The organism is Micromonospora sp. NPDC000089, from assembly GCF_042899365.1.
GTDB lineage: Bacteria > Actinomycetota > Actinomycetes > Mycobacteriales > Micromonosporaceae > Micromonospora.
Genome location: NZ_JBIAZT010000001.1, coordinates 113,913 through 170,613 on the forward strand (window position 1 = coordinate 113,913; position 56,701 = coordinate 170,613).

The 56,701-nt window shown below is 74.1% G+C and carries 53 protein-coding genes, 1 pseudogene and 1 riboswitch (2 of these 55 only partly in view); of the genes and pseudogenes, 15 read left to right on the forward strand and 39 right to left on the reverse strand.

The window, feature by feature from the left end; genetic code table 11:
- The 6 genes from ACFY3U_RS00525 to ACFY3U_RS00550 form a co-directional block, all read right to left on the reverse strand.
- A protein-coding gene (locus ACFY3U_RS00525) for a PspA/IM30 family protein (RefSeq protein ID WP_387192534.1) crosses the window boundary here: on the reverse strand, positions 1–106 show its 5' portion. The gene continues 773 nt to the left of window position 1, outside the view; only the first 106 of its 879 coding nucleotides appear in the window; its start codon is at positions 104–106; its stop codon lies off the left edge, out of view.
- Between the two features lie 185 nt (positions 107–291).
- A complete protein-coding gene (locus ACFY3U_RS00530; RefSeq protein ID WP_387192537.1) occupies positions 292–738 on the reverse strand; it encodes a helix-turn-helix domain-containing protein in 447 nt (148 codons plus the stop codon).
- A 165-nt stretch (positions 739–903) separates the two neighbouring features.
- The gene (locus ACFY3U_RS00535) at positions 904–1,464 is read right to left on the reverse strand and encodes a CinA family protein (protein ID WP_387192540.1); all 561 of its coding nucleotides are present in this window, start codon (positions 1,462–1,464) and stop codon (positions 904–906) included.
- 140 nt (positions 1,465–1,604) lie between these two features.
- Positions 1,605–2,192: a CDP-diacylglycerol--glycerol-3-phosphate 3-phosphatidyltransferase gene (gene pgsA / locus ACFY3U_RS00540; RefSeq protein ID WP_387192543.1), complete on the reverse strand. Its 588-nt coding sequence runs from the start codon at positions 2,190–2,192 to the stop codon at positions 1,605–1,607.
- 76 nt (positions 2,193–2,268) lie between these two features.
- Complete coding sequence (rimO, locus tag ACFY3U_RS00545; RefSeq protein WP_387194071.1) at positions 2,269–3,768, reverse strand: 30S ribosomal protein S12 methylthiotransferase RimO; 1,500 nt, start codon at positions 3,766–3,768, stop codon at positions 2,269–2,271.
- Between the two features lie 75 nt (positions 3,769–3,843).
- On the reverse strand, positions 3,844–4,764 hold the full coding sequence (locus ACFY3U_RS00550; RefSeq protein WP_387194074.1) for an ornithine cyclodeaminase family protein: 921 nt from the start codon (positions 4,762–4,764) through the stop codon (positions 3,844–3,846).
- 90 nt (positions 4,765–4,854) lie between these two features.
- A riboswitch (guanidine-III (ykkC-III) riboswitch) is annotated at positions 4,855–4,919 on the forward strand.
- 60 nt (positions 4,920–4,979) lie between these two features.
- On the opposite strand from ACFY3U_RS00550, the gene ACFY3U_RS00555 reads away from it, so the two are divergent.
- Positions 4,980–5,294 (forward strand): DMT family transporter, encoded by a 315-nt coding sequence (locus ACFY3U_RS00555; protein WP_387192545.1) that lies wholly within the window; start codon positions 4,980–4,982, stop codon positions 5,292–5,294.
- A 378-nt stretch (positions 5,295–5,672) separates the two neighbouring features.
- Here ACFY3U_RS00555 and ACFY3U_RS00560 read toward each other — a convergent pair whose 3' ends face one another.
- Complete coding sequence (locus tag ACFY3U_RS00560; protein WP_387192548.1) at positions 5,673–8,132, reverse strand: DNA translocase FtsK 4TM domain-containing protein; 2,460 nt, start codon at positions 8,130–8,132, stop codon at positions 5,673–5,675.
- A gap of 116 nt (positions 8,133–8,248) precedes the next feature.
- On the opposite strand from ACFY3U_RS00560, the gene ACFY3U_RS00565 reads away from it, so the two are divergent.
- The 3 genes from ACFY3U_RS00565 (at position 8,249) to ACFY3U_RS00575 (ending at position 11,249) form a co-directional block, all read left to right on the forward strand.
- Positions 8,249–8,725, forward strand: a complete 477-nt coding sequence (locus ACFY3U_RS00565) for a YbjN domain-containing protein (protein WP_387192551.1) — start codon at positions 8,249–8,251, stop codon at positions 8,723–8,725.
- Entirely contained in the window at positions 8,722–10,353 is a 1,632-nt protein-coding gene (locus ACFY3U_RS00570) for a YbjN domain-containing protein (RefSeq protein ID WP_387192554.1), read from the forward strand. The genes ACFY3U_RS00565 and ACFY3U_RS00570 overlap by 4 nt, the downstream gene beginning before the upstream one ends.
- Positions 10,354–10,418: 65 nt before the next feature.
- A complete protein-coding gene (locus ACFY3U_RS00575) occupies positions 10,419–11,249 on the forward strand; it encodes an isocitrate lyase/phosphoenolpyruvate mutase family protein (protein WP_387192557.1) in 831 nt (276 codons plus the stop codon).
- A gap of 63 nt (positions 11,250–11,312) precedes the next feature.
- Here the strand turns inward: ACFY3U_RS00575 and ACFY3U_RS00580 are convergent, their stop codons facing one another.
- From ACFY3U_RS00580 to ACFY3U_RS00605, 6 genes are all read right to left on the reverse strand, one after another.
- On the reverse strand, positions 11,313–12,488 hold the full coding sequence (locus tag ACFY3U_RS00580) for a S1 family peptidase (protein WP_387192560.1): 1,176 nt from the start codon (positions 12,486–12,488) through the stop codon (positions 11,313–11,315).
- Positions 12,489–12,663: 175 nt separating this feature from the next.
- Positions 12,664–14,352: a ribonuclease J gene (locus ACFY3U_RS00585; RefSeq protein WP_387192563.1), complete on the reverse strand. Its 1,689-nt coding sequence runs from the start codon at positions 14,350–14,352 to the stop codon at positions 12,664–12,666.
- A gap of 52 nt (positions 14,353–14,404) precedes the next feature.
- Positions 14,405–15,331: a 4-hydroxy-tetrahydrodipicolinate synthase gene (gene dapA, locus ACFY3U_RS00590; RefSeq protein WP_387192566.1), complete on the reverse strand. Its 927-nt coding sequence runs from the start codon at positions 15,329–15,331 to the stop codon at positions 14,405–14,407.
- Positions 15,332–15,383: 52 nt separating this feature from the next.
- On the reverse strand, positions 15,384–16,121 hold the full coding sequence (thyX, locus tag ACFY3U_RS00595) for an FAD-dependent thymidylate synthase (protein WP_387194077.1): 738 nt from the start codon (positions 16,119–16,121) through the stop codon (positions 15,384–15,386).
- Positions 16,122–16,240: 119 nt separating this feature from the next.
- Complete coding sequence (locus tag ACFY3U_RS00600) at positions 16,241–16,855, reverse strand: DUF2752 domain-containing protein (protein WP_387192568.1); 615 nt, start codon at positions 16,853–16,855, stop codon at positions 16,241–16,243.
- Entirely contained in the window at positions 16,852–18,081 is a 1,230-nt protein-coding gene (locus ACFY3U_RS00605; protein ID WP_387192571.1) for a winged helix-turn-helix domain-containing protein, read from the reverse strand. Before ACFY3U_RS00605 ends, ACFY3U_RS00600 begins: the two co-directional genes overlap by 4 nt.
- Before the next feature lie 168 nt (positions 18,082–18,249).
- On the opposite strand from ACFY3U_RS00605, the pseudogene ACFY3U_RS00610 reads away from it, so the two are divergent.
- Positions 18,250–18,594 (forward strand): annotated as a pseudogene (locus ACFY3U_RS00610) (GNAT family N-acetyltransferase); the annotation flags it as partial.
- Positions 18,595–18,609: 15 nt separating this feature from the next.
- Here the strand turns inward: ACFY3U_RS00610 and ACFY3U_RS00615 are convergent.
- Positions 18,610–19,986 (reverse strand): glycosyltransferase family 87 protein, encoded by a 1,377-nt coding sequence (locus ACFY3U_RS00615; protein ID WP_387194080.1) that lies wholly within the window; start codon positions 19,984–19,986, stop codon positions 18,610–18,612.
- A 35-nt stretch (positions 19,987–20,021) separates the two neighbouring features.
- Here ACFY3U_RS00615 and ACFY3U_RS00620 point away from each other — a divergent pair, with 35 nt between their 5' ends.
- The 3 genes from ACFY3U_RS00620 to ACFY3U_RS00630 all read left to right on the forward strand — a co-directional run bounded on the left by ACFY3U_RS00620 (position 20,022) and on the right by ACFY3U_RS00630 (position 22,124).
- Positions 20,022–20,603 (forward strand): GNAT family N-acetyltransferase, encoded by a 582-nt coding sequence (locus tag ACFY3U_RS00620; protein ID WP_387192574.1) that lies wholly within the window; start codon positions 20,022–20,024, stop codon positions 20,601–20,603.
- Between the two features lie 50 nt (positions 20,604–20,653).
- Complete coding sequence (locus ACFY3U_RS00625) at positions 20,654–21,613, forward strand: sigma-70 family RNA polymerase sigma factor (protein WP_387192577.1); 960 nt, start codon at positions 20,654–20,656, stop codon at positions 21,611–21,613.
- Positions 21,614–21,752: 139 nt separating this feature from the next.
- The gene (locus tag ACFY3U_RS00630; RefSeq protein ID WP_387192580.1) at positions 21,753–22,124 is read left to right on the forward strand and encodes a VOC family protein; all 372 of its coding nucleotides are present in this window, start codon (positions 21,753–21,755) and stop codon (positions 22,122–22,124) included.
- Between the two features lie 50 nt (positions 22,125–22,174).
- Here ACFY3U_RS00630 and ACFY3U_RS00635 read toward each other — a convergent pair whose 3' ends face one another.
- From ACFY3U_RS00635 to ACFY3U_RS00650, 4 genes are all read right to left on the reverse strand, one after another.
- Positions 22,175–23,065: a carbohydrate ABC transporter permease gene (locus ACFY3U_RS00635; protein WP_387192583.1), complete on the reverse strand. Its 891-nt coding sequence runs from the start codon at positions 23,063–23,065 to the stop codon at positions 22,175–22,177.
- Complete coding sequence (locus ACFY3U_RS00640) at positions 23,062–24,189, reverse strand: carbohydrate ABC transporter permease (protein ID WP_387192586.1); 1,128 nt, start codon at positions 24,187–24,189, stop codon at positions 23,062–23,064. Before ACFY3U_RS00640 ends, ACFY3U_RS00635 begins: the two co-directional genes overlap by 4 nt.
- A gap of 71 nt (positions 24,190–24,260) precedes the next feature.
- On the reverse strand, positions 24,261–25,508 hold the full coding sequence (locus ACFY3U_RS00645) for an extracellular solute-binding protein (protein ID WP_387192589.1): 1,248 nt from the start codon (positions 25,506–25,508) through the stop codon (positions 24,261–24,263).
- Between the two features lie 26 nt (positions 25,509–25,534).
- Entirely contained in the window at positions 25,535–26,527 is a 993-nt protein-coding gene (locus ACFY3U_RS00650; RefSeq protein ID WP_387192592.1) for a LacI family DNA-binding transcriptional regulator, read from the reverse strand.
- Positions 26,528–26,669: 142 nt separating this feature from the next.
- On the opposite strand from ACFY3U_RS00650, the gene ACFY3U_RS00655 reads away from it, so the two are divergent.
- Positions 26,670–28,799, forward strand: a complete 2,130-nt coding sequence (locus ACFY3U_RS00655; protein ID WP_387192595.1) for a glycogen debranching N-terminal domain-containing protein — start codon at positions 26,670–26,672, stop codon at positions 28,797–28,799.
- A 24-nt stretch (positions 28,800–28,823) separates the two neighbouring features.
- On the opposite strand, the gene ACFY3U_RS00660 is transcribed toward ACFY3U_RS00655, so the two are convergent.
- The 17 genes from ACFY3U_RS00660 to rimP all read right to left on the reverse strand — a co-directional run bounded on the left by ACFY3U_RS00660 (position 28,824) and on the right by rimP (position 47,121).
- Positions 28,824–29,300, reverse strand: coding sequence for a GNAT family N-acetyltransferase (locus ACFY3U_RS00660; protein ID WP_387192598.1), 477 nt, complete (start codon positions 29,298–29,300; stop codon positions 28,824–28,826).
- Positions 29,301–29,408: 108 nt separating this feature from the next.
- Positions 29,409–30,191, reverse strand: coding sequence for a 4-hydroxy-tetrahydrodipicolinate reductase (gene dapB / locus ACFY3U_RS00665; protein WP_387192601.1), 783 nt, complete (start codon positions 30,189–30,191; stop codon positions 29,409–29,411).
- A gap of 162 nt (positions 30,192–30,353) precedes the next feature.
- Positions 30,354–31,769, reverse strand: coding sequence for a M16 family metallopeptidase (locus ACFY3U_RS00670; protein WP_387192604.1), 1,416 nt, complete (start codon positions 31,767–31,769; stop codon positions 30,354–30,356).
- Between the two features lie 83 nt (positions 31,770–31,852).
- Positions 31,853–34,234, reverse strand: a complete 2,382-nt coding sequence (locus ACFY3U_RS00675; RefSeq protein WP_387192607.1) for a polyribonucleotide nucleotidyltransferase — start codon at positions 34,232–34,234, stop codon at positions 31,853–31,855.
- A gap of 223 nt (positions 34,235–34,457) precedes the next feature.
- Entirely contained in the window at positions 34,458–34,727 is a 270-nt protein-coding gene (rpsO, locus tag ACFY3U_RS00680; RefSeq protein WP_089010594.1) for a 30S ribosomal protein S15, read from the reverse strand.
- A 194-nt stretch (positions 34,728–34,921) separates the two neighbouring features.
- The gene (locus ACFY3U_RS00685; RefSeq protein ID WP_387192611.1) at positions 34,922–35,851 is read right to left on the reverse strand and encodes a bifunctional riboflavin kinase/FAD synthetase; all 930 of its coding nucleotides are present in this window, start codon (positions 35,849–35,851) and stop codon (positions 34,922–34,924) included.
- Between the two features lie 73 nt (positions 35,852–35,924).
- Positions 35,925–36,809 (reverse strand): tRNA pseudouridine(55) synthase TruB, encoded by an 885-nt coding sequence (gene truB, locus ACFY3U_RS00690; RefSeq protein WP_387192614.1) that lies wholly within the window; start codon positions 36,807–36,809, stop codon positions 35,925–35,927.
- A gap of 78 nt (positions 36,810–36,887) precedes the next feature.
- Positions 36,888–38,219: an MATE family efflux transporter gene (locus tag ACFY3U_RS00695; RefSeq protein ID WP_387192617.1), complete on the reverse strand. Its 1,332-nt coding sequence runs from the start codon at positions 38,217–38,219 to the stop codon at positions 36,888–36,890.
- A 968-nt stretch (positions 38,220–39,187) separates the two neighbouring features.
- The gene (locus ACFY3U_RS00700; protein ID WP_387192620.1) at positions 39,188–39,397 is read right to left on the reverse strand and encodes a DUF6186 family protein; all 210 of its coding nucleotides are present in this window, start codon (positions 39,395–39,397) and stop codon (positions 39,188–39,190) included.
- Positions 39,397–39,804: a hypothetical protein gene (locus ACFY3U_RS00705; RefSeq protein WP_387192623.1), complete on the reverse strand. Its 408-nt coding sequence runs from the start codon at positions 39,802–39,804 to the stop codon at positions 39,397–39,399. The genes ACFY3U_RS00700 and ACFY3U_RS00705 overlap by 1 nt, the downstream gene beginning before the upstream one ends.
- A gap of 67 nt (positions 39,805–39,871) precedes the next feature.
- Entirely contained in the window at positions 39,872–40,903 is a 1,032-nt protein-coding gene (locus tag ACFY3U_RS00710) for a bifunctional oligoribonuclease/PAP phosphatase NrnA (RefSeq protein WP_387194083.1), read from the reverse strand.
- Positions 40,904–40,929: 26 nt separating this feature from the next.
- On the reverse strand, positions 40,930–41,412 hold the full coding sequence (gene rbfA / locus ACFY3U_RS00715) for a 30S ribosome-binding factor RbfA (protein WP_387192626.1): 483 nt from the start codon (positions 41,410–41,412) through the stop codon (positions 40,930–40,932).
- A 139-nt stretch (positions 41,413–41,551) separates the two neighbouring features.
- On the reverse strand, positions 41,552–41,845 hold the full coding sequence (locus ACFY3U_RS00720; protein WP_357037782.1) for a DUF503 domain-containing protein: 294 nt from the start codon (positions 41,843–41,845) through the stop codon (positions 41,552–41,554).
- A gap of 89 nt (positions 41,846–41,934) precedes the next feature.
- Positions 41,935–44,946 carry a translation initiation factor IF-2 gene (gene infB / locus ACFY3U_RS00725; RefSeq protein ID WP_387192630.1) on the reverse strand — a complete coding sequence of 1,004 codons (3,012 nt, stop codon included), beginning with the start codon at positions 44,944–44,946 and terminating at the stop codon, positions 41,935–41,937.
- 93 nt (positions 44,947–45,039) lie between these two features.
- Positions 45,040–45,372 (reverse strand): YlxR family protein, encoded by a 333-nt coding sequence (locus ACFY3U_RS00730; protein WP_387192633.1) that lies wholly within the window; start codon positions 45,370–45,372, stop codon positions 45,040–45,042.
- 16 nt (positions 45,373–45,388) lie between these two features.
- Positions 45,389–46,432 (reverse strand): transcription termination factor NusA, encoded by a 1,044-nt coding sequence (nusA, locus tag ACFY3U_RS00735; protein ID WP_387192636.1) that lies wholly within the window; start codon positions 46,430–46,432, stop codon positions 45,389–45,391.
- Positions 46,429–47,121 carry a ribosome maturation factor RimP gene (rimP, locus tag ACFY3U_RS00740; protein ID WP_387192639.1) on the reverse strand — a complete coding sequence of 231 codons (693 nt, stop codon included), beginning with the start codon at positions 47,119–47,121 and terminating at the stop codon, positions 46,429–46,431. The genes nusA and rimP overlap by 4 nt, the downstream gene beginning before the upstream one ends.
- A gap of 230 nt (positions 47,122–47,351) precedes the next feature.
- On the opposite strand from rimP, the gene ACFY3U_RS00745 reads away from it, so the two are divergent.
- From ACFY3U_RS00745 to ACFY3U_RS00765, 5 genes are all read left to right on the forward strand, one after another.
- The gene (locus ACFY3U_RS00745; protein ID WP_387192642.1) at positions 47,352–47,801 is read left to right on the forward strand and encodes a hypothetical protein; all 450 of its coding nucleotides are present in this window, start codon (positions 47,352–47,354) and stop codon (positions 47,799–47,801) included.
- The gene (locus ACFY3U_RS00750; RefSeq protein ID WP_387194086.1) at positions 47,801–48,244 is read left to right on the forward strand and encodes a ferritin-like domain-containing protein; all 444 of its coding nucleotides are present in this window, start codon (positions 47,801–47,803) and stop codon (positions 48,242–48,244) included. The genes ACFY3U_RS00745 and ACFY3U_RS00750 overlap by 1 nt, the downstream gene beginning before the upstream one ends.
- A 96-nt stretch (positions 48,245–48,340) precedes the next feature.
- The gene (locus ACFY3U_RS00755) at positions 48,341–48,940 is read left to right on the forward strand and encodes a PadR family transcriptional regulator (RefSeq protein WP_387192645.1); all 600 of its coding nucleotides are present in this window, start codon (positions 48,341–48,343) and stop codon (positions 48,938–48,940) included.
- Positions 48,941–48,992: 52 nt separating this feature from the next.
- On the forward strand, positions 48,993–49,466 hold the full coding sequence (locus tag ACFY3U_RS00760; RefSeq protein ID WP_387192648.1) for a nitroreductase/quinone reductase family protein: 474 nt from the start codon (positions 48,993–48,995) through the stop codon (positions 49,464–49,466).
- A 116-nt stretch (positions 49,467–49,582) separates the two neighbouring features.
- Entirely contained in the window at positions 49,583–50,320 is a 738-nt protein-coding gene (locus tag ACFY3U_RS00765) for a nucleotidyltransferase domain-containing protein (RefSeq protein WP_387192651.1), read from the forward strand.
- A gap of 4 nt (positions 50,321–50,324) precedes the next feature.
- On the opposite strand, the gene ACFY3U_RS00770 is transcribed toward ACFY3U_RS00765, so the two are convergent.
- Positions 50,325–51,041: a VIT1/CCC1 transporter family protein gene (locus tag ACFY3U_RS00770; RefSeq protein WP_387192654.1), complete on the reverse strand. Its 717-nt coding sequence runs from the start codon at positions 51,039–51,041 to the stop codon at positions 50,325–50,327.
- 114 nt (positions 51,042–51,155) lie between these two features.
- Complete coding sequence (gene map / locus ACFY3U_RS00775) at positions 51,156–52,013, reverse strand: type I methionyl aminopeptidase (RefSeq protein WP_387192656.1); 858 nt, start codon at positions 52,011–52,013, stop codon at positions 51,156–51,158.
- A 95-nt stretch (positions 52,014–52,108) separates the two neighbouring features.
- On the opposite strand from map, the gene ACFY3U_RS00780 reads away from it, so the two are divergent.
- Entirely contained in the window at positions 52,109–52,423 is a 315-nt protein-coding gene (locus tag ACFY3U_RS00780; RefSeq protein ID WP_387192660.1) for an STAS domain-containing protein, read from the forward strand.
- Positions 52,424–52,481: 58 nt separating this feature from the next.
- Here the strand turns inward: ACFY3U_RS00780 and ACFY3U_RS00785 are convergent, their stop codons facing one another.
- A complete protein-coding gene (locus ACFY3U_RS00785; RefSeq protein ID WP_387192663.1) occupies positions 52,482–56,138 on the reverse strand; it encodes a SpoIIE family protein phosphatase in 3,657 nt (1,218 codons plus the stop codon).
- 268 nt (positions 56,139–56,406) lie between these two features.
- Positions 56,407–56,701, reverse strand: partial view of a 3-oxoacyl-ACP reductase gene (locus ACFY3U_RS00790; protein ID WP_387192666.1) — the final stretch only. Its footprint extends 473 nt past the window's final position; 295 of the gene's 768 nt are visible here — the last part of the coding sequence; its start codon lies off the right edge, out of view; its stop codon occupies positions 56,407–56,409.

Consider the following 56,701-nt stretch of genomic DNA (forward strand, 5'->3'; position numbering starts at 1 on the left):
CCTCGATGGCCTGCTGGATCTGCACCTTCGGATCGGCGTGCTCGTCGATCTTGGAGCCGAACAGCGCCATCAGATAGTGCCAGCCCTTGACGAACGGGTTCGCCATCTCCGCGGTATCCCCTCAGTAGCGTCGCTGCGCCTCGCCTCGACCGGTCGGCGGTGCGGGAGGCGGCCCCCATCGTCGCAGCCGGCCGCCAGTGCGGCGACCCCTACCGAGGGAGTGCTCCGCACAGCCTGGGATCAAGCCTACGCGGCGCCGGCCGGCCCGGCCACGAGCCGACCGCGCCGGGATCAGGCCGCGCAGACCACGTCGCGCTCGCCGCTGCGCACCCGGGTGCTGCGCAGGGTGGCCTTGAGCGGGGAGTCCTGGCGGACCGACACGGAGACCTTGCCGTCGGAGGTCACCTGGCGTACGCCCCGGGCGGACTTGCCCACCGCGCCGGCACCCACCCCAGCGGCCTCGACCGGCTCGTCCTGCACCGGCACCAGCACGCCCGGCAGCTGCTCGGCGAGGGCGACCGTGTCGCTGACCTCGCGCAGCAGCTCGGAGAGGCGGGCGCCGAGGGCGTCACAGATGGCGGCCAGCAGCTCGCTGGAGGGCTCCTTCTGGCCGCGCTCGATCTCGGACAGGTAGCCGAGGCTGACGTTGGCGGCGGTGGAGACCTCGCGCAGGGTGCGGTGCTGACCCTGGCGGCGCGCCCGTAGTGCGTCACCGATCACCCGGCGTAGCAGGACCATCGCACCTCCCCCTGGAAGTGAACACTTCACCGGCGGGCGGTCGCCCGCGCCGGCGGCGGGAATCCGCCTCCGGCGCCGACGTCGTGCGCCGGAGCCTTCCCGCAACCGTACCCGTTGCCAGGGCCCGCGACATCCCACCCCGCCCGTCGGATCCGATCACCCCGGTCACCGGCGGCCCGCCGGGGCCGGCGCCGGGTCGCTCTGCGCCGCCCGGTCGTCGCCCGCAGCGGCGTGGATCCGCTCGGCCAGCAGGCGCAGCGCCTCGATCACCGCGGCCGCCCGGATGTGGTCCCGGCCGCCGTCCAGGTCGAGCTGCCGGACGGCGGTGCCGTGCGGGCCGGCCGCCGCCACGTAGACCAGGCCCACCGGCTTGCCGTCCTGCGGCTCCGGGCCGGCCACCCCGGTGGTGGCCAGCCCCCAGTCGGCCCCGCAGCGCCGCCGGCCGCCCTCGGCGAGCGCCCGGGCGACGTCCGGGTCGACCGGTCCGCGCTCGGCGAGCAACGCCGCCGGCACGCCGGCCAGCTCGGACTTCAGCTCGGTGGCGTAGGTGACCAGGCCGCCCCGGTAGATCCCGCTCACCCCGGCGATCTCCACGATCGCGGCGGCGAGCAGCCCACCGGTCAGCGACTCGACGGTGGCCAGCGTGTCGTGCCGCTCGTGCAGCAGGTGCACCACCGCCGCGGCCGGGCTGCCGGCCGGTCGTGCGTGGTTCGCGTCCGTACCCATGCCCGATCTCCCTTCCCCGCCGGTCGCCCCCCCACTCATCCTGCGGCACCGCCAGCCGGTCACGGCGGCATTGCGCGGAGCCGGGGCGTGCCGGGCTCCCGGCGCGGCGCCGGACCCGGCGCGGGCCCGTCGGCGGCGGGTCAGCGGGCGGGGCGGCGCAGCCGGACGGCCTGGGCGACGTAGTCGAAGCCGGTGACCACGGTGACCAGCACGGCGGCGCCCATGATCCACGGACCGACCGGGGCCAGCGCGGCCGGCATCGGCCAGAGGTACCAGGTGATGGCCAGGATCTGCAGCGCCGTCTTGATCTTCCCGCCCCGGCTGGCCGCGATCACGCCGTGCCGGATCACCCAGAACCGCAGCGCGGTGATGCCCAGCTCCCGGACGAGGATCACCACGGTCACCCACCAGGGCAGCAGGTCGTACCAGGACAACAGCACCAGGGCCGCGCCGGTGAGCGCCTTGTCGGCGATCGGGTCGGCCACCTTGCCGACCGCGGTGACCAGCCCGAAGCGGCGGGCGATCCAGCCGTCGACCAGGTCCGTCACCGAGGCGAAGACGAAGATCAGGCAGGCCACCACCCGCCAGCCGGCGTGGGTCATGGCGGACACCACGACCATCGCGGTGAACACCGGCACCAGCACCAGCCGCAGCAGGGTCAGGGCGTTCGCGGCGTTGCGCACCGGCACCCGGGGCACCGCCGGCGCCGACTCCGTCGCGTCGGTCACGGCCGTGCCCCGGCCCGGCCGGCGTGGCGTACCTGGCACCGCACCACGTGGCTCCCCCGCTCGCTCCGGCCCGCCGTCACCGGTCCGCGCCGGGCGCCGCCGAGATCATCTCATCCGGCACGGCGAGCAGGTCGACGCCCTCGGTCGCGGTGACCGTGGCGCGGACCAGGTCGCCGGGGCGCAGCGCGGCCAGGTCGACCCCGCCGCCGACCGGCGCGACCAGGGTGGTCGAGCCGTCGACCTCGGGCGCCTGGTGCGCGGCCCGCCCCTCCACCACGCCGTCGTCGACCGTGTCGACCAGCACCTCGACGGTGCTGCCGAGCCGCTCCTCGGCCCGCTGCGAGCAGAGCTCGTCGGCGAGCGCGCTGAGCCGGTCGTACCGGCGCTTCACGGTGCCGGCGGAGACCTTGCCGGGCAGGCCGGCGGCCTCGGTGCCGTCCTCGTCGCTGTAGTCGAACATGCCGATCGCGTCCAGCCGCGCCTCGGTCAGGAAGCGGACCAGCTCGGCCACGTCCTGCTTGGTCTCGCCGGGGAAGCCGACGATGAAGTTGCTCCGCGCGCCGGCCTCCGGGGCCAACTCCCGGGCGCCGGCCAGCAGCTCCAGGAACCGGTCGGTGGAGCCGAAACGCCGCATCCGGCGCAGCACCGGCTCACTGGAGTGCTGGAAGGACAGGTCGAAGTAGGCCGCCACGCCGGGCGTGGTGGCGATCGCCTCGACCAGCCCGGGGCGGGTCTCGGCCGGCTGCAGGTAGCTGGCCCGCACCCGGACGATGCCGTCGATCGCGGCGAGCTGCGGCAGCAGCTTCTCCAGCGCCCGCGGGTCGCCCAGGTCCTTGCCGTACGACGTCGAGTTCTCGCTGACCAGCACCAGCTCGCGGACGCCGGTCCTGGCCAGCCACTCCGCCTCGGCGAGCAGCTCGTCCGGGGTACGGGAGACGAACGCGCCGCGGAAGGCGGGAATGGCGCAGAACGCGCAGCGCCGGTCGCAGCCGCTGGCCAGCTTCAGCGAGGCGACCGGCCCGGTGTCGAGCCGGTGCCGGAGCACCTGCCGCAGGTGCGCCGGGGTGTGCTCGTCGGTCTCCGGCGCGACCCGGGTCGGGGTGCCGTGGCCGGGCAGCGAGACGGCCGCCGCCTGCCGCTTGACCGGGGTCAGCGGGAGCAGCTCACGCCTGTCGCGCGGGGTGTGCGCGTCGATCGCCTCGCCGGCCACCACCGCGTCCAGCCGGGCGGCGATGTCGGGGTAGTCGTCGAAGCTGAGCACGGCCTGCGCCTCGGGGAGGCTGTCGGCCAGCTCACGCCCGTACCGCTCGGCCATGCAGCCGGCCGCGACCACCTTGGCGCCGGTGTCGGCGGCGGCCAGCAGGGTCTGGATCGAGTCCTGCTTGGCCTTCTCGACGAAGCCGCAGGTGTTCACGACCACCACGTCGGCGCCCTCGCCGTCGGTGCTGACCTGCCAGCCGTCGGCGTGCAGCCGGGCGGCCAGCTCCTCCGAGTCGACCTCGTTACGGGCGCAGCCGAGGGTCAGCAGGGCGACCCGGCGGCCGGGGTTGTCGGAAGGAGAGGTGGCAGACACGATCCGAGGGTACCGGGCGCGTCGGCGCGGGCCCGCAACGCACACCCGAGGCATCGGGCGGCTCACATCCCGCCGGCGTCAGACCGCCGCGCCGACCCGGACCAACCGGTCGAGCAGGGCCACCTCGGTACCGGCCAGGCCGGTGGAGCAGAAGACCGAGATCTGGTCCGCGCCGGTCCGGCCGGGGACCGCCCCGGCCAGCACCGCGCCCAGGTCGCGCAACCGCCCGGCGTACGGCGGGAGCACGGCCAGCATCGGCGGTGCGTACCCGGCCGCCTGGGCCGGTGAGTCGGTGACCAGCAGCGCGGCGGCGTCCAGCAGGTCGGTGCCGAACTCGTGCCGGTCGACCTGCTTGAAGCCGACCGCGTTGACGTGGGTGCCCGGGGCCAGATCGGCCGCGTCGAGCACCGGCGTGTGGCTGGTGGTGGCGAGCACCACCACGTCCCGCCCGGTCACCGCCGCCCTGGCGGTGTCCACCGCGCGGGCCGGCACGCCCAGCTCGGCGCGGACCCGGGCGGCGAACGCCTCCCGGCGGGCGGCCGACCGGCTGTGCACGGTCACCTCGCGCAGCGGGCGGACCGCGGCGGCCGCCCAGACCTGGGTCCAGGCCTGCCCACCGGAGCCGATCACCCCGAGCGTGGCGGCGTCCGGCCGGGCCAGCGCGTCGACCGCCACCCCGCCCAGCCCGCCGGTACGCCGGGAGCCCAGCTCCTCCCCCACCGCGACGGCCCGCACCGCGCCGGTACGCCCGTCGTGCAGCACCACCACCTGCTCGCCGCTGGGGTGACCGAACGTGTCGTAGCTGCGGTAGCCGTACCACTCGCCGGTCAGGTGGCCGGCGGTGAGCACCATCCGGCCGGCGCCCAGCGCGGCGGCGGCTCGGGGCGGGGCGACGAGCCGGCCGGCGTACGCGGCCAGCAGCGCCTCCCGCATCGCCTCGATGGTGGTGGCGGCGTCCAGGGTGGCGGCGACCTCCCGGTCGGTGACGAGCACGGTCATGAGGACCATGCTTCAACCTCAAGCAAGGTTCACCTCAACCAAAGGTGGGGCGGATCACCGTCTCTGGTTCCGGGCCGGTGCTAGCGTCGGCCGTGGCGGCCCCGGCCGCCCCGGACGAGCGGTGGGCGTACCCGGTCAGGACAAGACGCCCCGTGACCGACTCCGTCCCGGTCCCGACGCTTCGACGGGGACCGCTACCGCCGAGGTGATGCCCGATGGCCTGGATCGTGCTGGTGATCTCCGGACTGCTGGAGACCGCGTGGGCGGTGTCCCTGGACCGCAGCGCAGGCTTCAGCCGCCCCGTTCCCACGGCCACCTTCCTGGTCACGCTGGTGCTCAGCATGCTGGGCCTGGCCTACGCGCTGCGGGAGATCCCGGTCGGCACCGGCTACGCGGTCTGGGTGGGCATCGGCGCGGTCGGTACGGCGGTGGTCGGCATGCTGGCGCTGGGTGAGTCGGCCAGCCTGCCCCGGCTGCTCTGCCTGCTGCTGGTGGTCGCTGGCGTGATCGGGCTCAAGATCTACCACTGAACTTCCTGCCGCCGCGCGCGGGGCTTCACAACGCGGAGATTGTGATCCCCCGAATCAGCCATCGATCACGATGTGTCACCAGCGCGACGGATCACCGAGAGTAGCCGCGGAGAGCGGAGCCGTCCGCCGCCGCTTCCCGCTTTGCTCTGCCGCCATATACGCATCAGGGCTCTGAACTGCAGCGCTCGCGGATGGGCTAGTCCACGGTGGCGAAGGCTGCCACGACGCTGAGTAGCTGTCGCGTCGGTGGCAGCAGAGCAAAGTCTCCGGACGGGGCGATGTCTTGCCGTCGAGAAGAACACCGAGGGTGACGATTCGGCCGTTCCGCCGGCACCGCCACGGCCGATCGTCGCCAGGGACCCTACGCCCGCCGCCCGGTCAGTCGTCGCCGCCGCGCAGGCCGACCAGGACCTCCTCCAGCTCGTCCGGCTTGACCAGCACGTCCCGGGCCTTGGAACCCTCGGACGGGCCGACCACGCCCCGGGTCTCCATCAGGTCCATCAGCCGACCCGCCTTGGCGAAGCCGACCCGCAGCTTGCGCTGGAGCATCGAGGTCGAGCCGAACTGGGAGGTGACCACCAGCTCCACCGCCTGCACCAGCAGGTCCAGGTCGTCGCCGATGTCCTCGTCGATCTTCTTCTTGCTGTCCTGCGCGGGGGCCAGCACGTCTGGGCGGAACTCCGGCTCCCGCTGGCCCTTGCAGAACTTCACCACGTCGGCGATCTCGCGCTCGGTCACCCAGGCGCCCTGGATCCGCACCGGCTTCGACGCGCCCATCGGCAGGAACAGCCCGTCGCCGCGGCCGAGCAGCTTCTCCGCGCCCGGCTGGTCGAGGATGACCCGGGAGTCGGCCAGCGACGAGGTGGCGAACGCCAGCCGGGACGGCACGTTCGCCTTGATCAGGCCGGTGACCACGTCGACCGAGGGACGCTGGGTGGCCAGCACCAGGTGGATGCCGGCGGCCCGAGCCAGCTGGGTGATCCGGACGACGGAGTCCTCCACGTCGCGCGGCGCGACCATCATCAGGTCGGCCAGCTCATCCACGATCACCAGCAGGTACGGGTACGGCCGCATCTCCCGCTCGCTGCCGGGCGGCGCCTTGATCTCGCCGTTGCGCACCTTGCGGTTGAAGTCGTCGATGTGCCGGACCCCGTTGGCGGCGAGATCGTCGTAGCGCATGTCCATCTCGCGGACGACCCACTCCAGCGAGTCGGCCGCCTTCTTCGGGTTGGTCACGATCGGCGTGACCAGGTGCGGGATGCCCTCGTACCCGGTCATCTCGACCCGCTTCGGGTCGATCAGGAGCAGCCGCACCTCGTCCGGCGTCGCCCGGGTCAAAACGGAAATAAGGAGAGAATTCAGGCAACTTGACTTGCCGGCGCCGGTCGCCCCCGCGATCAGGATGTGCGGCATCTTCGCGAGGTTGGCCACCACGAAGCCGCCCTCGATGTCCTTGCCGAGCGCCACCACCATCGGGTGGTGGTCGCTGGTGGCGGCGCGGGATCGCAGCACGTCGCCGAGCGCCACGTTCTCCGGGTCGGTGTTCGGGATCTCCACGCCGACCGCGCTCTTGCCCGGGATCGGGCTGAGGATCCGCACGTCCGGCGACTTCACCGCGTACGCGATGTTGCGGGACAGCTGGGTGATCCGCTCGACCTTGACCCCGTGCCCCAGCTCGACCTCGTAGCGGGTGACGGTCGGGCCCCGGGTGAAGCCGGTGACCGCGGCGTCCACGTCGAACTGGTCGAACACGCCGGTCAGCGCGGCGATCACCTCGTCGTTGGCCTTGCTCCGGGTCTTCGGCGCGGCGCCGCCGCTCAACATGTTCGCGGGCGGCAGGGTGTAGTCGCCGTCCACGGCGGAGAGCGCGAGCTGCTCGGCGCGGGTCGGCGGCGGCGAGTGCTCCGGCGGCTCCACCGGCTTGCGGCTGGCCGGCACCCTTCCCGGCGGCTTGCGCGGCAGCGCGATGGTGTCCTGCAGGTCGACGCCCTCGTAGTCGTCGAAGTCGTCCGGGTCCGGCAGCGGCGGCGCGGCCTTGCGGGCCGGGCGCCGGCGGGCCGGCTTCTCGGCCACCGGCTCCTCGTCGGCGTCCTCGGCCTCGGGCGGCGCGACCAGCGTGCCGGTGAGCATCCCCAACCGCTCGGGGATCTTGTTGATCGGGGTCGCGGTGACCACCAGCAGGCCGAAGACCAGCAACAGCACCAGCAGCGGCACCGCCACCCAGGCGGTCACCGCCCGCTCCAGCAGGTCACCGACGCCCGCGCCCACCAGGCCACCAGCGTAGTCGCGCTGGACCTTGTCGACCGGGTCCTGCCCGATGTGCAGCATGGCGGCGGTGGCGATCAGCATCGAGCCCCAGCCCACCAGGCCACGGCCGCGGTGCTCCGGGTCGGCCGGGGTACGCAGCAGCCGCCAGGCGCCGATCATCAGCAGCACCGGCACCACGATCGCGATCGCGCCGAGGAACAGCCGCACGGTGTCGGCGATCCGGGCGCCGAGCGGCCCCGCGCCGGAGAACCAGATCGCCATCCCGCTGAGGATGGCCAGCCCGAGCAGCAGCAGGCCCCCGCCGTCGCGGCGGTGCTCGGGGTCGAGGTCCCCGGCCGAGACGACCTGCCGGCCCGCGCCACGCACCGCCCAGCCGACGCCGTGCGCCAGCCCCATCCACAGGGCACCGATGGCCCGGCCGACGTAGATCGCCGGGCCGGGCCGCGCCGCGGTCCGCCGCCGGGCCGGGGCCCGGGTGGACTTCTTCGCCGGCTGGCGGGCACGACTGTTCGTGGTACCGCGCGGCGACGCGCCGCGCCGCCGGCTCGCCTGAGAGGTACGGCCCGCCATACAGTCACCGTAACGGCGTCACCCGGGAGATCGCCGCTTTTCCGGGTCGTGTCCGCGCGTCGCAACGCGGACCACGCCTTCAGACGTGTTATTCGCCTCCTGCGAAGGGATGCCCGATGGCGTCGCCCGTTCCCGAGGACGCCCCCGACCCGCTGGCCGGGCATCCGCGGACCCTGCGGCCGCTGACCGGCGAGCTGGTCGCCGCGGTGCTGGCCAACCGGGGGTACGCGTACTCGACCGACGGCGACGGCGACCTGGTCGGCCGCTGGGGTGACAGCCTGATCTGGTTCCTGCGGCCCGGCGTCGCGGGCGAGCTGCTGCAGGTTCGCACCCTCGCGGCGCCCACCTTCGGCATCGACCACGTGCCGGCGCTCTACGCGTTCTGCAACTCCTGGAACCACGACCGGCTCTGGCCCAAGGCGTTCGTGCACGTCGACGACGACGGGCTGGCCCGGGTGTGTGGTGAGGTGATCACCGACCTGGAACGCGGGGTCACCCCGCACCAGCTCGACCAGCTGCTCGACTGCGCCATCTCCACCGGTTGTCAGCTCGCCGGCGCGGTCGGCCGGCTGCCCGGCGGGACGGTCGCGTGACCGGCCGGGGCGGGGATCCCGCCCGCGACACCGGCGGCCCGACCCGCGACAGCGGGCTCGCCGGCGGCCGCGACCCCGGCCTCGTCGCCGCGCTGGCCGAGGCCCGGGACCTGCCCGACGGCGAGCCGCAGCTGACCGAGCTGGAACGGATCGCCACCCGGGCCGACACGGTCGGCGACCCGCGCTCCGCAGCGGCGGCTCGGTTGGCGCTGGTCGAGGCGTACCTGCTGCACGGGGAGCGGTGGCGGGTCGTCGAGCCGGTACGCCGGCTGCTCGCCGCGGTCGACCGGCACCCCGGCCTGCTCGACGAGCGCGACGCCGCCCTGCTGCGCCGGCACCACCGGTACGCGGTGGAGGCCGCGATCGGCACACCCCGGATCGGCCTCGATCTCACCCGGGCCCTGCTGGACGACCTGGCGCTGCGCGCGGGCGAGGACAGTGGACTGGTGGCCCAGCTGCGCTGCCGGCTCGCCGACCACCTCGGCGACGAGCCGATCGCCCGGCACTGGCACGAGTACTGGGCCCGCGCCGAGCCCGATCCGGCGGCCGGTTGCCCCAGCTGCCTGCCGGGTAAGCGGGCCGAACTGCTGGCCGGCTGGGGCGACGACGCGGCGGCCCTGGAGACGCTGCGCCCGGTGCTGGACGGCCTGCTGGACTGCACCGACCAGCCGGAGCGGGCGCTCGCCGTGGCCCAGCTGCCATGGCTGCGTGGCGGGCAGCCGGCCCGCGCCGGGCGGGCGCACGTGCGGGCGTACCGGCGGCACCGGCGGGAGCGCTTCGCCTTCGGGTACCTGGCCGCGCACCTGCGGTTCTGCGCGTTGGCCGGGCACCCCGGTCGGGGGCTGGACCTGCTCGCCGAGCAGCTGCCCCGGCTGGACCAGCCGCACGACGACCTGTCCGCGATGGAGTTCGCCGCCGCCGGGGCGCTGGTCTGCGCGGTCGCCGCCGACGCGGGGCTGGGTGACCGGCGGGTGCGCCGCCCCGGGTACGCCGACCGGGCCGCCGCAGACCCGGACGTGGTGACGCTCGGCGCCGACCTGCTCGCCCTGGCCACCCGGCTGGCCGGCAGCTTCGACGCCCGCAACGGCACCGGTCACCAGTCCGGCCGGATCGCCTCCTGGCTGGCCGAGCGGCCGGTGGATGCCCCGGTGGTGCCGCTGCCCGACGGCGACCACGACGAGGGCGACCCGGCGGCGGAACCGTTCCTGCCCTCGGCGGAGGAGCTGGCGCCGCTGAGCGTGTCGATGATCGGCGCGGTGCTCGACCGCCGGGGAGACGTGTACGCGGTGGACGCCGCCGGCGTGCTGGTCGGTCGCTGGGACGAGGCGGTGATCCAGTTCCGCCGGGTCGGCCCGGCCGGGGAGATCCTGCACGCCCGGGTGGCGGCCACCCGTCGGCTGCCGGCCGGGCGGATCGCCGAGGCGTACGAGTTCTGCAACGCGTGGAACCATGACCGGCTGATGCCCAAGGCGTACGTGCACGAGCTGGACTCCGGCGAGCTGGTGCTGGCCGGGGACGTGACCACCGACCTGGAGCACGGGGTGGCCCCGGCCCAGCTGGGCGTGCTGGTGGACGCGGCGGTCGCCACCGGGGTGGCGTACGCCGAGGCGGTCGCCGCCCTGCCCTGAGGGCCGCGACGGTGAGGTCCGGAAGCCGCCGGACGGCGGTGGACCGGGACTGGTGCACTGGTCGCATGACCACGCCAGCTCAGCTCCGCGCCGCCCGCCTGCACGCGCTGCACCGACCCGGTGCCCCGCTCGTCCTGCCGAACGCCTGGGACGCCGCGAGCGCCCGGATCATCGAGGACGCCGGCGCGCCGGCGGTCGCCACCACCAGCGCCGGGGTGGCCTGGAGCCTGGGCGTCCGGGACGGCGGAGGGCTGGACCGGGACCGGGCCGTCGCCGCAATCGCCCGGGTCAGCGCCGCCGTCGCGGTGCCGGTCACCGCCGACGTCGAGGACGGTTACGCGCCCGACCCGGCCGGAGTCGCCCGTACGGTCGACGAGGTGCTGGCCGCCGGGGCGGTGGGGATCAACGTCGAGGACGTCGCACCGGGCGACCCGACGGCGCTGCGGTCCGTGGTGGACCAGCAGGAGCGGATCACCGCGGCGCGGGAGGCCGCTCGGCGGGCCGGGGTGGAGCTCTTCGTCAACGCCCGGGTCGACACGTACCTGCGGGCGGTCGGGGAACCGGCGGGTCGGCTGGACGAGACACTTCGCCGGGCCGAGGCGTACCTGGCGGCCGGGGCGGACGGCATCTTCGTGCCGGGGGTGGTCGATCCCGCCACGATCGCCCGGTTGGTGGCCGGGGTGGCCGGCCCGGTGAACGTGCTGGCCGGCCCGGGGGCGCCCGGCGTGGCCGCCCTGGCCCAGCTGGGCGTGGCCCGGGTGAGCCTCGGCTCGGCGCTGGCCGAGGCCGCGTACGGACTGGTCCGCCGGGCGGCCACCGAGGCGCTGGGCGGCGGGTCGTACGCGACGCTCGAGCCGGCGGTGCCGTACGGCGAGCTCAACGCCCTCCTCGGCTGACCGCGGACCCGCAAGCCGCCCCGGCCGCCGGGCGTCGGCGGTCGGGGGCGGCTCCGGACGGGGTCAGTTCGCGGTGACCAGGGTCAGGTTGTTGCGCTGGAGGATCTCGTTGACCGGCTGGAAGAAGGTGACCCCGCCGACGGTGCAGTCGCCGGACCCGCCGGAGGTGACGCCCTGCGCCTGGTCGCCGGAGAGCCAGGCGCCGCCGGAGTCGCCCGGCTCGGCGCAGACGTTCGTCCGGGTCAGCCCGGTGACCGTCCCCTCCGGATAGTTCACCGTGGCGTTCTTCGCCTCGACCACCCCGCAGCGGGCGCCCGTGGTGGAGCCGGACCGGCAGATCGACGCGCCCACCGGGGCCTCGGCGGAGCCGTTGACCGGCACCGCGCCGCCGTTGAAGTCGTTCACCGCGCCCTCCGGCGACCAGGCGCCGTTGACCTGGACGACCGCCCAGTCGTCGCCGGGGAAGGAGGACGCGGCGAAGGTGCCCTGGGGGACCTCGTTGGCGCCGGTGGTGCGGTCGCCCGGCCGACCGCAGTGCCCGGCGGTGACGAAGCCGCCGACCACCGAGAAGCCGACCGAGCAGCGGGCGACGTCGTTGATCAGGTACCCATCGCCGCCGCGCACGTCGAACAGCGGGCGCGGCCGCTCGGCCGACTCCCGCACCCGGACCGCTTCGGCGGGCACCCCGGTGGCGGCGGCGAACCGGCGGCCGGCGTTCTCGGCGCCCGGTCGGGCCAGCACCACCACCGAGTTGGTGGGGGCGTCGACGTACCAGCCGGTGATGTCCGGGGCGGCCTGCCGACCGGCCGAGTCGAGCCGGGTCTTCACCGCGTCCAGCTCGGCGACGCCCCGGTCGACCTGCTTGGGCACCGCGCCGGCGGCCCGTACCCGGTCGGCCTGGGCGGGGTCGGTGACCGCGACGGTCAGCGTGCCGCCGTCGGCGCTGAGCCAGCTGCCGCCGTAGTCGCCCCCGAGCGCGGTCCGCAGCCGGTCCACCGTGTCGGCGGCCCGGCGCTCGCCGGCCAACCGCCGCGCCGCCTGCTCGCGGGTGAGCGACAGGTCCCGGCTCATCGCGTCCAGCACCTCGGGGGTCGCGCCGCCGGTCGCGGTCGCCCCGGCCGCTTCACCGCCTCCCGGGGCGGCGGCGTTCTCACCGGCGAACGACGGCAGGGTCACCGCCGCGGTCAGGCCGGCCGCGGCGAGCACCACGCCGATGGCTGTCATCCGTCTGCGGTCCATCCCGGCACGCTCCTTCCGGCCGGCGCGGGGCACGCCTGCCGGATCGGAGTACGGAGACGATGGCCGATCGGTTGAACCAGCCGGGACGGTATCGGCGCAGCGTGTCGGGGCGTACCCGGAAAGCGACGACGCCGGCCCACCGCGAACGGTGGACCGGCGTGCGGAGCCGGTGGGATCAGACCTCGACGACCGTCGGGACGATCATCGGACGGCGGCGGTACTTGTCGTTGACCCAGCGCCCGACGGTCCGCCGGACGATCTGCTGGAGCTGGTGCGGGTCGGTGATGCCGTCCGCAGCGGCCCGGTTGAGCGCCTCGGTGACCAGGGGGACGACCGGGTTGAACGCCTCCGGGTCCTCGGAGAAGCCCTTCGCCGACAGGGTCGGGCCGGCCACCACCTTGCCGGTGACCGAGTCGACCACCACGGTGGTGGCGATGAAGCCGCCGTCGCCGAGGATCCGCCGCTCGGTGAGCAGCGACTCGCTGACGTCACCGACGGCCAAACCGTCGACGTAGACGTACCGGCTCTTCACGTGCCCGACCAGGGTGGCCCGGCCCTCGACCAGGTCGACCACGTCGCCGTCCTCGCAGAGCACCACCCGGTCCGGCGCGACGCCGGACTCGATGCCGAGCCGGGCGTGCGCGCGCAGGTGCCGCCACTCGCCGTGCACCGGCATCAGGTTGCTCGGCCGGACCACGTTGAGCAGGTAGAGCAGCTCGCCGGCCGGGGCGTGGCCGGAGACGTGCACCTTGGCCACGTCCTTGTGCACCACCACGGCGCCGGCCCGGGCCAGCCGGTTGATCACCCGGTAGACCGAGGTCTCGTTGCCGGGCACCAGCGACGAGGCCAGCACCACGGTGTCGCCGGGGGCGATGGTGATGTGCCGGTGGTCGCCGCTGGCCATCCGGCCGAGCGCGCTCATCGGCTCGCCCTGCGAACCGGTGGACATCAGCACGATCTGCTCGGGCGGGAGGGTGGTCGCCTCCTCGATGCCGATCACCAGGCCGGCCGGGATGTTCAGCAGGCCCAGGTCGCGGGCGATGCCCATGTTGCGGACCATGGAGCGGCCGATCAGCGCCACCTTGCGGCCGTGCTCGACCGCCGAGTCGAAGACCTGCTGCACCCGGTGCACGTGCGAGGCGAACGAGGCGACGATGATCCGCCCCTTCGCCTTGGCGAAGATCGAGTCGAGCACCGGCCCGATCTCCCGCTCCGGGGTGACGAAGCCGGGGATCTCCGCGTTGGTGGAGTCCGACAGCAGCAGGTCGACGCCCTCCGCGCCGAGCCGGGCGAAGCCGGCCAGGTCGGTGATCCGGCCGTCCAGCGGCAGCTGGTCCATCTTGAAGTCACCGGTGTGCAGCACCAGCCCGGCCGGGGTGCGGATGGCCACCGCCAGCGCGTCCGGGATGGAGTGGTTCACCGCGAAGAACTCGCACTCGAACGGGCCGAGCCGCTCCCGGCCGCCCTCCCGCACGGTCAACGTGTACGGCTGGATCCGCCGCTCGGCCAGCTTCGCCTCGACCAGCGCCAGGGTGAACTGGGAGCCGACCAGCGGGATGTCCGGCTTGTGGGCGAGCAGGTACGGCACCGCGCCGATGTGGTCCTCGTGCCCGTGGGTCAGCACGATGGCCTGCACGTCACCCAGCCGGTCCAGGATCGGGCCGAAGTCGGGCAGGATCAGGTCGACGCCCGGCTGCTCGACGTCGGGGAAGAGCACCCCGCAGTCGACGATCAGCAGCTTGCCGTCGTACTCGAAGACGGTCATGTTCCGGCCGATCGCGCCGAGCCCGCCGAGCGGGATGATCCGCAGGCCGCCCTCGGGCAGCGGCGGGGGCAGTTCACCCTCGATGTGGGCCTCGGTCACTCGTCCACCTCATTCTGCGACGCCGTAACCCGGCGTCCGTCGTGTCGTTCGATCATTCGGTCAGTTCCAGGCCCGCTGCCGCACAGTCCGCGCGCAGCTGGGCCAACTCGTCACCGGTGGCGTCGACCAGCGGGGGCCGCACCGGGCCGGCGGGCAGCCCGCGGGCCGCCAGGCCCGCCTTCACCAGGATCACTCCCTGGGTACGGAAGATGCCGGTGAACAGCGGCAGCAGCCGCCGGTGCAGGGCCAGCGCGGTGGCCGGGTCACCCGCCTCGTACGCCTCGATCATGCGCTTGGTCAGCGCGCCGGTGAAGTGCGTCGAGGTGCCCACCACGCCCACCCCGCCGACGGCGAGGGCGGCCAGGGTGAGCGAGTCCTCGCCGCTGTAGACGGCCAGGTCGCTGCGGCTGGTCACCCAGCTGGTCGCGGTCAGGTCGCCCTTGGCGTCCTTTACCGCCACGATCCGGCCGTGCTCGGCCAGCCGCACCAGGGTGTCGGTGGCGATCGCGGTGCCGGCCCGGTGCGGGATGTCGTAGAGCATCACCGGCAGGCCGGTGGCGTCCGCGACGGCGGTGAAGTGCCGCAGCAGCCCCGCCTGCGGGGGCTTGTTGTAGTACGGCGTCACCACCAGCAGGCCGTGCGCGCCGGCCTTCTCGGCGGAGGCGGCCAGCTCGATGGTGTGCCGGGTGTCGTTGGTGCCGACCCCGGCGACCACCCGGGCCCGGTCGCCGACCGCCTCGACCACCGTCCGGATCAGGCGTTCCTTCTCCGCGTCGGTGGTGGTCGGCGACTCACCGGTGGTGCCGTTGACCACCAGGCCGTCGTTGCCCTGCTCCTCGACGAGGTGCCGGGCCAGCCGGGCGGCGCCGTCGAGGTCGAGGGAGCCGTCGGCGGTGAACGGGGTCACCATCGCCGTGAGCAGCCGCCCGAAGGGGCGGGAGGGGCCCCGGTCGGGAGCGGCAGGATGGTCGTGCGTCATGTTCACAACCTAGCGGACGAGCACCGGAGCGCCGGTGGGTAAGGGCCTCGGCTCACTCGGCACAGGGGGTGGCGGCGACCTCGCTGCCGTCCGGCAGGGCGGAGATGGTGAAGTCGGCGAACACGTTCGGCGCCACCCGCTGCAGCTGGCGCAGGCACTCCACGGCCAGCTCGCGGATCTCCACGTCGGCGTGCTCGGTGGCCCGCATCTTGACGAAGTGCCGCCAGGCCCGGTAGTTGCCGGTGACCACGATCCGGGTCTCGGTGGCGTTCGGCAGCACCGCCCGGGCGGCCTGCCGGGCCTGCTTACGGCGCAGCGTCGGGTTCGGCTCGTCGGAGAAGCGCCGCTCCAGCCCCTCCAGCAACTCCGTGTACGCCCGGACGCTCGCCTCGGCCGCCTCGACGAACGTCTTGTGCAGCTCCGGGTCGTCGGCGATCACCGACGGCTCCACCATGGCGGCGTCCCGCTCCGGGACGTACCGCTGGGAGAGCTGGGAGTACGAGAAGTGCCGGTGCCGGATCAGCTCGTGGGTGAACGAGCGGGACACCCCGGTGAAGTAGAAGCTCACGCTCCCGTGCTCCAGCACGCTCAGGTGCCCGACCTCGAGGATGTGCGCCAGGTAGCCGGCGTTGGTGGCGGTCCCCGGGTTGGGCTTCTTCCAGCTCTGGTAGCAGGCCCGCCCGGCGAACTCGGCCAGCGCCTGGCCGCCGTCGGCGTCGGTCGACCACGGCACCCCGTCGGGGGCCTGGAACTGGGTCCACGCGATCAGCGTGACCTGGGGCTGCACCATGTCCGGCATTCCTGGGACTGTAGTGGTGGACGGGGTCCGCGCCCAAGCCAGCCTCACCGGATGCGACGTCGGTTACCGGACGGTCCCCGCGGTACCACTACGGGAAGTGGCGCCCGCGGTCAGACGTAGAGGGTGGTGAACGGCGCCCAGGGCAGATTGCGCAGCACCGAGAAGGCCAGCCAGGCGGTCAGGAAGCCGGCGATCAGCTTCGGCCCGACCCGCAGCTCCGGCAGCCGCCAGCCGAACGCCTGCTGCCCGGCCCAGGCGACGAAGAGGTACGCCAGGAAGGGCAGCGCGAAGACGAAGAGGAAGTGGTGCCGGGCGGCGGCGGGCAGGTCGCCGTGCAGCACGTACCAGAGCGCGCGGGTGCCGCCGCAGCCCGGGCAGTCCAGCCCGGTGGTGAGCTTGAGCAGGCAGCTCGGGGCGGCGTCCGGGTCGCTGGTGGTCGGGTTGCTGACCAGCGCGTACGCCATGCCCAGCCCGACGCAACCGACGGCCGCCAGCGGCACCGCCCAGCGCGGGGCCCGCGCGTGCACCCGCAGCACGAACCGGGTCAACCGGTCCGGCTCGACCGGTTGGTACGCCACCGGCGGGTACGCGCCGTCGTAGGCCCACCCGACCGGCGCGGCGGAGCCCGGCGCCGCGGACTCCGGCGACCCGTCCTGCCCGGGCTCGACCGCCGCCGGTGGCTGCCCCGGCCCGGCCGGCCCGTCCACGCTCGTCACACCGGTCACGGTACACCGGCGACACCCGCCAGCGCGGCGGCCAGCGGCATCGCCAGGTCCCCGGCGGCGGGCGGGGCCACGGCCGACAGCCCGAGCCAACCGGCGAGCCGGTACAGCTCGGCGGCGAGCGCCACGGCGGTCTCCCCCTCCTCGACGTCCGGCTCCCGCCAGGCCGCCGGCACCAGCAGCACGCCGGCCTTCCGGTCGGCCTTCAGGTCGACCCGGGCGGTGAACCGCTCCCCCTGCAGGAACGGCAGCACGTAGTAGCCGTGCACCCGCTGCGGGGCCGGCACGTAGATCTCGATCCGGTAGCCGAAGCCGAACAGCCGCTCGGTACGGGCCCGTTCCCAGACCAGCGGGTCGAACGGGCTGACCAGGGTGTTGCCCCGCACCCGGCGGGGCAGCCGGGCGTCGGCGTGCAGCCAGGCCGGCTGCCGCCAGCCCCGCACCGCCACCGGGCGCAGCTCACCGGCCTCGACCAGCTCGGCGATCGCCTGCCGGGCGCCGGCCAGCGGCAGCCGGAAGTAGTCGCGCAGCTCCGGCTCGGCGGCCACCCCGAGCGACCGGGCGGCCACCGCGACCAGCGTCCGGTACGCCTCGGCGTCGGTCGGCGTGGGCGCGTCCAGCGCGGCGGCCGGTAGCACCCGCTCAGGCAGGTCGTAGCGGCGGGCGAAGGAGGTGGTGCGCTCGGCGGCGGTGACCTCGCCGGCCCAGAACAGGAACTCCAGCGCCCGCTTCACGGCCGACCAGTTCCACCCCCAGTTGCCGGTCTCCCGGGGCGCGTCGTGCTCGATCTCGGCGGCGGTCAGCGGCCCCCGGGCGGCCACCTCGGCGCGGACCCAGGCGACCAGCTCGGGTTGCTCCTCGGCGATCCGCCGCATGCCGCCCCAGGCGTCATCGCGGGCCTTGGCCATCCGCCAGCGCAGCGCCGCGTGCAGCCCCACCGGCACCAGCGACGCCTCGTGCCCCCAGTACTCGAACAGCTCCCGCGGACGGCGGTAGGCGGCGTCGTCCAGCAACGCCGTCGGGTAGGGCCCGAGCCGGCTGTAGAGCGGCAGGTAGTGCGCCCGCTGCAGCACGTTGACCGAGTCCATCTGGATCAGGCCGACCCGGTCGAGCACCCGGCGCAGGTGCCGTCGGGTGGGCACCCCGGTGGGCGCCGGGTCGGCGAAGCCCTGGGCGGCCAACGCCACCCGGCGGGCCTGGGCGAGGGAGAGCGATTCCGGTGCGGCCATCGTCCGGCACCCTAATCCACGCCCCCGACACGGCGGGGAACGCTGGACCGACCGCCCGGTCGGGCATAGAACGGACACATGCTCACCATCCGCCGGGAGGAACCGGACGACGCCGAGGCGATCGCCCGGGTGCACATCCACGGCTGGCAGGCCGGTTACGCCGGGATCATGCCCGACGAGGTGCTGGGCCGGCTCAACCCGGTGGCCTGGGCGCAGCGCCGGCGGGACCTCGGCACCGCCGACCCGGAGCACCCGTTCACCACCCTGCTCGCCGAGGTCGGCGGCGTTCCGGTCGGGTTCACCACGTTCGGGCCGTACCGCAACGACCAGGACCGGGACGACCTGGACCACAGCCTCGGCGAGGTGCTGGGGATCCACGTCGAGCCGGCGCACTGGGGCGACGGCACCGCCCGCGCGCTGTTGGCCGCGGCGCGGGGGGAGATGGCCGGGCGTGGCTGGCGAACGTACCGGCTCTGGGTGCTGGCGGACAACGCGCGGGGCCGCCGATTCTGCGGGCGGGCCGGGCTGTCACCCGACGGCGAGCGGTGCACCTACCCGGTGCCGCTGGCCGGCGGCCGGCCCCCGGTCCACCTGGTCGAGCTGCGCTACGCCGGCCGGCTCGACGGCGGGCCGATCGACGGAGCCGGCCGGCTCGACGGCGGGCCGATCGACGGAGCCGGCCGGCTCGACGGCTGAGCCGGCGGGGCCGGTGGGGGTGCCCGGCCCGGCGGCGGTCGGGGCGGCGTGCCGGCGGATCGGCAGCAGCACCAGCAGCGCGATGCTGATCCAGACGTAGGTGTTGCTGCCCAGAAAGCCGTCCACCCCGCTGGAGTCCCGCTCCCAGGCCCAGACGATCCGGCTGATCAGCAGCCCGTAGGCGACCACCACCGACCCGATCAGCACCCGGCGCCGGCGGCTGCGGGCCGGGGCGGCGACCGCGTTGTCGACCAGCAGCAGCAGCGCCGGGATCAGCCAGACCAGGTGGTGCACCCAGGTGACCGGGCTGACCAGGCACGACACCGCGCCGGTCAGGGCCAGCCCGGTGGCCTCGTCGCCGGCCGCCACCGCGGCCCGGGACCGCCAGGCCCAGACCGCGAGCGCCGCCAGCACCAGGACCAGCCAGGCCAGCGTGCTCGGGTGCTCGGGGTTCAACCGGGCGACCATGCCACGCAGCGACTGGTTGGAGACGAACGACAGCTCACCGACCCGGCCGGTGTTCCACAGCGCGGAGGTCCAGAACTCCCGGGAGGCGTCCGGGAAGAGCGCGGCGGCGAACAGCGTCGCGCCCGCGGCGGTCGCCATCGAGGTGACCGCCGCCCACCAGCGCCGGGTGATCAGCAGGTAGATGATGAACACGCCCGGGGTCAGCTTGATCGCGGTGGCCAGCCCGATGCCGACGCCCGCCCAGCGGTTGCCGGCCGGCAGCAGCCGCAGCAGGTCCACCGCCACCAGGAACAGCAGCAGCATGTTGACCTGGCCGAAGTTGATCGTCTCGCGCATGGGCTCGTACGCGGCGGCCAGGCACAGCGCGATCGCCAGGGCGAACCACGGGGTCCAGCCGGCCCGCCGGGCGACCGGGCCGAGCAGCCACCAGATCAGCACCGTGCTCACCACGACGCTGGCGACCACGCTGACGGTGATCGCGACCGGCCAGGGCAGGTACGCCATCGGCAGCATCACCAGGGCGGCGAACGGCGGGTAGGTGAAGCCGTACTGGGTGCCGTACTTCAGGTAGTCGTAGATGTCCCCGCCGTCGTGCACCCAGAAGGTCAGCGCGCCGTAGTAGACCTTCAGGTCGAAGAAGCCATGCCGGACGGCGAAGAACAGCAGGAACACCGCCACCGCGACGGCGAGCGCCACCACCCCGACGACCTGCGTCGCCGTCCGCCTGGCACCCTGCGCCACCATCGTGTCTCCCGCCCTGCGTAGGCTTCCGTGCCATGGCCATGGGGTACGTCCGCCCGGCACGTCCCGAGGACGCCGGCGAGATCGCACGCATCCAGCTCGCGACCTGGCGGGTCGCCTATCGCCGGATCCTGCCCCGGCACGTGCTCGACAACCTGGACGAGGCGTTTCTGGCCCGGCGGTGGAGCGCGGCGGTGCAGGAGCCGCCCTCCGGCGCCCACCGCGTGCTGGTCGCCGTCGAACAGGCCGAGCAATCGTATCTGGTGGGCTTCGCCGCCTCCGGACCGGCGGACGCCGAGGCGCTGGCGCCCGAGGAACCGGCCGAGGCGCTGGGCGACGGGGTGGCGGCGGTGACCGACCTGCTGGTCGAGCCGCGCTGGGCCCGGCGCGGGCACGGCAGCCGGCTGCTGGCCGCCACCGTGGACCTGTGGCGCACCGACGGCTTCACCCGCGCCGTCGCCTGGGCGTTCGACGGGGACGAGGCGACCCGCCGCTTCCTCACCAGCACCGGCTGGGAGCCGGACGGCGCGGCCCGCGCGCTGGACGTCGACGACATGCTGGTCCCCCAGGTGCGGCTGCACGTCGCGGTCCCCACCGAGCCGGTACCGCAGGACTGACCACCGCGCGGACGCTCGTCGGTGTCGGAGGGTCCGCCTACGGTGGAGCCATGACCACCGTCACGGCACCGCCGGCCGTCGAGCTGGAGGAGTTCCGGGTCGAGTTGACCGGGTACGCCTACCGGATGCTCGGCAGCGTCTTCGACGCCGAGGACGCGGTACAGGAGACGCTGCTGCGGGCCTGGCGTGGTCTCGACCGCTTCGACGGGCGCTCCAGCGTGCGCACCTGGCTCTACCGGATCGCCCACAACGTCTGCCTGGACCAGCTCGCCGGGCGGGCCCGGCGCGCCCTGCCGATGGACGTCGGCGCGCCGTCGGCCCCGACGGCCGCCGCGCTGGACGGGCCGGCCGGCGAGTGGCTGGGTCCGGCGCCGGACGCCGTGCTGCTGACCGCCCACGCCGACCCGGCCGAGCTGGCGGTCGCCCGCGAGTCGGTCCGGCTGGCCTTCGTCGCCGCGCTGCAGCACCTGCCGCCCCGGCAGCGGGCCGTGCTGATCCTGCGCGACGTGCTGCGTTGGCGCGCCGACGAGGTGGCCGAGCTGCTCGACGCCAGCGTCCCGGCGGTCAACAGCGCGTTGCAACGGGCCCGGGCGACGATGGCCGACCGGGACGCCACCGGCCCGGCCCCGGCACTCGACCGGGAGCACCGCGACCTGCTCGACCGCTACGTGCTGCTGTTCGAGGCGTACGACGTGGACGCGCTGGTGGGGCTGCTGCGCGCGGACGCGGTGCACACCATGCCGCCGTACCGGATGTGGTTGCGCGGCGCGACCGACATCGGCCGGTGGATGCGCGGCCCCGGCGCCGGGTGCCGGGGCTCCCGGCTGGTCGAGGTGGCGGCGAACGGCGGCCCGGCGCTGGCGCAGTACCGGCCGGATCCGGCCGGCGTGCTCCGGCCGTTCTCGATCCAGCTGATCACCGTCGAGGGTGGTCGGATCACCCGCCTCGTGCACTTCCTGGAGCCCCGGCTCTTCGCCCGGTTCGGCCTGCCGGCCAGGCTCGATCCGTGAGCGCGCGACCGGCGCCGATGAGTTCCGGGCGGCGCGCCGGTCCACCCCTGGTACGCCGCGGACGCGGGTGGACGGCCACCCGGCGGGCCGCAGGCTCCGCACCGAGCGCGGCGACGCAGCGGAAGGAAAGGCGACGGACATGTTCACCGACACGGAGGCGTTCAGCGGATTCTCGGCGGACGACCCCGACCGCGCCGAGCGGTTCTACGCCGACACGCTCGGCCTGCGGGTGACCCGCGAGGGGGACCTGCTGAAGCTGCACCTCGCCGGCGGCCACACGGTGCTGGTCTATCCCAAGCCCGACCACGTGCCGGCGGCCTACACGATGCTCAACTTCCAGGTCGACGACGTCGACCGGGCCGTCGAGCAGCTGACCGCGCGCGGGGTGGAGTTCGCCCGCTACCCGGGCCTGCCGCAGGACGAGAAGGGCATCATGCGCGACAACGGGCCGACCATCGCCTGGTTCACCGACCCGGCCGGCAACATCATCTCGGTCATCCAGCGCGACTGAGCCGGTGGTGGTTCCCGGCCGGGTCGCCGGGAACCACCACCGAAGGCGGCTCAGCCCTTGTCGGCGCCCTCGTTGGCGCCCCTGACGAAGTACCGCTGGAAGATCATGAAGAGCACGGCCACCGGGATGGTGGCCAGCAGCGCCGCGCCCAGCTTGAGCGGATACTGGGTGCCCGTGCCGAGCGAGCCGCTGACCAGGTCGGCCAGCCCACGCGGCAGGGTGAACAGGCTCGGGTTCTGGACCGAGACGAGGCTGTGCGGGAACTCGTTCCAGGAACCCTGGAACGACAGGATGGTCAGGGTGATCAGCGCCGGCCGGGCCATCGGCAGCACCACCGACCAGTAGGTGCGGAAGACGCCGGCGCCGTCGATCCGGGCCGCCTCCTCCACGCTCACCGGGATCGACTCGAAGAACTGCTTCATGATGAAGACCCCGGCCGCGTCGGCGAGCAGCGGCACGATCAGCCCGGCGTAGCTGTTGTAGATGCCCAACTGGTTGAGCACCAGGAACTTCGGGATCAGCAGCACCACGCCGGGCACCGCCATCACCGCGATGACCGCGGCGAAGAGCCCCGCCCGCCCCTTGAACCGCAGCCGGGCCAGGGCGTAGCCGGCGAGCGAGTCGAAGAACACCCGGCCGAGCGTGACCAGCACGGTGACCAGCAGCGAGTTGCCGAGCCAGAGCGGGAAGTTGGTGCCCGCGAAGATCCGTTCGAAGCTGGCGGTGGTGAGCGGGTCGGGGAACGGCGACAGCGGGTTCGCCGTCGCGTCCGGCTCCGTCTTGAGCGCGTTGCTGAGCTGGATGACGAACGGATAGAGGAACACCAGCCCGAAGAAGATCAGGATGGCGTACCCGAGGAAGCGGTTGACCAGGGTGCGGGCCACGCGGTGGTCACGGCGGGCGGGCGCCGCCGGCACCGGACGATCGGTGAGCGCGGTCATGACGACGACCCTTCCGATCCGCGCCGACGCCACCAGCGACGGCCGGGCGCCGCGCCGTCCCGGTCGGCCATCACCCGCCGTTGCACCAGTGTGAGCACGATGATGATGAGGAACAGCACGAACGAGATGGCCGCCCCGCTGCCGTAGTCGAACTCGCGGAACGCGGTCCGGTACGACAGGTAGGCCGGCGTGAGCGTGGTCTTGGCCGGCGCGCCCTGGCTCATCACGTACACCTGGTCGAAGACCTGCCACGAGCCGATCAGGCCGAGGGTGAGCACCAGGAAGGTGGTCGGCTTGAGCAGCGGGAGGGTGACGTACCGGAACCGCTGCCAGCGGGACGCGCCGTCCAGGGAGCTCGCCTCGTCCAGCACCTCCGGGACGTTCTGCAGCGCGGCGAGGTACATCAGCATGAACGTGCCGGACGTCGTCCAGATGACCAGCGAGATGATCGTGATCATCGCGACGCTGGGACCGGAGAGCCAGTCCCACCAGCTCAGCCCGAACGGGCCGCCGTCGGCGAGCGCGGCCGGCGGCTCGTCCACGCCGAGGGCGCCGAACAGTAGGTGCAGCACGCCGCGGGAGTCGGCGAACCACTGCGGCCCGGTGATGCCGAAGAAGCCGAGCAGCTGGTTGACCGCGCCGGAGCTGGTGAACAGGAAGAGGAAGACCACGCTGATCGCCACGGAGCTGGTGACCGAGGGGAAGTAGAAGGCGCTGCGGAAGAAGCCCTTCCCTTTCAGCATCCGGTTGTTGACGATCAGCGCGAGGCCGAGCGCCAGCGCGGTCTGCACCGGCACCACGATCACCACGTAGTAGATGTTGTTCCGGATGCTGGTCATGAAGTCCCGGCGGGCCAGCCCCTCCTCGGTGAACAGCCGGGTGTAGTTGTGGGCGCCGACGAACGGCACCTTGGCGGTGAACGGGCTGCCCTGGCCGTTCCAGTCGGTGAGGCTGACCCAGAGCGCCATCAGGATCGGCAGCAGCAGGAACAGCCCGAGGATCACGATCACCGGGGCCACGAAGAGCCAGCCGGCGAGATTCTCGTTGCTGCGGATGCCGCCTCCGGAGCGGCGCCGGGGACCACCTGTCTCGGTGGCCGGCGCCGCCAGTGCGTCGGTTGTCATCTCCCTCTCCTTCGACTCGCGCGGAGCCGGTGCGGGGCGCCGCCGGTGCCGGCGACGCCCCGCGTACCGGGTCAGCCGCCGAGCGCGGCCTTGGCGTTCTTGTCGAAGTTGTTGAGGACGGACTTCGGGTCGGTGCTGTTGAGCTTCTGCAGGCCGGTGTCCAGGTCGGCCAGCACGCTGTCCATCTTCGGGGCGTTCACCGGGCCCTGGGCGTACTCGGCGCCGTCGATGAACGGCTTGTCCGCCGGGAACTGGGCGGTGTACTGCTCACGCACCGACTGGCGGGACGGCATCACGCCGAACGCCTTGGCGAAGGCCATCTGCTGGTCGCCGGCGGTCATCGCCTCGACGAACTTGATCGCCTGGTCCTTGAACTTGCTCTTGGCGGCGATGCCCCAGCACTGGGTGAAGGAGAGGGTGCCCTTGCCCTTCGGGCCGGCCGGCAGCTCGACGACCTTGTACTTCAGCTTGGGGTAGTCGTTCTGCAGGGCGCCCTTGATCCAGTTGCCCTCGATGGTCATCACGGCCTTGCCCTTGCCGAACGCCTCACCGGACCAGCCGGAGTCGAGCTGCTTCGGGTAGCGGGCCAGCCCCTCGGTGAGCATGGTCTTGACGTACGCCAGGGCGGCCTCGTTCTCCGGGGTGTCGGCGGTCGGCTGCTTGCCGTCCTTGCTGATCAGCCAGCCGCCGTTCTGCACCAGGAACGCGCCGATCCGGTCCCGGTTGTCGCCGAGCGCCAGCGGTACCTGGCCCTTGGCCTTGATCTTCCGGGCGGTGGCGGTGAGCTGGTCCCAGTTGGTCGGCACGTCCGCGTCGGTCAGCCCGGCCTTGGCCCACAGGTCGGTGTTGATCTGCAGGGCGAGGGTGGAGAAGTCCTTCGGCGCGCAGTAGAGCTTGCCCTCGTAGGTGAAGGCGGTGCGCAGGCTCTCGTAGAAGTCGTCCGGCTTGCTGACCTTGTCGCCGTACGGCTCCAGCGCCCCGACGCTGGCGTAGTCGGCGAACCGGGCGGCGTCGACGTAGAACACGTCCGGCGGGGTGCCGCCGGCAAGCGCCTGGCCGAGCTGCTGGGTGAGGTCCTGGGCCGGGGTGACGGTGGCCTGGTTGCCCGAGGACGACGCCCACTTGGCGGCGGCGTCCTGGACGGCCTTGGTCTCGGCGTCGCCGGACGAGCCGATCAGGATCTGCAGGTTGGCCGGCCCGCTGGACTGCTGGGCGGTGCCGGAGCTGTCGTCGTCGAAGCCGCTGCCACAGGCGGCGGAGCCGAACAGCGCGACGGCGGCGAGGCCGGCCACCGCCGCGCGGGTGAGGGATCGGTTCATCGGTTCTCTCCTGGTGGGGGAAGGGGTCATGCGGTGTGCCGCCGCACCAGCGAGGGCTGGAGCAGCACGGGGGTGGGGGGACGGCGCGGACCGTCCAGTACCGCGGTGAGCAGGTCGACGCAGCGGGCGGCGGCGTCACCGAGCGGCTGGCTGACGCTGGTGAGGCCGATCGCGGCGGCGACCGGGGTGTCGTCGAAGCCGATCACCGGCCGGGCCGGGTCGGTGTCCCGGGCGGCCTGCAGGGCGCCCAGGGCGAGGGAGTCACTGGCGCAGACCAGGGCGGTCGGCGGGTCGTCGGCCGCGAACAACTCGCGGGCGACCCGCTCCCCCGCGGCGATCCCGTCGGGGGTCTCCGCGTGCAGGCCGGTGGGGTCGAGACCGGCCGCGGTGAGGGCGCGCCGCCAGCCGGACCGGCGGTCGTCGCCGACGCCGGAACCGCTCGGCCAGCCGATCCAGCCGATCCGCCGGTGGCCTGCGGCCAGCAGGTGCCGGGTGGCCTCGGCGGTGCCGGCCGCGCCGTCCACGTCGACCCAGCAGTGCGCGTCCGGGTCGTCCCAGGGCCGGCCGAAGGTCACGAACGGCACCCCGCGGCCGGCGAGCCAGGCGGTACGGGGGTCGCCGTGGTCGGTGCCGGTCAACACGAAACCGTCGAGGTCGTACGAGCCGAGCAGGTCGTCGTAGCTGGCGATCTCCCGCTCGCGGTCGACGGCGGTGTAGAGCAGGGTGCGGTAGCCGGCCCCCTCGGCGGTCTCGGTGAGGCCGTGCAGGAAGCGGTCGAGGACGGAGCCGTTGATGCCGTCGCGGGTGGGTTCGATGCGTACCGCGATGAGCCGGGACCGGCCGGTGCGCATCTGCCGGGCGGCCTGGTTGGCGCGGTAGCCGAGGGCGTCGATCGCCGCCCGGACCCGCTGGCGGGTCTCCTCGCGCACGATGTGCGGCGCGTTGATCACGTTGGACACGGTCTGCCGGCTGACCTGGGCGCGCCGAGCCACCGTGGAGATGGTCACCTTTTCTGGCATTTCACCTCCCTCGCGGTCTTGAACGATCCAATTCGGATGGTGCAGGATTAGATCGTTCAAGTTTCTGGAATGTTTCGCACTTTGCACCGCGCCGGACGGCTTGTCAAGATGTCCGGCTCCCTCAGAATCTGGAGCCCCACCCGTGATCGAACGTCACCTGCAACCCCTGCTGCACGACCTGGTCGGAGTGGTCCTCGCTCCCACCAGCGCGCTGGGTGACCGGGCCGGGCAGATCCGCCCGGCCGGCGTCCAGGGTGTCTTCCACGCCGACGCCCGGGTGCTCTCCCGCGCCGAGCTACGGGTCGACGACCGGGAGCCGGAGTCGATCGGGCACGGCGAGGACGGCCCGCACGGCGCCCGCTTCGTCGGCCTGGCCCGCTGGCTCGGCGACCCCGGCCCGGACCCGACCGTCCGGGTCGAGCGGGCGCGCCGGGCCGGCGCGTACGGCGTGGACGAGGAGGTCCGCGTGGTCTCCACCGCCGCGGTGCCGGTACGCGCCACCGTGTCGGTCGACCTGGCCTGCGACCTGGCCCCGATCGACGTGGTCAAGACCGGCCGGCCGAGCACGCCGATCGAGCCGAAGTCCGGCCAGCCGGGCCAGCTCAGCTGGGCGGCCGACGGGGTGACGGTGACCGTCACCGGCGACGGCGCCCAGGTGCGCGCCGAGGGTGAACACGCCCGCGCGCCCCGGTTGTCCTGGCCGGTCGACCTGCCGCCCCGCGGCGAGGTGACCCTGCGCTGGCGGCTGCGGGTGGACGACCCGCGCGCGGTGGTGGCCGCGCCGGCCGGCGAGCCGGAGTGGGGCCGCCCCGAGGTACGCGCCGCCGACCGCCGGCTGACCCGGCTGGTCGACCGTTCGCTGGCCGACCTGCGGGCGCTGCGGCTGGTCGACACCACCGCGCCCGGGGACGTGTTCCTCGGCGCCGGCGTGCCCTGGTTCCTCACCCTGTTCGGCCGGGACAGCCTCTGGGCCGCCCGGATGATGCTGCCGCTCGGCACCGAGCTGGCCGCCGGCACGCTGCGGGTGCTCGCCCGCCGGCAGGGCACCCGGGTCGACCCGGCCAGCGGCGAGGCGCCCGGCAAGATCCTGCACGAGCTGCGTCGGCAGGAGCTCGCGCTGCCCGACGAGGGGGTGCTGCTGCCGCCGGCGTACTACGGCACGGTCGACGCCACCATGCTGTGGGTCTCCCTGCTGCACGACGCCTGGCGCTGGGGTCTCGACCCCGAGCAGGTCGCGCCGCTGCTGCCACACCTGGAGGCGGCGCTCGGCTGGCTCGGCGAGCACGCCGACCCCGACGGCGACGGGCTGATCGAGTACATCGACGACACCGGTCACGGGCTGGCCAACCAGGGCTGGAAGGACTCCGGCGACTCGATCCGCTTCCGCGACGGCCGGCTCGCCGAGCCGCCGATCGTGCTGGCCGAGGTGCAGGGATACGCGTACCAGGCGGCCGTGCACGGCGCCGACCTGCTGGACGCGTTCGGCCGGCCCGGGGCCGACCGCTGGCGCGCGTACGCCGGCAAGCTGGCCGAGACGTTCCGCGCCCGGTTCTGGGTCGACGGCGGCCCGGACGGCCCCCGCCCGGCGCTCGCCCTGGACCGGGACAAGCGCCCCGTCGACTCGCTGACCAGCAACATCGGCCACCTGCTCGGCACCGGGCTGCTCAACCGCTCGGAGGAGGCCCGGGTCGCCGAGCTGCTCGCCGGCCCGGCGATGGCCGGCGGCTTCGGGCTACGCACCATGTCGACCGACGACGCCGGGTTCAGCCCGCTGTCGTACCACTGCGGGTCGATCTGGGCGCACGACACCGCGATCGTGCTCGCCGGGCTGGCCCGGGGCGGCTTCCGGGCCGCCGCGCTCGACCTCGCCGAGGGGCTGCTCGGCGCGGCCGAGGCGTTCGACTACCGCCTGCCCGAGCTGTACGGCGGCGACGACCGGGCGCTGCTCGGCCGGCCGGTGCCGTACCCGGCGGCCTGCCGCCCGCAGGCCTGGTCCGCGGCCGCGGCGGTGCTGCTGCTCCAGGCCGCCACCGGCCTGCACCCGGACGTCCCCAACGGCCGGGTGGAGCTGACCCCCCTCGCCGGCCCCGAACTGGGCGCCGTGACGGTGACCGGTCTCCGCGTCGCCGGCTCCCCCGTCACCGTCGAGGTGGACCACCAGGGCCTACCCACCATCACCGGCCTGCCCCCGGCCCTCACCCCGCCCATCCCCGCCCCCCGATCCGCTGATCATGAGGTTGACCGCACCGATCGCGATCAACTTCGCCGGTGACCTCATGATCAACGCTCGACGGCGTCACGGGCGGGGGTGGTGTTCGGCGATCAGTTCGTCGTCGTCCGTGGCGCCGGTGGGGGTGAAGCCGAGCGCGGTGTAGAGGTGGGCGGCGGCGGTGTTGTCCGGGTGGTACGACAGCCGGACGATGCTGCCGCCGTCCTGCGCCGACAGCCAGTCGGTGAGGGTGCCCACCGCCGCCCGGCCGACGCCCCGACCCTGCTCGGCGGCGTCGACCACCATGCCGCCGATCCACCGGGAGCCGTCGTCCTCCACGCCCCACACCACGTGCCCGACGACCGCGTCGTCCGCGTACACGGCCTGCGAGGTCCACACCTCGGAGTGCATGCTCAGCAGCAGGTAGCGGGCGCCCATCGGGGCCACCCAGGCCCGCTGGTCATCGCGCGGGGCCACGTCGGCGACGGCCCGCCAGTTGTCCTCGTCGACCGCGCGCAACGTGACGCGCCGGCCCGCCCGGTCGTGCCTCTCGGAGTCGATCACCGGGTGATGCTAGACGGACCGCCGCCCGAGCGATGACGGGTTTCCGACCGAACCGGCGGAGGCCGGCCAGCAGCCGGCGGATAGCGGCCAGCAGCCAGCCGGGGGCGCTCAGTCGAGCAGGGCGTCCAGGCCGACGGTCAGGCCCGGCCGGGTCGGCACCGCGCGGACGGCCAGCAGCACACCCGGCATGAACGAGGCCCGGTCGTACGAGTCGTGCCGGATGGTCAGCGTCTCCCCGGTGGTGCCGAACAGCACCTCCTGGTGGGCGACCAGACCGGTGGCGCGCACGGCGTGCACGCGTACCCCGTCGATGTCGGCGCCGCGGGCGCCCGGCACCTCGTCCTTCGTCGCGTCCGGGGCCGGGCCGAGACCGGCCTCGGCGCGGGCCGCGGCGATCAGCCGGGCGGTGTGGGTGGCGGTGCCGCTGGGGGCGTCCAGCTTGCGCGGATGGTGCTGCTCGATGATCTCGACCGACTCGAAGTGCCGGGCGGCCCGGGCGGCGAACTGCATCATCAGCACCGCGCCGACGCCGAAGTTCGGGGCGATCACCACGCCGAGGTCGGGGCGGTCGGCCAGCCAGGTGCGCACCTGGTCGAGCCGCTGCTCGGTGAAGCCGGTCGTGCCGACCACCGCGCTGACGCCGTGCTCGACGCACCAGCGCAGGTTGTCCATGACCACGTCCGGGGTGGTGAAGTCGACGACCACCCGGGCGCCCGCGTCGGCGAGGGCGGACAGGTCGTCCCCCTGGTCGATCGTGGCCACCAACTCCAGGTCGGGCGCGGCGTCGACCGCCCTGCACACCTCGAGGCCCATCCGGCCCCGGGCACCCAGCACACCGACCCGGATCGGCTCGTCCCGCCCCTGCTCCCGCTCGTCACTCACGCGCCACAACCTATCCCAGCGGGCGCGCGACCATCCGGCGGGACCGCCGCGTTCCCGCGACCGTGCCGATCGCCCTGATGCACGGAAACAGTCGCCTCGGCGTCCGGTGAGGCCACTGTTTCCGTGAATCTGCGCGCAAGCGTGACGGGTGGGGCGGGGTGGGGGCGGGTTTCAGGCGGAGATCGAGAAGTGGCCCTCGTCGAAGGGGCCGACCACGGCCAGCGACATCGGCCGGCCGAGCAGCTCGGCGGCGAGGGTGTTGACCTCCTCGACGGTGACCGCGTCGACCCGGGCCAGCAGCTCGTCGACCGGCATCAGGTCGCCGTAGAGCAGCTCGCCCTTGGCCAGCCGGCTCATCCGCGAGCCGGTGTCCTCCAGGCCGAGCACGAACGAGCCCTTGCTCATCCCCTTGCCCCGGGCCACCTCCGCCTCGGTGAGCCCGTCCGCGGCCACCCGGGCCAGCTCGGCGCGGGTCAGCTCGAGTACCTCGTCCACCTTGCCCGGCGCGCAGCCGGCGTAGACGGCGAACAGGCCGCTGTCGGCGTACTGGCTGGCGTAGGAGTAGACCGAGTACGCCAGGCCGCGCCGCTCGCGGATCTCCTGGAACAACCGGCTGGACATGCCGCCGCCGAGCACGTTGTTCAGCACGCCGAGGGCGAACCGCCGGTCGTCGGTGCGGTCGATGCCGGGGCAGCCGAGGATGACGTGCGCCTGCTCGGTCTCCTTCGGCTCGACCACGGTGGTGGCGGGCTTGACGCGTACCGCCGGGGTGGCCGACCGGTGCGCGGCCGGCGTGGCCGGGTCGGTGTCCAGCGGCGTGCCGCGCAGCGCCTGGCGGACCAGCTTGACCACGGTCGCGTGGTCGAGGTTGCCGGCCGCGGCGATGACGATCTGGGGCGGCGTGTAGCGGCGGCGGTAGAAGCTCTCGATCTGCCGCCGGGTCATCGGGGTGACCGTCTCCTCGGTGCCGGAGATCAACCGGCCCAGTGGGTGGTCGCCGTAGACGGCGGCGGCGAACAGGTCGTGCACCTCGTCGCCGGGCTCGTCGTCGTGCATGGCGATCTCTTCGAGGATGACCCCGCGCTCGGTCTCCACGTCGGCCGGCTCCAGCACGGAGTCGGCCACCGCGTCACACATCACGTCGATCGCCAACGGCAGGTCCTCGTCCAGGACCCGCGCGTAGTAGCAGGTGTATTCCTTCGTGGTGAAGGCGTTGGTCTCGCCGCCCACCGCCTCGATCTCGCTGGAGATCTCCAGCGCGGTGCGCTTGTGGGTGCCCTTGAACAGCAGGTGCTCCAGGAAGTGCGCGGCGCCGGCCTGCGGGCCGGTCTCGTCCCGGGAGCCGACCGCCACCCAGATGCCGAACGACACGCTGCGCATCGCCGGAATCGCCTCGGTGAGCACCCGCAGGCCGCTGGGCAGCACGGTCCGGCGGACCGTACCGCCGAGCGGGTCGTCGCTGAGCGTCCGGGTGACCGCCCGCGACGGCGCGCCGGCACGGGCGGGCTGCCCGTCGGCGGCGTGCCGGACGGACGGAGCCGCCCCCCGTCGACCCGGAGGAAACGACGAACGCTGGGCCCGACTCACGGAAACCTGCTCTCACTGCGACGAGGGGTGGAGGAAACACACCGGCCGGGCGACGACGACGTCGTCACCCGGCCGGTCAGTGCTCAGCTGTGCCGGGTACGCCGGCGGGGACGCTCGCCGCCCTCGCCACCGTCGCCGCCGCCCTCGCCGCCACGGTCGCCGCGCTCCGGGCCGCGACCACCGCGGTCGCCCCGGTCCCGGTCACCGCGATCACGCGGGCCACGGTCGCCACCCCGGCCAGCCGGACGGTCGCCACCGGCGGCCTCGCCCGCGGCCGGCGCCTCGGCGCCCTCCGGACGGACCTTGTCCAGGTAGATCTTGCCGCGGGCGTCGATGTCCGCGATCTCCACCTCGACCTTGTCGCCGACGTTGAGGAAGTCCTCGACCTTGTCGACCCGCTTGCCGTCGCCCACCTTGGAGATGTGCAGCAGGCCGTCGCGGCCCGGCAGCAGCGAGATGAACGCGCCGAACGCGGCGGTCTTGACCACCGTGCCGAGGAACCGCTCGCCCGCCTTCGGCAGGGTCGGGTTGGCGATGCCGTTGATCCGGTCCACCGCGGCCTGGGCCGCCGGCCCGTTGGTCGCGCCGACGTAGATCGTGCCGTCGTCCTCGATGGAGATCTCGGCGCCGGTCTCGTCCTGGATGGCGTTGATGGTCTGGCCCTTCGGGCCGATCACCATGCCGATCTTGTCCACCGGGATCTTGACGGTGGTGACCCGCGGCGCGTGCTCGGACATCTCGGCCGGAGCCTCGATCGCCGCCTGCATCACGCCCAGGATGGTCTGCCGGGCCTCGTTGGCCTGCTGCAGCGCGGCGGCCAGCACGTCCGACGGGATGCCGTTGAGCTTGGTGTCCAGCTGCAGCGCGGTGACGAACTCCGGCGTGCCGGCGACCTTGAAGTCCATGTCGCCGAACGCGTCCTCGGCGCCGAGGATGTCGGTCAGCGTCACGTACTCGGTCTTGCCGTCGACCTCGTCGGAGATCAGGCCCATCGCGATGCCGGCGACCGGCGCCTTCAGCGGCACACCGGCCGAGAGCAGGCCCAGCGTCGAGGCGCAGACCGAGCCCATCGAGGTGGAGCCGTTGGAGCCGAGCGCCTCGGAGACCTGCCGGATGGCGTACGGGAACTCCTCGCGCGACGGCAGCACCGGGATCAGGGCCCGCTCGGCGAGCGCGCCGTGGCCGATCTCGCGCCGCTTCGGCGAGCCGACCCGGCCGGTCTCACCGGTCGAGTACGGTGGGAAGTTGTAGTTGTGCATGTAGCGCTTGCGGTTCTCCGGGGAGAGCGTGTCCACCATCTGCTCCATCCGGAGCATGTTCAGCGTGGTGACGCCCAGGATCTGGGTCTCGCCCCGCTCGAACAGCGCCGAGCCGTGCACCCGCGGCAGCACGCCGACCTCGGCGCTCAGCGGCCGGATGTCGCGCGGGCCACGCCCGTCGATCCGGACCTGCTCGCGCAGCACCCGGTTGCGCACCTCGGACTTGGTCAGCGAGCGGAAGGCGGCGGAGAGCTCCTTCTCGCGGCCCTCGAAGCGACCGCCCAGATCCTCGGCGACCTTGGCCTTGATGCGGTCCAGGGCCTCCTCGCGGTCGGCCTTGCCGGCGATCTGCAGGGCCTCGGCCACCTCGGCGCGGGCCAGGTCGGCCACCGCCTGGAACACGTCGTCCTGGTAGTCCAGGAAGACCGGGAACTCGGCGACCGGCTTGGCGGCCACCTCGGCCAGCTCGCTCTGCGCGCGGCACAGCTCACGGATCGCCGGCTTGGCGGCCTCCAGGCCGCTGGCCACGATCTCCTCGGTCGGCGCGGTAGCGCCACCGGCGATCAGCGCCACCGCGTTCGGCGTCGCCTCGGCCTCGACCATCATGATCGCCACGTCGCCGTCGTCCAGGGCGCGACCGGCCACGACCATGTCGAAGGTGGCCCGGGCCAGCTCCTCCAGGGTCGGGAAGGCCACCCACTGGCCGTCGACGTGGGCCACCCGGGTCGCCCCGATCGGGCCGGAGAACGGCAGGCCGGACAGCTTGGTGGACATCGACGCGGCGTTGATCGCGACCACGTCGTACGGGTGCTGCGGGTCGAGCGCGAGGACGGTCTCGACGACCTGGACCTCGTTGCGCAGGCCCTTGACGAACGACGGGCGCAGCGGCCGGTCGATCAGCCGGCAGGTGAGGATCGCGTCCTCGCTGGGCCGGCCCTCGCGGCGGAAGAACGAGCCGGGGATCCGGCCCGCGGCGTACATCCGCTCCTCGACGTCGACGGTCAGCGGGAAGAAGTCGAACTGCTCCTTCGGCTGCTTGCCGGCGGTGGTGGCGGAGAGGACCACCGTCTCGCCCAGCTGGGCGACCACGGAGCCGGCGGCCTGACGGGCCAGCCGACCGGTGGAGAAGGTGATCTCACGGGTGCCGAAGGCCCCGTTGTCGATCACGGCGGTACGGGATTCGGTGCCGAGGTTGGTCTCGGTCATGTGCTGTCGTGCTCCTTCGCGTCGTGGGCCCACGACACGGGAACTGCTCAGACGGCCGGTCTTCGATCGAAGCGCCCGGGTGGCCGGCACGAGGCCGGGATGCCCGGGGGCCACTACCGGAGACCGGTACGCTGACCGGCTCCCTCTCAGGTGGTCGCGCGGCCCGGTTCTTCGGTGGAACCGCGAGCGGGGGAGCGGCCGGTGCGGCCACTCCCCCGTCACGTCATCGGCGCAGGCCGAGCCGCTCGATGAGCGACCGGTAGCGGTTGATGTCCTTCTTCTGGACGTAGTTGAGCAGCCGGCGGCGACGGCCGACCAGCAGCAGCAGCCCGCGGCGGCTGTGGTGGTCGTGCTTGTGCACCTTCAGGTGCTCGGTGAGCTCCGCGATCCGCTTGGTCAGGACCGCGACCTGCACCTCCGGCGAACCGGTGTCGCCCTCGGCGGTCGCGTACTCCGCGCGGATCTTGGCCTTGTCTTCCTGGTCGAGCGCCATGTTCTCCCTGTTTCGTGGGTTGATCAGTGATGTCCGCCGGACCGGTCGGACGACCGGGAAACGGACCGGCACCTCGCACCCGCGGCGTCGTGCAGGCACGCGAGGCCCCACGTCGGTCAGCCGACGTCCCGCAAGACTACCAGCCCGCGCCGGTCCCGCCCGGCAAGGGCCACGACACGGGCCTCGGAGAGCGCTTACCCGACCGCCCGGCGGGTGCGCTCGACGTCCTCGGCGATCTGCGCCACCAGCGGCTCGATCGAATCGTAGCGACGCTGCTCACGCAGGTGCGCCACGAGGTCCAGGGCCAGCCGCTCGCCGTACAGGTCGCCGGTGAAGTCCAGCGCGTACGCCTCCACCCGCCGTTCCCGGCCGGAGAAGGTGGGGTTGGTGCCGATCGACACCGCCGCGGCCAGCGGTTCGGGGTGACCGCGGCGGATCAGCCGGGCGGCGTACACCCCGTCGGCGGGCACCGCCGCGTACCGGTGGGTCAGCAGGTTGGCGGTGGGGTAACCCAGCTCACGTCCGCGCTGGTCACCGCGGACCACCACGCCCTCCACCCGGTGCGGGCGGCCCAGCGCGGCGGCCGCCGCGCCCACGTCACCGGCGTCGACGCAGGAGCGGATGTACGTGGAGGAGAACACCGTGCCCGAGCCGGCGATCAGCGGGGCGTCCTCCACCCCGAAGCCAAAGGTGCGGCCCAGCCGGGTCAGCAGGGCCACGTCGCCGGCGGCCCGGTGCCCGAAGCGGAAGTTGTCCCCCACCACCACCAGCGCCGCGTGCAGGTGCTCGACCAGGATGTCGTGCACGAACTCCTCGGCCGGCAGCCGGGAGAACTCCGGGGTGAACGGCACCACGCAGAGCACGTCCACGCCGAGCGCCTCGATCAGCTCCGCCTTGCGGGCCGGCTCGGTGAGCACCGCCGGGTGCGAGCCGGGCCGGACCACCTCGGCCGGGTGCGGGTCGAAGGTGACCACCACCGACTTCACGCCCAGCTCCCGGGCGCGGGACACGGCGTGCCCGATGGTCGCCTGGTGCCCCTTGTGCACGCCGTCGAAGACGCCGATGGTGACGACCGACCGCCCCCAGCCGCCGGGCGCCGCGTCGTACCCCCGCCACCGCTGCATGCCGCTCCTCCCCCTGCCTGCCCCGCGCCGCCCGCGAGGATCCTCCGCCGGCCGCGCCGGCGACCCCCGGCGGTCAGGCCGGGGCGAGCACGATCTCCGCCCGGGCCCGGCCGTCCCGCTCGCTGACGATAGCGATCAGGCCGCCGTCCGGCCCGAACACGGCGTACGGCCCGACGACGCCGGTCGGGTCGAGCGGGCCGCCGTGGGAGAGCACCTTCGCCTCGTCGGGGGTCGCGTCCCGGCGGGTGAAGTACCGGTCGGCGGCGGCGTCCAGCGGCAGGTTGACCACGTCGGGCGCGCGCTGTTCCAGCTCGTCCAGGGTGGCCGCCTCGGCGAGGGTGAAGTTCCCGACCGCGGTACGCCGCAGCGCGGTCAGGTGCCCACCCACCCCGAGCGCCAGGCCCGCGTCGCGCGCCAGCGCCCGGATGTACGTGCCGGACGAGCAGGTCACGTCGATGTCGACGTCCGCCACGTCCGGGGCGTCCCGGCGGATCGCCAGCACGTCGAGCCGGGACACGGTCACCCGCCGGGCCGGCAGCTCGACGCTCTCCCCCTCGCGGACCCGCTTGTACGCCCGCTCCCCGTTGATCTTGATGGCGCTGACCGAGCTGGGGACCTGGTCGATCTCGCCGGTGAGCGGGGCGAACGCCGCGCGGACCGCGTCATCGGTGAGCGTGCCGGCCGGGGCGGTGGCGATCACGTCGCCCTCGGCGTCGTCGGTCACGGTGGCCTGCCCGAGCCGCACGGTCGCGGTGTAGCTCTTCCCGGCGCCGATCACGTAGGTCAGCAGTCGGGTGGCCCGGCCGACCCCGATCACCAGCACGCCGGTGGCCATCGGGTCGAGGGTGCCGCCGTGCCCGACCCGGCGAGTCTTCGCCAACCGGCGGATCCGCGCCACCACGTCGTGCGACGTCATGCCGCCGGGCTTGTCGACCACGATCAGACCATCGGTGTTCACGACCGCCAAGCCTGCCAGACCCGGTCCCGCCGCGGGCCACCGGTCGACGCCGCGCCGCCCCTGCCAGGCCGCCAAGTCTCAGCGGACCGCGCCGACCACGGCCCAGCCTCCTGAGCGCAGCCGTAGCAGCAGCGCGACCAGCCGGATCGCCACGAACAGGCTGAGCCCGGCCCAGATCCCGCCCAGCCCGAGGTCGAGCACGTGGGCCAGCCAGATCGCCGGCAGGAAGCCGCCGAGGGCGGCGACGATGGTGAGGTTGCGCAGGTAGCGCACGTCACCGGCGCCGATCAGCACCCCGTCGAGGGCGAACACCACCCCGGCCAGCGGCAGCATGGCCACGAACCAGGGCCAGGCGACCATCGCCTGGGCGCGCACCTGCGGGTCGGAGCTGAACCAGGACGGCACCACCCCCGCGCCGGCACCTACCAGCACCGCGAAGCCGATCCCGCAGACGCCGCCGAGCAGCGCGAACCGGCGGGCCAGGGCGCTCGCCCCGGCCTCGTCGCCGGCGCCGAGGGCGGCGCCGATCAGCGCCTGCGCGGCGATCGCCAGGGCGTCCAGCACCAGGGCGGTGAAGAACCACAACTGCAGGGCGATCTGGTGCGCGCCGACCGCCGCCGCGCCGAACCGGGCGGCGACCGCGGTGGCGGACAGGAAGCTGGCCTGGAACGCCAGCCCCCGGACCAGCAGGTCGCGACTGAGCACCAACTGCTGACGGATCAGTCGTGGCCGGGGGCGCAGCGGCACCCGCTCCCGGATCAGCGCGGCGGCGAAGAGCGCGCCGGAGAGCGTCTGCGCGACCGCGTTGGCCACCGCCGAGCCGACCAGGCCGAGCCCGGCGGGATAGACCAGCAGCGGGCAGAGCAGCGCGGAGAGCAGGTTGGGCGCGAGCACGAACAGCAGCGGACGACGGGTGTCCTGCACCCCGCGCAGCCAGCCGTTCCCGGCCGCGGCCAGCAGCAGCCCGGGGGCGCCCAGCGCCGCGATCCGCAGCCACTGCGCGGCGGCGCCGGCCACGTCGCCGCCGGCCCCGGCGAGGGTACGCGCCAACGCCCCGCCGCCGACCTGCATGGCGAGCGCCACCAGCACCCCGGCGCCGAGGGCCAGCCAGGAGGCCTGGACGCCCTCGGCCACCGCGGCGGCCCGGTCGCCGGACCCGAACCGCCGGGCCGCCCTCCCGGTGATCCCGTACGCCAGCACGGTGCCGAGCCAGGCGGTGAGGGTCATCACCGTGCCGCCGACCGCCAGCGCGGCGAGCGGCACCCGGCCGAGGTGCCCGACCACCGCGGTGTCGACGAGCACGTAGAGCGGCTCCGCGGCCAGCACCACCAGGGCGGGCAGCGCGAGCGCGGCGATCCGTCGCGCGGGCACGGTCGGCGTCGCTGCGGTGGCGGTGGCGGGCTGACTCATCGCCGTTGATCCTGACACGGCCTCGGTAAGGATCACAACAGCACTGGTCGCTTACGTACGGCTGCCGGGAGGCGCGGTCGCCCGGGAGATGCGGTTGCCGGAAGGCGCCGATGCAAGCTTCGCCGCGCCGCGCCGCGCCGCGCCGCGGTCGGGCGGCGCGGGCGCGCTCGCCGTTCCGGTTGCGCCGCCCGGATACGGGCTGTCATCTGGACGCTTTGGACCTGATGACGCAAACGATTCAGACCGGCCGGTCAGGTCCCGCCCCGCTCCCGATCATCCTGAGTCGTTCACGACATCAGATCCAAAGGAAGCCGAACAGGCAGCGGCCGGGGCTGCCGGCCGCTTAGGCCGAGGGGCCAGGGCCAGGCCGGTGCCAGGGCAGGGGCCAAGCCGGGCCGGGGCCAAGCCGGGCCGGGCCGGGCCGGGCCGGGCCGGGGCCAAGCCGGGCCGGGCCGGGGCCAAGCCGGGCCGGGGCCAAGCCGGGCCGGGGCCAAGCCGGGCCGGGCCGCGCCGGGGGCTGCCGGCACGTCCTCCAGGCAGACGGGCGGTGACGCCGGGCGCGCGGGCCCGGCGTCACCGCCCGTCCGGCGGCGTTACTGGCGGGTGTCCATCGAGGTCTGCAGGGCGCGGCGCATCTGCTCGCGCGCGTCGTCGGTGGTCTCGGGCTTCTGCTTGGTCTTCGCCATGGGAGTTCCCTTCCAGGGTGTGGGCCAGCACGGTGGCCCTGCGGGCGGTCCTGCTGAGCGCCCGGAGAGCGGTCCGGGATCACCGGAGCGGCTCGCCTGGCAGCGTGAGCCCGGGTCGGTCTGACCCTGGAGGGAGGCGGCGCCAGGTGCGGCACCACCGCCCACGACCTGTGCCGCGGGTGCGACACCGGCCGATTCCCAAGTTAACGTTTACTTTCCACATGCTGTCCACCGTTCCCGCGATGTGGACCATTCGTGGAGGGCGGGCGAGGCCGCACGGCCTCAGCGGGCCAGGAAGTGCCAGCCCAGCCACCACCAGAAACCGAACACCCCGATCCGGCCCACCGGCACCACGCCCACCTCGTAACGCATCACGTAGGCGCAGACGTCGCCCAGCGACGGCACTCGGGAGTCCGGGCGACGGGACGCCCATCCGACGGCGACGAAGAGGCCCAGCGCGCCCACGAAGCCGATCACTGCCAGCGTCCGCATCATCGACGCACCAGCCCCCAGAACGCGGCCAGCCAGCCGAACCAGGCGGCCGAGCGGACCAACTCGTCGCGCAGCAGCGGATCGGCCAACCGGGAGAAGGTCGGAAAGTCGTCCCCGGCGGACATCACGAACGTCGCGCCCTCGAGCACACCGAAGACGGCCACCGGCAGCACCCACCAGGCCGCCCCCGGGCCCAGCCGGCGTGGCGGCGGCCGGCGGGCCACCCGGTTGCCCAGGCCCAGCCAGATCAGCGTCCCGCCGGTGCCCACGATCCACAGGTTGGCCGCGGCCGAGAAGGAGGGGAACTGGCCACCGACCAGCGAGAGGCAGGCCAGCACCGGCGCGGTCACCACCGGCCGGTCCCACCCGCGCGACACGTCGACGGTGAGCTCGTGCGGCTGTTCCATCCTGGAGATTCTGCCCGCGTTCACCGAACGTGGGAAGGCCGACACCCACCGCGATGGGTCTCGGGAGTCAGGACGAGATCAGCGCGCCGTCCAGCTCGGCCCGGATCATGCCAGCCACCTCGTCGGCGGTGCCCCGACCGGTGAAGCCGGCGGCGAACCGGTGCCCGCCACCACCGAGCGCCACCGCGACCCGGCTGACGTCGACCGCGCCCTTGCTGCGCATGGAGACCGCCCACTCGTCGGCGCCGACCTGCTTCAGCACGCACGCCACGTCGGCCTCGGCGGTGCACCGGACCGAGTCGATCAACGCCTCCAGCACGTACGGCCGCTGGTCGTGCCGGGCCAGGTCGTCGCGGGTGGCGTACGTCCAGACCAGGCCGTGGCCGGCCGCGGCGGCCGGCTCCAGGCGGGCCCGGCCCAGCACCTCGCCGAAGAGCCGCACCGCGCCGAACGGCCGGGTGTCGAAGACCCGGCGGGACACGTCGCCCGGCCGGATCCCGGTTTCCAGCAGCCGGGCCGCCAGCTCGTGCACGGCCGGCGTGGTGGCCTCGAACCGGAACGAGCCGGTGTCGGTGGTCAGCGCGACGTAGAGCCCGGTGGCGATCTCCACGTCGAGCGGCACCCCCAGCCGGGCCAGCAGCTCCGCCGCCACCACCGAGGTGGCCGCGGCCGCCGGGTCCACCAGGTGGATGTCGCCGAAGCCGGTGTTGGAGGCGTGGTGGTCGAGCACCAGCACCCGGGCGTCCCCGGCCAACCGGTCCACCAGCTCGCCCAGCCGGGATTCGCTCGCCGCGTCGAAGCAGACCACCAGATCCGGATCCGGGTACGCCCCGGACGCCGGCACCAGCAGGTCGAGCCCGGGCAGCCAGCGGTACGGCTCGGGCAGCTCGGGCGGCCCGGGGAAGGTCGCCTGGAGCTGTCGGACCCCCAGCCGGCGCAGCCCCAGCCCGAAGCCGAGCATGCTGCCCAACGCGTCGCCGTCCGGGTTGACGTGACAGATCAGCAGCACCCGGGCGTCGGGCGGCAGTTCGCGTACCGCCGAGACCGCGGCGGACCAGTCCGCCTCGGTCGGACCGGCCGGGGCGGAGCCAGCCAACAACCCTGCCGCGACGCCCGGGGAGCCGCTCACCGCCGGTCCGCGGCGGGCGGGGTGGCGTCGTCCTCGTCGTCGTCCGCGAGCTCGTCGTCGTCCTCGTCCAGCCGGTACGGCTGGGCGTCGCCGGCGTACTTCGCCTGGGCGGCCATCCGCTGCACCTCGGCGTCCGCGGTGCGCGCCTGGGCGAGCAGGTCGTCGATCTGCTTGACCTGATCCTGGACGTCGTCCAGGACGAAGGTCAGCGACGGCGAGTGGCGCAGGCCGAGCGCCTTGCCCACGGTGCTGCGCAGCATGCCCTTCGCGCTCTCCAGCGCGGCGGCCGTGCTGGCCTGCGCCGCCGCGTCACCCAGCACGGTGTAGAAGACCGTGGCGTCGCGCAGGTCGGCGGTGATCCGGGCGTCGGTGATGGTGATCATCCCGAGCCGAGGGTCCTTGATCTGGCTCCGCACCACCGAGGCCACGAGTTCGCGAATGCGCTCCGCGTGCCGGCGTACCTTGGCCGGATCCGTCATCTCCCCCACCTCCAGGGCATCCCGCTCCCGGCCGGAGCGACGGCGCGGAGGCGCCGCCGGGCCCGACCGCCCAACATCCGAAGACTACCCGCGGGGCGGGGCCGGCCGCGCGGCCCCGGCGGTGGCGAGGGCCACCCGCTCAGTCGTCCTCGCCGTAGAGCCGGCGGCGGACCGACAGCAGCTCGGCCTCGGGACGGCCGGCCACCAGGCGCTCACAGGAGTCGAGCACCTCGCGGACGTGGGCCGCCTCGGCGGCCACCACGGCCACCGCGATCTCGGCGCGGCCGTGCAGGTCGAGCGCCCCCACCTCGGCGGCCGAGACCTCGAAGCGGCGCAGCGCCGCCACGATCGGCCGTACATATGATCTCTTTGCCTTGAGCGACCGGGAGTCGCCCGGCAGCAGCAGGTCGAAGACCGCGGTTCCGGTGAACATCATCCCGGACGTTACGGACACCCCCCGACATGATCAAGGGGTTTACGCCGATCGGCGTAAACCCCTTGATCACTGTGTCTCAGCCGGGATCAGGCGCGCGCCTTCTCCCGCATCTCGAAGGTCTCGATGACGTCGCCGACCTGGACGTTGTTGTAACCACCCAGGGTCAGACCACACTCGAAGCCCTCGCGAACCTCCGTGGCGTCGTCCTTGAACCGCTTGAGCGAGCTGATCGTGAGGTTGTCCGCCACGACCGTCCCGTCCCGCAGCAGCCGCGCCTTGGAGTTGCGGCGGATGATGCCCGATCGGACGATGCAGCCGGAGATGTTGCCGATCTTGGACGAGCGGAACACGTCGCGGATCTCCGCGGTGCCGAGCTCGACCTCCTCGTACTCCGGCTTGAGCAGGCCCTTGAGCGCCGCCTCGATCTCCTCGATGGCCTGGTAGATCACGGTGTAGTACCGGATCTCCACGCCCTCGCGGTCGGCCATCTCGCGGACCTTGTTGGAGGCCCGCACGTTGAAGCCGATGATCGTGACCGGCTCGGACGACGCGCTGGCGAGCATGACGTTGCTCTCCGTGATCGCGCCGACACCCCGGTCGAGGACCTTGAGCTGGACCTCCTCGGGGATGTCGAGGTTGAACAGCGCGTCCTCCAGGGCCTCCACCGAACCGGAGACATCGCCCTTGAGGATGAGGTTGAGCGACGTCTTCTCGCCCTCCTTGAGCTGCTCCATGAGCGTCTCGAGGGTGGCCCGGCCACGGGAGTTGGCGAAGGACGCCGCCCGCCGCCGCGCCTGGCGCTGCTCGGCGATCTGCCGCACCGTACGGTCGTCCGCCGCGGCCAGGAAGGTGTCGCCCGCGCCGGGCGGCGCGGTGAGACCGAGCACCATCACCGGACGGGCGGGACCCGCCTCGGCCAGCTGGTTGCCGTTCTCGTCGAGCATCGCCCGGACCCGGCCGTGCGCCCCGCCGGCGACGATCGAGTCGCCCGCCCGCAGGGTGCCCTTCTGCACCAGCACCGTGGCGACTGCACCGCGGCCCTTGTCCAGGTGCGCCTCGATGGCCACACCCTGCGCCGGCCCGTCGATCGGAGCGGTCAGCTCCAGCGACGCGTCGGCGGTCAGCAGGACCGCCTCGAGCAGCTCGTCGATGCCGATGCCCGGCTTCGCCGCCACGTTGACGAACATGGTCTCGCCGCCGTACTCCTCGGCGACCAGGCCGTACTCGGTCAGCTGCTGGCGGACCTTGTCCGGGTTGGCGTCCGGCTTGTCGACCTTGTTGACCGCGACCACGATCGGCACCTCGGCCGCCTTGGCGTGGTTCAACGCCTCGATCGTCTGCGGCATGACACCGTCGTCGGCCGCGACGACCAGGATCACGATGTCCGTGACCTGGGCACCACGGGCACGCATGGCGGTGAACGCCTCGTGACCCGGGGTGTCGATGAAGGTGACCGCGCGGTCCTCGCCCTCGTGCGGGACGTGGACCTGGTACGCGCCGATGTGCTGGGTGATGCCACCCGCCTCACCGGCCACCACGTTCGCCTTGCGGATGGCGTCGAGCAGCTTGGTCTTACCGTGGTCGACGTGACCCATGACGGTCACCACCGGCGCACGGCTGACCAGGCGCTCCTCGGCCACCTCGGCGTCGAGGTCGATGTTGAACTGCGCGAGCAGCTCACGGTCCTCGTCCTCCGGACTGACGATCTGCACGTCGAAGCCGAGGTGCTCCCCCAGCAACTGCAGCGTCTCGTCCGAGCAGGACTGGGTCGCGGTGACCATCTCGCCCAGGTTGAACATCTCCTGGACCAGCGAACCCGGGTTGGCGTTGATCTTGTCGGCGAAGTCCGACAGCGAGGCGCCACGGGAGAGCCGGACGACCTGACCCTGACCCCGGGGGGCACCCGAGCTCATGGTCGGGGCCGACAGGTTGTCGAACTCCTGTCTGCGCTGCTTCTTGGACTTGCGACCGCGCGTCGGCCGGCCACCCGGACGCCCGAAGGCACCCGCGGCGCCGCCGCCACGGCCACGACCGCCACCACCGGGACGGCCACCGCCGCCGGCCGGGGCACCCGGGCGGAAACCGCCACCCGGCGCACCGCCGCCGCCACCGGGACCGCCGCGGTAGCCACCGCCACCGCCGCCGCCACCGGGACCGCCGCGGAAGCCACCGCCACCGCCGCCGCCACCGGGACCGCCGCGGAAGCCGCCGCCACCGCCACCGGGACGACCCGCGCCGCCACCGGGGCCGCCACGACCGCCACCGGGACCACCCGGGCGACCCGTGGTGGGCCGCTGGGTCGGCATCGACGCCGGGCTGGGCCGCGGCGGCATGGAGGCCGGGCTCGGCCGCGGCGGCATGCCCGCCGGGCTGGGCCGCGGACCGCCCGCACCGGCGGCCGGGGGCCGCTGCTGCTGGCCGCCCTGGATACCGAACGGGTTGTTGCCGGCGCCGCGCGCCGGCGGACGGCCGCCCGGCCGGGCACCGGGGCCCGGGGTCGGGCCACCGGGACGACCGGCGGCCGGGGTGCCCGGACGCGGCGGAACCGCGTTCGGACCGGGCCGCGGGCCGGGACGGGGGCCACCCTCGGTCGGGGGCTCCCGCCGGACGTTCTCTCGCTGCTGCTGGCGGGCGGCCTGCGCGGCCTTGACCGCGGCCTCCTGCTCAGCCTTCAACGCGGCGGCACGCGCCTCGGCGGCGGCCACCTCGATGTCGTGTGCGCTCGCCGGCTTGGCGACCGGGGTCGCCGGCTGCGGCGGGCCGGGGACCGGGCCCTTGGGCTTCGGTCCAGGGGTCGGCGCGGCCGGCCGCCGGGGCGGCATCGGACGGGCCGAGACCCGGGGGGCACCCGGGGTCGGGGTCGGCGTCGGGGTCGGAGCCGGTGCCGGGGTCGGAGCGGCCGCCGGCGGGGCGGCCGGCGCCGAGGAACCTCCGGCGGACGCGACGAACGCGCCCCGCAGTCGCCGGGCGACGGGCGCCTCGACGGTGCTGGACGCGGACTTCACGAACTCGCCCATTTCCTTCAACTTGGCGAGAACGGTCTTGCTTTCGACCCCGAGCTCCTTAGCAAGCTCGTGTACGCGGGCCTTACCTGCCACTGCACTCCTCACTCCGAGGTCGTGCGGGCAGCACCCGCAGCGACCTCACTCGTGCACTTGAAGCCTGGTCATTTCAGGGACTTCATCGTGTGCTCATGTCGGTCGTCCTACCTTGCTAGCGACCCTCGCCCGGTCCGGATGACCGGGCGTAGTGGTTGGCGCATCGAGATGCTCCGCGAGCGCACCGTGATCGGGGACCCCGGTGAGGCGCAGCGCGCGCCCGAAGGCGCGGCGGCGCACCGCCAGCGCGAAGCAGGCCGGATCCGGGTGCATGTTCGCTCCCCGACCCGGCAGGCTGCGAGTCGGATCGGGGCGAAGGCTGGAACCAGCCTCGTCCGCGACCGCGACGACCCGCAGCAGTTCGCTGGCCGGCGCCCGCTCCCGGCAGCCCACACAGGTGCGCTCCGGCTGCGTGCGTCGTACCACTGCCAAGAGTCTACCCCTAGCCGCCCGAGATCGCGCCGCCCGGTTCCCGGACGTGATCACCGGCGCCCCGCGCAGCCGGCGTGGCCTGCTCCGCGTCGGACCGGATGTCGATCCGCCAACCGGTCAACCGGGCGGCCAACCGGGCGTTCTGCCCTTCCCGGCCGATCGCGAGCGAGAGCTGGAAATCCGGGACGGTGACCCGGGCGGTCCGGGTGGCCAGGTCGACCACCTCGACCCGCAGCGCCTTGGCCGGCGACAACGCGTTGCCGACGAAGGTCGCCGGGTCGTCCGACCAGTCGATGATGTCGATCTTCTCGCCGTGCAGCTCGCTCATCACCGCGCGGACCCGCTGGCCCATCGGGCCGATGCAGGCGCCCTTGGCGTTCACGCCCGGGACGGTCGACCGGACCGCGATCTTGGTGCGGTGACCTGCCTCACGGGCGATCGCGCCGATCTCCACGGTGCCGTCGGCGATCTCCGGCACCTCCAGCGCGAACATCTTCTTCACCAGCGCCGGGTGCGACCGGGAGAGGGTGATCTGCGGCCCGCGCATGCCCTTGGCCACGTGCACCACCACGCAGCGGATCCGCTCGCCGTGCTCATACCGCTCGCCGGGCACCTGCTCGGACTGCGGCAGCACGCCCTCAAGCTTGCCCAGGTCGACGCTGACGATGCCCTTCTCCCGGCGGATCTCGTGCGCCTGCACCACGCCGGTGACCAGGTCACCGTCGCGGCCGACGTACTCGCCGAAGTGCACCTCGTCGGTGGCCTCCCGCAGCCGCTGGAGGATCACCTGCTTGGCGGTCATCGCCGCGATCCGGCCGAAGTCGTGCGGGGTGTCGTCCCACTCCCGCACCACACTGCCGTCCTCGTCCAGCTCCTGGGCGTAGACCAGGGCCGCGCCGGACTTGCGGTCGATCTCCACCCGGGCGTGCGGCTCGGCGCCGTCGGTGTGCCGGTAGGCGGTCAGCAGCGCGGTCTCAATCGCCGCGAGGATCGTGTCGAACGGGATCTCCCGCTCGCGCTCGAGTGCGCGCAGCGCCGCGAGGTCGATGTTCACCTCTCCTCGTCCTCCACATCATCGTCGTCGTCGGTCTCGTCGGTCTCGTCGCCGAACTCGTCGTCGGCCACCTCGTCCAGGCGGCTGAACTCGACCTGCACCCGGCCGGGGCCGAGCTCGGCGTAGGAATGCTCCGCGCGGCCGGACCCGGTCTCCAGCACCACGCGCTCGTCGTCGGCCGCCACCACCCGGCCGGTGACCTGGCGGTCCCCCGTCGGCGCGGCGTCGCGCTGCTCCGGCAGGGCGGCGCCGGGCCGGACGGTCACCTTGACCAGCCGGCCGACGTTGCGCCGCCAGTGTCGGGGCAGGGTCAGCGGGCGGTCCACGCCCGGCGAGCTGACCTCGAGCTGGTACTCGCCGGCCACGATGTCGCCGCCGGCCTCCTCGGCGGCGTCCAGCGCCGCGGAGACGGCCCGGGACACGTCCGCGACGGCGTCCAGGTTGATCCCGCCGTCGGCGTCGACGATCACCCGCACCACGTGCCGGCGGCCGGCCCGGGAGACCGAGAGGTCCTCCAGGTCGTACCCGGCGGCGGTGATCACCGGCTCGATCACCTCGCGCAGCCGGGCCCGCCGGGCCGCCAGGTCGCCCCGGGGTGCGCCCGCGCGGTCCCCGCCCCGGGGCCCATCGGCACGACGGGGTCGACCCGCCGGTCCGGTCGGCCTGGTGGCACGGCCACGCTGCGTCATCTGGCGCACCCTTCTGCTGGAATCGGCGGCCACGGAAGCCGTGCACGCCGGCACGCCACCGGGGCGGACGCGCCGGTGGCTGCGCAGAGCGTAACGCGCCGACCGGGCGGCGGCCCGGGCGGCGCACCGACGTGGTCACCCACGCCCCGGGGCGGATGGTGTTGACTTGTCCGGTGGCGACGGGCAGAACGACGAGGCAGCGCGACGGATCGGGACGATCCCGGCGTGCGGTGCTGCGCGCGGGAGCGCTCCTGGTTGCCGGTGGCGCGACCGTACCGCTGACCGGCTGTGATCTTTTCGACGGCGACAAGCCGCCGCCGGCTCCCGACCCGCTGGAGCCGCTCGCCGGTGAGTCCGGCGCGCTGGCCGCCCGGCACCGGGCGGCTATCGCCGCCGACCCCGGCCTGGCCGACCGGCTCACCCCGATCGCCGAGGCGCACGCCGCGCACGCCGCCGAGCTGCGCCGGGTGATCGGCCGCCCGGAGCCCTCCGGCTCGACCACCCCGGCCGGCACGCCGCCCCCCGCCGGCCGGGACGCCATCCTGGCCGACCTGCGCGGGGCGGAGCAGCGGGGCCGGGACGCCGCGGCCCGGGCCTGCGCCGCCGCGCCCGGGGACCGCGCCGCCCTGGTCGGCTCGATCGCCGCCGCGCGGGCCAGCCACCTGGAGGTGCTGAAGTGATCCGGCGACCGCCCGGCACGCCGGTGGAGGCCGTCTCGGCCGCGCTGAGCGCCGAGTACGCGGCCATCTACGCGTACGGGCCGATCGGGGTGCGGCTGGACGGGGCGGAACGGCAGGCCGCCCGGGCCGCGGAGGCCACCCACCGGGCCCGGCGGGACGCCCTGGTGCTGCAGCTCACCGCCTCCGGCGCGCCGGTACCGGCCGATCGGGCCGGCTACACCCTGCCTTTCCCGGTGAACGACCGGGCCGCCGCGCTGCGGTTGGCGGTGCAGGTGGAGGAGCGCACCGCGGGCCACTGGCGGGCCGCGCTGCCGGTCACCACCGGCGCCGACCGGACCCGGGCGCTCAACGCGCTGACCGACTGCGCGGTCCGGGCCACCCGCTGGCGGCGGGTCGCCGGGATCGTCCCGGCCACCGTGCCGTTCCCCGGCCGCCCGGCCTGACCGCGGGCCCGGCCGAGGGCCGCCGGCGGCGCTGGCGGCGACCCCGACCGGGCCGCCGGTTGCGGGCCGCATACCAGGTATGCATACTCCGGTGCCATGTCCATCCGCCACGGCCTGCTCGCGCTGCTCGAGCGCGGCCAGATGTACGGCTACCAGCTACGGGCCGCGTTCGAGGAGTCGACCGGCTCGACCTGGCCGCTGAACATCGGGCAGGTCTACACCACCCTCGGCCGGCTGGAGCGCGACGGCCTGGTCCGGCCGCTGCCGGAGAACGAGGGCGGCCAGCGGCCGTACGAGATCACCGACGCCGGGCGGGCGGAGCTGGCGGGCTGGTTCGGCACCCCGATCAGCCGGGCCGACCGGCCCCGCGACGAGCTGGCCATCAAGCTGGCGCTGGCGCTGACCACCCCCGGCGTGGACGTCCGGGCGGTGGTCCGGACGCAGCGCACCGCGACGATGCGGACGCTGCAGGAGCTGACCCGGTCGACACAGGCCCACGACAGCCCGGCGGACCTGCCCTGGCGGTTGGTGCTGGACGCGATGCGGTTCCAGGCCGAGGCCGAGATCCGCTGGCTGGAGCACTGCGAGAGGACGCTCGCCGGGTACCGGCCCGGCGACCGGCCGACCGCGGCGACCGCCGCCCCGGCCGACGGCACCCCGGTCGGCGCCGAGGCGCCCGCCCACAAGGGACGCTGATCCGGCCCACCGGGGGGTGCCGTCCGGGGCCGCCGCGGGGCAGACTGGCGACATGTCCGCACTGGGAGGTCTCACCCGCCGGCTCGGGCACCACGCCTGGTTCGGCGCCACCATGCGCCTGCTGGTCCCCGCCGACCGGGCGGTCGGCCGGCTCACCCGCGGCCGGGTGGTCGCCTTGGGACTGGTGCCGTCGCTGGTCATCACCACCACCGGCCGCCGCTCCGGCCGGCCGCGCAGCAACCCCCTGGTGTACGTCCCGGACGGCGAGGGCTACGTGGTGGTCGGCTCCAACTGGGGGCAGCAGCACCAGCCCGGCTGGGTGATGAACCTGCTGGCGAAGCCGGAGGCGGAGCTGGACGTCAGGGGGCGCCGGGTGCCCGTGCGCGCCGAGCTGGCCACCGGCGCCGAGCGGGAGCGCCTCTGGGGGCTGCTGGTCACCGAGTGGCCGGCGTACCGGACGTACGCGCGACGGGCCGGCACCCGGCCGATCCACGTCTTCCGGCTGGTCCCCACCGGCGGGTCCTGACGCCGGGCGCGGCGGCCCGGGCCGGCCGACCCCGCCGACTAGGGTGTGAGCGGCCGGTGCCGTTGGGTGACCGCGCGGCGCCCGGCGGCGACGCGAGCGCGGGACGGGAGTGACGAGTGGACGGCAGCGGCACGCAACCCGGGGTCGACGCGCGCCTCGACGATCCCCGGTGGCGGGTCGCCGAGCGGGTGGCCGACGCCGCCCGGCGCCGCTTCCCGGCGGACATCCTGGCGGTCGCCGTGCACGGCCCGCTGGCGCACGGCGACGACGACGGCGGTGGGGACGCCGAGCTGGGCCTGCTGCTGGTCACCTACCGGCCGGGCAGCGGGCCGGCGCCGGCCACCCGGCGGGTGGACGGGGCGCTGGTCGACCTCACCGTGGCCGGCGCCGACGACTACCTGCGGCAGGCCGACACCCTCACCGCGCTCTGGCCGCTCACCGCCGACCGGTACGTCACCACCACCGCCCTGTACGACCCCACCGGCTGGCTGCGCACCCTGCGCGACGCCCACCTGGGCCGGCTGGCCCGGGCCCGGCCGGCGGAGTTCAGCACCGCTGCCCGGCGGGCGTGGTACCGGGGCTGGGCGGCGCACGCCCGGGCGCTGCGGCTCGCCGAGTGGTACGAGACGGACCAGGCGCTGCTGATGCTCGGCGAGGCCCGGTTGGCGGCCGCCACGGTGACCGGGCTGCTCACCCGCACCTACTTCCGCGACCCGGGCGACGCGGTCCGGCGCACCGGCCTGGCCGGCGCGGACATGACCGAGGTGGGCACGGTGCTCACCCGGCAGGCGCAGGAGCTGGCCGCCCGCGGCCGGCCGGTCGACGGCACGGTCGACGACCTGCTGGCCGGGTGAGGAGTCAGCCCACCCCGCCCTGGATGCCGATCAGCGCGCCGACCAGGTACGTCGCGGCGGCGGCGGCCGCGCCGAGCAGCAGCTGCCGCAGGCCGCTGGTCCACCAGGGCCGATGGGTGAACCGGGCGACGATCGCGCCGGCCACGAAGAGCCCGACCCCGCCCAGGCCCAGCGCCAGCCACAGGCTGGTGAAGCCGAGCAGGTAGGTCAGCAGCGGCACCAGCGCGCCGACGGAGAAGCACAGGAACGAGGAGATCGCGGCCGCCCACGGGCTGGGCTGTTCGTCCGGGTCGACGCCCAGCTCCTCCCGGACGTGCACCCGCAGCGCCTCCTCCGGGTTGCGCCGCACCGCCTCGGCCACCTGGGTGGCCAGGTCGCGGGGCAGCCCGCGGGCCACCCAGGCGTCGGCCAGCTCGCGGGCCTCCGCCTCCGGGTGCCGCTCCAGCTCCCGGCGCTCCTTGGCCACCTCGGCGGCGACCTGCTCGTTGGCCGAGCGCACGCTGGTGTACTCGCCCAGCCCCATCGAGATGGCGCCGGCGACCAGGCCGGCGGCGCCGGTGAGCACCACGCTGCGCGGCGACACCCCGCCGCCGCCGACGCCGGCGATCAGGGCGATGTTGGTGACCAGTCCGTCCATGGCGCCGAAGACGGCCGGCCGCAGCCAGCCGCCGGAGACGTCCGCGTGGTGCGCCTCGCGCAGCGCCGCCGGGGTGTCGGTCACCGGGCCCGCCCTTCGTTCGCGACTGCGGTACTTCGCTTCGCTGCGTTCCTCGCGCTCACCAGGCCCGCCCTTCGTTCGCGACTGCGGTACTCCGCTCCGCTGCGTTCCTCGCGCTCACGGGAGGGTCAGGATCTCTGCGCCGTCGTCGGTGACGACGAGGGTGTGCTCGAACTGGGCGGTCCACCTGCGGTCCTTGGTCACCACGGTCCACCCGTCGTCCCACATGTCGTACTGGTAGGTGCCGAGGGTGATCATCGGCTCGATGGTGAACGTCATGCCGGGCTCCATCACGTCGGTGGGGCGCGGGCTGTCGTAGTGCGGCACGTAGAGGCCGCTGTGGAACGCCTCGCCGATGCCGTGGCCGGTGAAGTCGCGGACCACCCCGTAGCCGAAGCGCTTGGCGTACGACTCGATCACCCGGCCGATCACGTTGATCTGCCGGCCCGGCCGGACCGCCTTGATGCCCCGCATCATCGCCTCGTGGGTGCGCTCGACCAGCAGCCGGGCCTCCTCGCTCACCTCGCCCACGCAGAAGGTGGCGTCGGTGTCACCGTGCACCCCGTCGAGGTAGGCCGTCACGTCGACGTTGACGATGTCGCCGTCGGTGATCACGGTCGAGTCGGGGATGCCGTGGCAGATCACCTCGTTGATGCTGGTGCAGCAGGACTTCGGGAAGCCCTTGTAGCCCAGCGTCGACGGGTAGGCGCCGTGGTCGACCAGGAACTCGTGCACCACCCGGTCGATCTCGTCGGTGGTCACGCCGGGCTTGCAGTGCTCCCCGGCGAGCTGCGTGGCCCGGGCGGCGAGCCGGCCGGCGGCCCGCATCTTCTCGATGGTCTCCGGGGTCTGCACGTGCGAGCCGGTCCACTGGCGCGGCCGCTCCCTGCCGACGTACTCCGGGCGGGGGATGTGGGCGGGCACCGCTCGCCACGGGGAGAGCGTGCCGGGGGTCAGCGGCGCACGGACGGTCATGCGTCAAGCCTATCGCCGGGGCTGCGGTGACCCTCGCCACGGCCGCTGTGCAGCGGTTGTTGCCGTGGCAAACGCGCTGTGCCATTGTGACTGACGTGGATCAAGGGGGCCCGCCCGCCGTCTTCTCCGCGAGCGCGGAGCTCGACGGAGACCACCTGCGCGTCGTGGTGACCGGCGAGGTGGACATGGCCACCGCCGACACGATGCTGCGGACCGCCCTGCGAGAGCCCGCCGAGCGGGTGGTGCTGGACCTGCGCGGGGTCACCTTCTTCGACTCGGCGGCCATCCACGCCGTGGTACAGCTCGCCCAGCGCCTCCCGCGGGGGCTGACCGTGCTGCCGTCCCGGCAGGTCACCCGGGTGCTGGAGATCTCCGGCCTGGCCGAGCAGGCCTGGCTGCACCGGGACTGACCACCAGCCGGATCGCCCCGCCCGACCGCGCCCGGGGCCGGATCGCCGGCGGTCGGGCTCAGTCCGCCAGCCGGCGACGCAACGTCACTTCCGTCCCCGATCCGGTACGGCTGACCGACAGCTCGCCGAGCGCCTGGATCAGCGCCAGCCCCCGGCCGCGGAAGCCGGCCCCGGCCGACTCCCGCCACAAACCGCTGTCGCGGACCGTCACCTCCACCGTCCGGTCCTCGATCGTCACCTCGACGTCGATGCTCGGGTCGGCCGGCGACACCGGGTGCTCGATCGCGTTCGCCGCCGCCTCGGAGACCGCGACGGTCAGGTCGAACAGGTCGTTCTCCCCGACGGCGTGGGCGACCAGGAAGTCCTCCAGCCGGCGGCGCAGCACGCTGAGCCGGGTCGGGTCGGCCGGCAGCCGCATCGCGAACCGGTTCAGCTCGGCGGCCTCCAGCGCCAGCACCGCGACGTCGTCGTGCCGGGTCCGCGCGGCGACCCGGTCGACGACCGCGTCGACCAGGTCGGTCACGTGCGCCCCGCCGTGCCCGGCGTCGGCGCGTAGCTGCGCCAGGGCGGCGTCGATGCCGGAGTGCCGGTCCTCGATCAGCCCGTCGGTGTAGAGCAGCAGCCGGCCGCCGACGGCCAGCTCGGTCTCCACGGTGCGGTAGTCGCTGCCCGGGATGGCACCGATCGGCGGGCCGAGCGCCCGCTCGTGCAGGAACGCCACGTCGTCTCCTCGGATCAGCAGGGGGGACGGGTGCCCGGCGCTGGCGTACCGCAGCCGGCCGGTGCGCGGGGAGAACGAGAGGCAGACCACGGTGGCGAACGACTGCCGCTCGGTGGAGTCGACCAGCCGGTTCAGCCGGGTCAGCGACTGCCCGGGGTCGTACCCCTCCAGCAGGTACGCCCGCAGCGCGTTGCGCAGCTGGCCCATGGCCGCGGCGGCGCGGACGCCCTTGCCGACCACGTCGCCGATGACCAGCGCCACCTCGTCGTCGGGCAGGCCGATCACGTCGTACCAGTCGCCGCCGACCTCGACGTCGGTGCTGCCGGGCAGGTAGCGGCTGGCCACCACGGCGCCGGGCAGCTGGGGCAGGGACCGCGGCAGCAGGCTGTGCTGCAGGGTGGTGGCGATCCGATGCTCGGCCTCGTAGAGCTGTGCGTTCTCCAGCCGTACGCCGATCAGCCGGGCCAGCTCGGTCAGCGCGGCCGGCTCCACGCCGTCCCCGTCGTGCCGCCAGACGGTCAGCTCGCCGAGCCGGGTGCCGGCGGTGCCGGTCAGCGGGAGCACGTGCGACGGTTCCGCCTCGGCCGCGCCGCCGCCGTCCGCCTCGTACCGGGCGCCGGTGGTGCTCACCACCACCCGGCTCGCCTCGGCGAGGCCGAGCGCGTGCTCGGCGGCGACCCGCACCACGTCGGCGGTGGAGCGGGCGGTGTTGACCGCCACCGCCGCGTCGGCCAGCGCCCGCAGCTGCCGGATGACCTGGCCGCGCAGCTGGCCCAGCTCGACGTTGGCGCGGACCCGGGCGATCAGCTCCTGCCCGGAGAACGGCTTGGTGAGGTAGTCGTCGGCGCCGACGGAGAGCCCGGCGACGGTCTCGGCGGAACCGGCCCGGGCGGAGAGAAGAACGATCGGCACGTGCCGGGTACGCGGGTCGGCGCGCAGCGCGGTGACCAGGCCGAAGCCGTCCAGCCGGGGCATCATCACGTCGGTCAGCACCAGGTCGAACGGCTTGTCGGCGGCCTGCTCCAGGGCGACCAGCCCGTCCGGCACGGCCACCACCTCGTACGACGGTGCGAGCAGTCGGGTGACGTGCTCACGCAGGTCGGCGTTGTCGTCGGCGAGCAGGATCCGGCCGGCCGGCTCGGCGGCGGGCCGGACCAGCGGATCGGCGCCCTCGCCGCCGTTCCACAGCGCGATCTCCGCCAGGTAGAGCGGGGCCCGCTGCGACGGGGCCGGCGGCAGCGGATCGGCGGCCGCCACCCGCTGCGGCGGCAGGTGGCCGGAGCCGAACGGCAGGGTCACCGTGAAGGTGCTGCCCTCCTCGACCCGGCTGCGCACCCCGACCCGTCCGCCGTGCATCTCGGCCAGCTCGCGGACGAGCGCCAGCCCGATCCCGGTGCCCTCGTGGGTGCGCGAGCGCACCCCGGGAACCCGGTGGAACCGCTCGAAGACGTGCGGCAGCTCCTCGGCGACGATGCCCACCCCGGTGTCGGTGACCTCCAGCTGCGCCATGCCGTCCACCGCCCGCAGCCGGACCCGGATCTCGCCGTGGAAGGTGAACTTCAGCGCGTTCGACAGCAGGTTGAGGACGATCTTCTCCCACATGTCCCGGTCGACGAAGACCGGGCCGGGCAGCGGCGGGCAGTCGACCACCAGGCGCAGCCCGGCGCGTTCGCACGCCGAGCGGAAGGTGCTGGCCAGCCGGGCGGTGTAGCCGGACAGGTCGGTGGGCTGGTGGTGGGCCGCCAGCCGGCCGGACTCCAGCCGGGAGAAGTCGAGCACCGTGTTGACCAGCTTGAGCAGCCGCAGCGCGTTGCGGTGCATCACGGTCAGCCGGTCGGTGTAGGGGGCCGGCAGCGCCGGATCGGCGAGCATGTCCTCCAGCGGCCCGAGCACCAGGGTCAGCGGGGTGCGGAACTCGTGGCTGACGTTCGCGAAGAAGTTGGTCTTGGCGCGGTCCAGGGCGGCCAGCTCGGCGGCGCGGGCGCGTTCGTGCTCGTACGCCTGTTGCTGGCCGATGGCCCGGGAGATCTGCGCGGCGACCAGGTCGAGGAAGTCGCGGTAGTCGTCGCCGAGCGGCAGCAGCCGGGACACCCCGACCACCAGCACCCCGGCCGGCTCGTTGGTGGCGGTGAGCGGCAGCACCAGCGCCCGCGCGGCGGCGTCCGGCGGCACCGTGCCGAGCAGCTGCGCCACGTCCACCTCGCCGGCCGCGCCGCCGGCGGCGACCCGGTGCAGGTCGGCCGGCAGGTCGGCCGCGACGGTGGCGGGGTCGACGCCGCTGGCGCCGGCCAGGGTGAGCCGGCCGTCCCGGTCGTGCAGGTGGATCAGGGCGAACGGCACGTCGGCCCGGTGGCCGTCGAGCACCGCCGCCGCCGACCGGCCCAGCTCCGGCATGCTGCCGGCGTCGCCCAGCCGGCCGCCCAGCTCGGCCAGGGCGCGTAGCCGGCGCTCGCCGACCACCCGGCCGGTGGTCTCGTTGACCAGGCAGAACACCCCGGCCACCGCGCCGTCGTCGCCGCGGACCGGGTCGTACGAGACGTCGAAGTAGACCTGCTCCAGGTAGCCGTGCCGGTTGAGCAGGAAGGGGTGGTTCTCGCCGCGGTACGCCTCACCGGTCAGCCGGACCCCGTCGAGCAGCGGCCGCAGCACCTCCCAGGTCTCCACCCAGTGCTCGCGGGCGGGTTGGCCGATCACCGCCGGGTGCTTGTCACCGATGGTGGGGCGGTAGGCGTCGTTGTAGAGGGCGAGCTGATCCTCCCCCCAGAACATTGCAATCTGGGAGCGGGAGGTGAGCATCATGCTGACCGCGTGGCGCAGCGCGGTCGACCAGGTGTCGGGGGTGCCGAGCGCGGAGCCGGACCAGTCGAACTCGCCCAGCCGCCGGCCCATCTCGCCGCCGGCGGCGAAGGCGTTGGCCAGCAGCGGCGGGACGGCCGGCATGCCGGACCGCAGGGAGGGGCCGCGCCCCTCCTCGCCCACCTGGGCCGAGTTCATGCATCCTCCCCGCTCCGGCCGTGACCGCGACGTCGCGCCGATCACCGGTCGCGCCCGCCTCCTACCCAGACGAACCCGCAACGTAACGCATCAGGGCCGGGCGGCGCTGTTTCAGCTGGACCCCATCCTGCCCTCCTCGGGCGGTTGCCGCTCGTCCGGCCTGCCCGCGCAGGTGGACGGCGCCGGACGGCGGTCGCGGCGCACCACCCGGCCGCCGTCACACTAGGTCACTTATCCGACACCGAACGCCAGGGTCCCGCCGCGTCCGTCACAGGGGGGTGACGTAGGCGCCGGTGATCCCGCCGTCCACCACGAACTGCGCGGCGGTCATGAATGAGGCGTCGTCGCTGGCCAGGAACGCCACCGCGGCGGCGATCTCCTCCGCCTGGCCGAACCGGCCCATCGGCACGTGCACCAGCCGGCGGGCGGCCCGCTCCGGGTCGGCGGCGAACAGCTCCAGCAGCAGCGGGGTGGCGACCGGGCCGGGACAGAGCGCGTTGACCCGGACGCCGTCGCGGGCGAACTGCACCCCCAGCTCCCGGGTCAGCGCCAGCACCCCGCCC

Bases quoted from the DNA above. Each gene is read 5' to 3' on its own strand.
- ACFY3U_RS00635 (WP_387192583.1), bottom strand. From the start codon at position 23,065: ATGACCGCGCTCACCGATCGTCCGGTGCCGGCGGCGCCCGCCCGCCGT.
- ACFY3U_RS00645 (WP_387192589.1), bottom strand. From the start codon at position 25,508: ATGAACCGATCCCTCACCCGCGCGGCGGTGGCCGGCCTCGCCGCCGTC.
- ACFY3U_RS00650 (WP_387192592.1), bottom strand. From the start codon at position 26,527: ATGCCAGAAAAGGTGACCATCTCCACGGTGGCTCGGCGCGCCCAGGTC.
- ACFY3U_RS00755 (WP_387192645.1), top strand. From the start codon at position 48,341: ATGTCCATCCGCCACGGCCTGCTCGCGCTGCTCGAGCGCGGCCAGATG.
- ACFY3U_RS00695 (WP_387192617.1), bottom strand. From the start codon at position 38,219: ATGAGTCAGCCCGCCACCGCCACCGCAGCGACGCCGACCGTGCCCGCG.
- ACFY3U_RS00640 (WP_387192586.1), bottom strand. From the start codon at position 24,189: ATGACAACCGACGCACTGGCGGCGCCGGCCACCGAGACAGGTGGTCCC.
- ACFY3U_RS00535 (WP_387192540.1), bottom strand. From the start codon at position 1,464: ATGGGTACGGACGCGAACCACGCACGACCGGCCGGCAGCCCGGCCGCG.
- ACFY3U_RS00575 (WP_387192557.1), top strand. From the start codon at position 10,419: ATGACCACGCCAGCTCAGCTCCGCGCCGCCCGCCTGCACGCGCTGCAC.
- ACFY3U_RS00620 (WP_387192574.1), top strand. From the start codon at position 20,022: ATGGCCATGGGGTACGTCCGCCCGGCACGTCCCGAGGACGCCGGCGAG.
- dapA (WP_387192566.1), bottom strand. From the start codon at position 15,331: ATGACGCACGACCATCCTGCCGCTCCCGACCGGGGCCCCTCCCGCCCC.
- ACFY3U_RS00625 (WP_387192577.1), top strand. From the start codon at position 20,654: ATGACCACCGTCACGGCACCGCCGGCCGTCGAGCTGGAGGAGTTCCGG.
- thyX (WP_387194077.1), bottom strand. From the start codon at position 16,121: ATGGTGCAGCCCCAGGTCACGCTGATCGCGTGGACCCAGTTCCAGGCC.
- ACFY3U_RS00705 (WP_387192623.1), bottom strand. From the start codon at position 39,804: ATGGAACAGCCGCACGAGCTCACCGTCGACGTGTCGCGCGGGTGGGAC.
- rbfA (WP_387192626.1), bottom strand. From the start codon at position 41,412: ATGACGGATCCGGCCAAGGTACGCCGGCACGCGGAGCGCATTCGCGAA.
- ACFY3U_RS00550 (WP_387194074.1), bottom strand. From the start codon at position 4,764: ATGACCGTGCTCGTCACCGACCGGGAGGTCGCCGCCACCCTGGACGCC.
- ACFY3U_RS00630 (WP_387192580.1), top strand. From the start codon at position 21,753: ATGTTCACCGACACGGAGGCGTTCAGCGGATTCTCGGCGGACGACCCC.
- rpsO (WP_089010594.1), bottom strand. From the start codon at position 34,727: ATGGCGCTCGACCAGGAAGACAAGGCCAAGATCCGCGCGGAGTACGCG.
- ACFY3U_RS00580 (WP_387192560.1), bottom strand. From the start codon at position 12,488: ATGGACCGCAGACGGATGACAGCCATCGGCGTGGTGCTCGCCGCGGCC.
- ACFY3U_RS00565 (WP_387192551.1), top strand. From the start codon at position 8,249: ATGGCGTCGCCCGTTCCCGAGGACGCCCCCGACCCGCTGGCCGGGCAT.
- ACFY3U_RS00785 (WP_387192663.1), bottom strand. From the start codon at position 56,138: ATGAACTCGGCCCAGGTGGGCGAGGAGGGGCGCGGCCCCTCCCTGCGG.
- map (WP_387192656.1), bottom strand. From the start codon at position 52,013: ATGACCGTCCGTGCGCCGCTGACCCCCGGCACGCTCTCCCCGTGGCGA.
- ACFY3U_RS00720 (WP_357037782.1), bottom strand. From the start codon at position 41,845: ATGTTCACCGGAACCGCGGTCTTCGACCTGCTGCTGCCGGGCGACTCC.
- ACFY3U_RS00530 (WP_387192537.1), bottom strand. From the start codon at position 738: ATGGTCCTGCTACGCCGGGTGATCGGTGACGCACTACGGGCGCGCCGC.
- ACFY3U_RS00700 (WP_387192620.1), bottom strand. From the start codon at position 39,397: ATGCGGACGCTGGCAGTGATCGGCTTCGTGGGCGCGCTGGGCCTCTTC.
- ACFY3U_RS00555 (WP_387192545.1), top strand. From the start codon at position 4,980: ATGGCCTGGATCGTGCTGGTGATCTCCGGACTGCTGGAGACCGCGTGG.
- ACFY3U_RS00675 (WP_387192607.1), bottom strand. From the start codon at position 34,234: ATGACCGAGACCAACCTCGGCACCGAATCCCGTACCGCCGTGATCGAC.
- ACFY3U_RS00605 (WP_387192571.1), bottom strand. From the start codon at position 18,081: ATGGCCGCACCGGAATCGCTCTCCCTCGCCCAGGCCCGCCGGGTGGCG.
- rimP (WP_387192639.1), bottom strand. From the start codon at position 47,121: ATGACGCAGCGTGGCCGTGCCACCAGGCCGACCGGACCGGCGGGTCGA.
- ACFY3U_RS00685 (WP_387192611.1), bottom strand. From the start codon at position 35,851: ATGCAGCGGTGGCGGGGGTACGACGCGGCGCCCGGCGGCTGGGGGCGG.
- ACFY3U_RS00760 (WP_387192648.1), top strand. From the start codon at position 48,993: ATGTCCGCACTGGGAGGTCTCACCCGCCGGCTCGGGCACCACGCCTGG.
- ACFY3U_RS00560 (WP_387192548.1), bottom strand. From the start codon at position 8,132: ATGGCGGGCCGTACCTCTCAGGCGAGCCGGCGGCGCGGCGCGTCGCCG.